This is a genomic window from Salmonella sp. 741265073_HBA (assembly GCF_046569105.1).
Lineage (GTDB): Bacteria > Pseudomonadota > Gammaproteobacteria > Enterobacterales > Enterobacteriaceae > Salmonella > Salmonella enterica.
The window spans coordinates 230,687-287,737 of record NZ_JBKFRY010000002.1; the positions used below are offsets into that span (position 1 = coordinate 230,687).

The 57,051-nt window shown below is 53.5% G+C and carries 56 protein-coding genes and 1 other annotated feature (2 of these 57 only partly in view); of the genes, 28 read left to right on the forward strand and 28 right to left on the reverse strand.

Annotated elements, in window-relative coordinates:
• Positions 1-291, reverse strand: partial view of a multidrug efflux RND transporter periplasmic adaptor subunit AcrA gene (gene acrA, locus ACLD3P_RS03635; protein ID WP_001039202.1) — the beginning only. It extends 903 nt beyond the left edge of the window; only the first 291 of its 1,194 coding nucleotides appear in the window; its start codon is at positions 289-291; the stop codon falls past the left edge of the window.
• A 141-nt stretch (positions 292-432) separates the two neighbouring features.
• Between acrA and acrR the strand changes: the two genes are divergently transcribed.
• On the forward strand, positions 433-1,086 hold the full coding sequence (gene acrR, locus ACLD3P_RS03640; RefSeq protein WP_000101755.1) for a multidrug efflux transporter transcriptional repressor AcrR: 654 nt from the start codon (positions 433-435) through the stop codon (positions 1,084-1,086).
• A gap of 118 nt (positions 1,087-1,204) precedes the next feature.
• Positions 1,205-4,567, forward strand: a complete 3,363-nt coding sequence (gene mscK, locus ACLD3P_RS03645) for a mechanosensitive channel MscK (protein ID WP_094915063.1) — start codon at positions 1,205-1,207, stop codon at positions 4,565-4,567.
• A 41-nt stretch (positions 4,568-4,608) separates the two neighbouring features.
• Here the strand turns inward: mscK and ACLD3P_RS03650 are convergent, their stop codons facing one another.
• The 3 genes from ACLD3P_RS03650 to priC form a co-directional block, all read right to left on the reverse strand.
• A complete protein-coding gene (locus ACLD3P_RS03650) occupies positions 4,609-5,544 on the reverse strand; it encodes an Rpn family recombination-promoting nuclease/putative transposase (RefSeq protein WP_411006323.1) in 936 nt (311 codons plus the stop codon).
• Between the two features lie 69 nt (positions 5,545-5,613).
• Positions 5,614-5,781 (reverse strand): pleiotropic regulatory protein RsmS, encoded by a 168-nt coding sequence (gene rsmS / locus ACLD3P_RS03655; protein WP_000051161.1) that lies wholly within the window; start codon positions 5,779-5,781, stop codon positions 5,614-5,616.
• Between the two features lie 13 nt (positions 5,782-5,794).
• Entirely contained in the window at positions 5,795-6,322 is a 528-nt protein-coding gene (priC, locus tag ACLD3P_RS03660) for a primosomal replication protein N'' (protein WP_411006324.1), read from the reverse strand.
• 68 nt (positions 6,323-6,390) lie between these two features.
• Here priC and ACLD3P_RS03665 point away from each other — a divergent pair, with 68 nt between their 5' ends.
• The 8 genes from ACLD3P_RS03665 to hemH all read left to right on the forward strand — a co-directional run bounded on the left by ACLD3P_RS03665 (position 6,391) and on the right by hemH (position 14,614).
• A complete protein-coding gene (locus tag ACLD3P_RS03665; RefSeq protein WP_001189860.1) occupies positions 6,391-6,768 on the forward strand; it encodes a DUF454 family protein in 378 nt (125 codons plus the stop codon).
• Positions 6,769-6,920: 152 nt separating this feature from the next.
• Complete coding sequence (gene apt, locus ACLD3P_RS03670) at positions 6,921-7,472, forward strand: adenine phosphoribosyltransferase (protein WP_000127350.1); 552 nt, start codon at positions 6,921-6,923, stop codon at positions 7,470-7,472.
• Between the two features lie 113 nt (positions 7,473-7,585).
• Entirely contained in the window at positions 7,586-9,514 is a 1,929-nt protein-coding gene (dnaX, locus tag ACLD3P_RS03675; RefSeq protein ID WP_411006325.1) for a DNA polymerase III subunit gamma/tau, read from the forward strand.
• Positions 8,847-8,911, forward strand: a sequence feature (DnaX frameshifting element). It overlaps the preceding gene by 65 nt.
• Positions 9,515-9,559: 45 nt before the next feature.
• Positions 9,560-9,889 (forward strand): YbaB/EbfC family nucleoid-associated protein, encoded by a 330-nt coding sequence (locus ACLD3P_RS03680; RefSeq protein WP_000467098.1) that lies wholly within the window; start codon positions 9,560-9,562, stop codon positions 9,887-9,889.
• Positions 9,889-10,494, forward strand: a complete 606-nt coding sequence (gene recR, locus ACLD3P_RS03685; RefSeq protein WP_001195023.1) for a recombination mediator RecR — start codon at positions 9,889-9,891, stop codon at positions 10,492-10,494. Before ACLD3P_RS03680 ends, recR begins: the two co-directional genes overlap by 1 nt.
• A gap of 110 nt (positions 10,495-10,604) precedes the next feature.
• Positions 10,605-12,479 (forward strand): molecular chaperone HtpG, encoded by a 1,875-nt coding sequence (gene htpG / locus ACLD3P_RS03690; RefSeq protein ID WP_001523272.1) that lies wholly within the window; start codon positions 10,605-10,607, stop codon positions 12,477-12,479.
• A 299-nt stretch (positions 12,480-12,778) separates the two neighbouring features.
• Positions 12,779-13,423, forward strand: a complete 645-nt coding sequence (gene adk / locus ACLD3P_RS03695; protein WP_001529019.1) for an adenylate kinase — start codon at positions 12,779-12,781, stop codon at positions 13,421-13,423.
• 228 nt (positions 13,424-13,651) lie between these two features.
• Complete coding sequence (hemH, locus tag ACLD3P_RS03700) at positions 13,652-14,614, forward strand: ferrochelatase (protein WP_001250078.1); 963 nt, start codon at positions 13,652-13,654, stop codon at positions 14,612-14,614.
• On the opposite strand, the gene aes is transcribed toward hemH, so the two are convergent.
• On the reverse strand, positions 14,611-15,582 hold the full coding sequence (aes, locus tag ACLD3P_RS03705; RefSeq protein WP_001748996.1) for an acetyl esterase: 972 nt from the start codon (positions 15,580-15,582) through the stop codon (positions 14,611-14,613). The genes hemH and aes overlap by 4 nt on opposite strands.
• 152 nt (positions 15,583-15,734) lie before the next feature.
• Between aes and gsk the strand changes: the two genes are divergently transcribed.
• Entirely contained in the window at positions 15,735-17,039 is a 1,305-nt protein-coding gene (gsk, locus tag ACLD3P_RS03710; protein WP_000671592.1) for an inosine/guanosine kinase, read from the forward strand.
• Between the two features lie 48 nt (positions 17,040-17,087).
• Here the strand turns inward: gsk and ybaL are convergent, their stop codons facing one another.
• Together ybaL and ACLD3P_RS03720 are read right to left on the reverse strand one after the other, a co-directional pair.
• Positions 17,088-18,764 (reverse strand): YbaL family putative K(+) efflux transporter, encoded by a 1,677-nt coding sequence (gene ybaL / locus ACLD3P_RS03715; RefSeq protein WP_000546202.1) that lies wholly within the window; start codon positions 18,762-18,764, stop codon positions 17,088-17,090.
• 214 nt (positions 18,765-18,978) lie between these two features.
• Positions 18,979-20,199: an MFS transporter gene (locus tag ACLD3P_RS03720; protein WP_001251593.1), complete on the reverse strand. Its 1,221-nt coding sequence runs from the start codon at positions 20,197-20,199 to the stop codon at positions 18,979-18,981.
• Positions 20,200-20,371: 172 nt separating this feature from the next.
• Here ACLD3P_RS03720 and ushA point away from each other — a divergent pair, with 172 nt between their 5' ends.
• Positions 20,372-22,024: a bifunctional UDP-sugar hydrolase/5'-nucleotidase UshA gene (gene ushA / locus ACLD3P_RS03725; RefSeq protein ID WP_001642907.1), complete on the forward strand. Its 1,653-nt coding sequence runs from the start codon at positions 20,372-20,374 to the stop codon at positions 22,022-22,024.
• Between the two features lie 116 nt (positions 22,025-22,140).
• On the opposite strand, the gene ybaK is transcribed toward ushA, so the two are convergent.
• The 4 genes from ybaK to copA form a co-directional block, all read right to left on the reverse strand.
• The gene (gene ybaK, locus ACLD3P_RS03730) at positions 22,141-22,620 is read right to left on the reverse strand and encodes a Cys-tRNA(Pro)/Cys-tRNA(Cys) deacylase YbaK (protein ID WP_131046240.1); all 480 of its coding nucleotides are present in this window, start codon (positions 22,618-22,620) and stop codon (positions 22,141-22,143) included.
• Between the two features lie 201 nt (positions 22,621-22,821).
• Entirely contained in the window at positions 22,822-23,616 is a 795-nt protein-coding gene (locus ACLD3P_RS03735) for a TraB/GumN family protein (protein WP_000421861.1), read from the reverse strand.
• 85 nt (positions 23,617-23,701) lie between these two features.
• Positions 23,702-24,529: a lysozyme inhibitor LprI family protein gene (locus tag ACLD3P_RS03740; protein ID WP_000488534.1), complete on the reverse strand. Its 828-nt coding sequence runs from the start codon at positions 24,527-24,529 to the stop codon at positions 23,702-23,704.
• A gap of 152 nt (positions 24,530-24,681) precedes the next feature.
• Complete coding sequence (gene copA, locus ACLD3P_RS03745; protein WP_411006687.1) at positions 24,682-27,183, reverse strand: copper-exporting P-type ATPase CopA; 2,502 nt, start codon at positions 27,181-27,183, stop codon at positions 24,682-24,684.
• 109 nt (positions 27,184-27,292) lie between these two features.
• Between copA and cueR the strand changes: the two genes are divergently transcribed.
• Positions 27,293-27,709, forward strand: coding sequence for a Cu(I)-responsive transcriptional regulator (gene cueR / locus ACLD3P_RS03750; protein WP_131046239.1), 417 nt, complete (start codon positions 27,293-27,295; stop codon positions 27,707-27,709).
• On the opposite strand, the gene ACLD3P_RS03755 is transcribed toward cueR, so the two are convergent.
• Together ACLD3P_RS03755 and ACLD3P_RS03760 are read right to left on the reverse strand one after the other, a co-directional pair.
• On the reverse strand, positions 27,710-28,162 hold the full coding sequence (locus ACLD3P_RS03755; protein WP_000561177.1) for an NfeD family protein: 453 nt from the start codon (positions 28,160-28,162) through the stop codon (positions 27,710-27,712).
• Positions 28,159-29,076: an SPFH domain-containing protein gene (locus tag ACLD3P_RS03760; RefSeq protein WP_000906146.1), complete on the reverse strand. Its 918-nt coding sequence runs from the start codon at positions 29,074-29,076 to the stop codon at positions 28,159-28,161. Before ACLD3P_RS03760 ends, ACLD3P_RS03755 begins: the two co-directional genes overlap by 4 nt.
• A gap of 146 nt (positions 29,077-29,222) precedes the next feature.
• Here ACLD3P_RS03760 and fetA point away from each other — a divergent pair, with 146 nt between their 5' ends.
• The gene (fetA, locus tag ACLD3P_RS03765; RefSeq protein WP_000140195.1) at positions 29,223-29,900 is read left to right on the forward strand and encodes an iron efflux ABC transporter ATP-binding subunit FetA; all 678 of its coding nucleotides are present in this window, start codon (positions 29,223-29,225) and stop codon (positions 29,898-29,900) included.
• Entirely contained in the window at positions 29,887-30,666 is a 780-nt protein-coding gene (gene fetB / locus ACLD3P_RS03770; protein WP_001002130.1) for an iron efflux ABC transporter permease subunit FetB, read from the forward strand. Before fetA ends, fetB begins: the two co-directional genes overlap by 14 nt.
• An 80-nt stretch (positions 30,667-30,746) precedes the next feature.
• On the opposite strand, the gene cnoX is transcribed toward fetB, so the two are convergent.
• The 3 genes from cnoX to tesA form a co-directional block, all read right to left on the reverse strand.
• Positions 30,747-31,601 carry a chaperedoxin gene (cnoX, locus tag ACLD3P_RS03775; protein WP_000116055.1) on the reverse strand — a complete coding sequence of 285 codons (855 nt, stop codon included), beginning with the start codon at positions 31,599-31,601 and terminating at the stop codon, positions 30,747-30,749.
• Between the two features lie 59 nt (positions 31,602-31,660).
• On the reverse strand, positions 31,661-32,431 hold the full coding sequence (locus tag ACLD3P_RS03780) for an SDR family oxidoreductase (protein ID WP_001172802.1): 771 nt from the start codon (positions 32,429-32,431) through the stop codon (positions 31,661-31,663).
• Between the two features lie 154 nt (positions 32,432-32,585).
• The gene (gene tesA / locus ACLD3P_RS03785) at positions 32,586-33,200 is read right to left on the reverse strand and encodes a multifunctional acyl-CoA thioesterase I/protease I/lysophospholipase L1 (protein WP_001010574.1); all 615 of its coding nucleotides are present in this window, start codon (positions 33,198-33,200) and stop codon (positions 32,586-32,588) included.
• Here tesA and ybbA point away from each other — a divergent pair.
• From ybbA to ACLD3P_RS03815, 6 genes are all read left to right on the forward strand, one after another.
• Entirely contained in the window at positions 33,171-33,857 is a 687-nt protein-coding gene (gene ybbA / locus ACLD3P_RS03790; RefSeq protein ID WP_001110598.1) for a putative ABC transporter ATP-binding protein YbbA, read from the forward strand. The genes tesA and ybbA overlap by 30 nt on opposite strands.
• Complete coding sequence (gene ybbP, locus ACLD3P_RS03795) at positions 33,854-36,268, forward strand: putative ABC transporter permease subunit YbbP (protein WP_079947840.1); 2,415 nt, start codon at positions 33,854-33,856, stop codon at positions 36,266-36,268. Before ybbA ends, ybbP begins: the two co-directional genes overlap by 4 nt.
• Before the next feature lie 185 nt (positions 36,269-36,453).
• Positions 36,454-37,587 (forward strand): porin, encoded by a 1,134-nt coding sequence (locus tag ACLD3P_RS03800; RefSeq protein ID WP_080192465.1) that lies wholly within the window; start codon positions 36,454-36,456, stop codon positions 37,585-37,587.
• Positions 37,588-37,843: 256 nt separating this feature from the next.
• Positions 37,844-38,674, forward strand: coding sequence for a MetQ/NlpA family ABC transporter substrate-binding protein (locus tag ACLD3P_RS03805; RefSeq protein ID WP_127175558.1), 831 nt, complete (start codon positions 37,844-37,846; stop codon positions 38,672-38,674).
• 36 nt (positions 38,675-38,710) lie between these two features.
• The gene (gene sfbB / locus ACLD3P_RS03810) at positions 38,711-39,727 is read left to right on the forward strand and encodes a virulence-associated ABC transporter ATP-binding protein SfbB (RefSeq protein WP_000569656.1); all 1,017 of its coding nucleotides are present in this window, start codon (positions 38,711-38,713) and stop codon (positions 39,725-39,727) included.
• A complete protein-coding gene (locus tag ACLD3P_RS03815; RefSeq protein WP_000342247.1) occupies positions 39,720-40,379 on the forward strand; it encodes a methionine ABC transporter permease in 660 nt (219 codons plus the stop codon). Before sfbB ends, ACLD3P_RS03815 begins: the two co-directional genes overlap by 8 nt.
• 38 nt (positions 40,380-40,417) lie before the next feature.
• Here the strand turns inward: ACLD3P_RS03815 and mnmH are convergent, their stop codons facing one another.
• The 5 genes from mnmH to ppiB all read right to left on the reverse strand — a co-directional run bounded on the left by mnmH (position 40,418) and on the right by ppiB (position 44,509).
• The gene (gene mnmH, locus ACLD3P_RS03820) at positions 40,418-41,503 is read right to left on the reverse strand and encodes a tRNA 2-selenouridine(34) synthase MnmH (RefSeq protein ID WP_411006326.1); all 1,086 of its coding nucleotides are present in this window, start codon (positions 41,501-41,503) and stop codon (positions 40,418-40,420) included.
• A 95-nt stretch (positions 41,504-41,598) separates the two neighbouring features.
• Positions 41,599-42,666, reverse strand: coding sequence for a 5-(carboxyamino)imidazole ribonucleotide synthase (gene purK / locus ACLD3P_RS03825; protein WP_000815601.1), 1,068 nt, complete (start codon positions 42,664-42,666; stop codon positions 41,599-41,601).
• Positions 42,663-43,172, reverse strand: a complete 510-nt coding sequence (purE, locus tag ACLD3P_RS03830; RefSeq protein WP_000098736.1) for a 5-(carboxyamino)imidazole ribonucleotide mutase — start codon at positions 43,170-43,172, stop codon at positions 42,663-42,665. Before purE ends, purK begins: the two co-directional genes overlap by 4 nt.
• 117 nt (positions 43,173-43,289) lie before the next feature.
• Entirely contained in the window at positions 43,290-44,012 is a 723-nt protein-coding gene (lpxH, locus tag ACLD3P_RS03835) for a UDP-2,3-diacylglucosamine diphosphatase (RefSeq protein ID WP_094888240.1), read from the reverse strand.
• 2 nt (positions 44,013-44,014) lie between these two features.
• Entirely contained in the window at positions 44,015-44,509 is a 495-nt protein-coding gene (gene ppiB / locus ACLD3P_RS03840) for a peptidylprolyl isomerase B (protein WP_000255991.1), read from the reverse strand.
• Between the two features lie 172 nt (positions 44,510-44,681).
• Between ppiB and cysS the strand changes: the two genes are divergently transcribed.
• Positions 44,682-46,067: a cysteine--tRNA ligase gene (gene cysS, locus ACLD3P_RS03845; RefSeq protein WP_000912377.1), complete on the forward strand. Its 1,386-nt coding sequence runs from the start codon at positions 44,682-44,684 to the stop codon at positions 46,065-46,067.
• A 43-nt stretch (positions 46,068-46,110) separates the two neighbouring features.
• On the opposite strand, the gene ACLD3P_RS03850 is transcribed toward cysS, so the two are convergent.
• The 5 genes from ACLD3P_RS03850 to folD form a co-directional block, all read right to left on the reverse strand.
• Positions 46,111-46,935: a DUF2145 domain-containing protein gene (locus tag ACLD3P_RS03850; RefSeq protein WP_411006327.1), complete on the reverse strand. Its 825-nt coding sequence runs from the start codon at positions 46,933-46,935 to the stop codon at positions 46,111-46,113.
• The gene (locus ACLD3P_RS03855) at positions 46,932-47,369 is read right to left on the reverse strand and encodes an STM0539 family protein (RefSeq protein WP_316970479.1); all 438 of its coding nucleotides are present in this window, start codon (positions 47,367-47,369) and stop codon (positions 46,932-46,934) included. The genes ACLD3P_RS03850 and ACLD3P_RS03855 overlap by 4 nt, the downstream gene beginning before the upstream one ends.
• Positions 47,362-47,907, reverse strand: coding sequence for a metal-dependent hydrolase (locus ACLD3P_RS03860; protein WP_001143507.1), 546 nt, complete (start codon positions 47,905-47,907; stop codon positions 47,362-47,364). The genes ACLD3P_RS03855 and ACLD3P_RS03860 overlap by 8 nt, the downstream gene beginning before the upstream one ends.
• 127 nt (positions 47,908-48,034) lie before the next feature.
• Entirely contained in the window at positions 48,035-48,247 is a 213-nt protein-coding gene (gene ybcJ / locus ACLD3P_RS03865; protein WP_000190278.1) for a ribosome-associated protein YbcJ, read from the reverse strand.
• A gap of 1 nt (position 48,248) precedes the next feature.
• On the reverse strand, positions 48,249-49,115 hold the full coding sequence (gene folD, locus ACLD3P_RS03870) for a bifunctional methylenetetrahydrofolate dehydrogenase/methenyltetrahydrofolate cyclohydrolase FolD (protein ID WP_000729165.1): 867 nt from the start codon (positions 49,113-49,115) through the stop codon (positions 48,249-48,251).
• 546 nt (positions 49,116-49,661) lie between these two features.
• Here folD and fimA point away from each other — a divergent pair.
• The 6 genes from fimA to sfmF all read left to right on the forward strand — a co-directional run bounded on the left by fimA (position 49,662) and on the right by sfmF (position 55,756).
• On the forward strand, positions 49,662-50,219 hold the full coding sequence (fimA, locus tag ACLD3P_RS03875; protein WP_000681026.1) for a type 1 fimbrial protein subunit FimA: 558 nt from the start codon (positions 49,662-49,664) through the stop codon (positions 50,217-50,219).
• Positions 50,220-50,293: 74 nt separating this feature from the next.
• Positions 50,294-50,827 (forward strand): type 1 fimbrial protein subunit FimI, encoded by a 534-nt coding sequence (fimI, locus tag ACLD3P_RS03880; RefSeq protein WP_131046236.1) that lies wholly within the window; start codon positions 50,294-50,296, stop codon positions 50,825-50,827.
• A gap of 43 nt (positions 50,828-50,870) precedes the next feature.
• A complete protein-coding gene (fimC, locus tag ACLD3P_RS03885) occupies positions 50,871-51,563 on the forward strand; it encodes a type 1 fimbria chaperone FimC (RefSeq protein WP_109187858.1) in 693 nt (230 codons plus the stop codon).
• Between the two features lie 30 nt (positions 51,564-51,593).
• Entirely contained in the window at positions 51,594-54,206 is a 2,613-nt protein-coding gene (locus tag ACLD3P_RS03890; protein ID WP_131046235.1) for a fimbrial biogenesis usher protein, read from the forward strand.
• A gap of 14 nt (positions 54,207-54,220) precedes the next feature.
• Positions 54,221-55,228 (forward strand): type 1 fimbria D-mannose specific adhesin FimH, encoded by a 1,008-nt coding sequence (fimH, locus tag ACLD3P_RS03895; RefSeq protein WP_061377214.1) that lies wholly within the window; start codon positions 54,221-54,223, stop codon positions 55,226-55,228.
• Positions 55,229-55,237: 9 nt separating this feature from the next.
• Positions 55,238-55,756, forward strand: coding sequence for a fimbria assembly protein (sfmF, locus tag ACLD3P_RS03900; RefSeq protein WP_411006328.1), 519 nt, complete (start codon positions 55,238-55,240; stop codon positions 55,754-55,756).
• Between the two features lie 45 nt (positions 55,757-55,801).
• On the opposite strand, the gene fimZ is transcribed toward sfmF, so the two are convergent.
• Together fimZ and fimY are read right to left on the reverse strand one after the other, a co-directional pair.
• Positions 55,802-56,434 carry a fimbria biosynthesis transcriptional regulator FimZ gene (fimZ, locus tag ACLD3P_RS03905; RefSeq protein ID WP_000801273.1) on the reverse strand — a complete coding sequence of 211 codons (633 nt, stop codon included), beginning with the start codon at positions 56,432-56,434 and terminating at the stop codon, positions 55,802-55,804.
• 603 nt (positions 56,435-57,037) lie between these two features.
• Positions 57,038-57,051, reverse strand: the end of a protein-coding gene (fimY, locus tag ACLD3P_RS03910; protein ID WP_131046233.1) for a fimbria biosynthesis regulator FimY. 709 nt of this gene lie beyond the right edge of the window; only the last 14 of its 723 coding nucleotides appear in the window; its start codon lies off the right edge, out of view — the gene reads right to left on this strand; its stop codon occupies positions 57,038-57,040.

Consider the following 57,051-nt stretch of genomic DNA (forward strand, 5'->3'; position numbering starts at 1 on the left):
ATCAATCTGATAGAGAGAGACTCCCGCTTCGATATCACTTCCCTCAACGAAATTACGCTTCAGGATAATGCCGCTTACCTGCGGGCGAACTTCGGCGATACGGTAAGCAACGGTACGACCCGGAAGTTCAGTTGTGATTTGCAGTGGTTCCGTTTTTAGTGTGACAACCCCAACTTCTGGCATCTGCTGGCCGCCTTGCTGGTCCTGTTTGTCGTCACATCCTGTTAGCGCTAAGCTGCCTGAGAGCATCAGAACGACCGCCAGAGGCGTTAACCCTCTGTTTTTGTTCATATGTAAACCTCGAGTGTCCGATTTCAAATTGGTCAATGGTCAAAGGTCCTTAAACCCATTGCTGCGTTTATATTATCGTCGTGCTATGGTACATACATCCATAAATGTATGTAAATCTAACGCCTGTAAATTCACCGACATATGGCACGAAAAACCAAACAACAAGCGCTGGAGACACGACAACACATCCTGGATGTGGCCCTGCGTTTGTTCTCGCAGCAAGGCGTATCAGCAACCTCGCTGGCGGAGATTGCGAACGCTGCTGGCGTGACGCGCGGCGCAATCTATTGGCATTTCAAAAATAAGTCGGATTTATTCAGTGAGATCTGGGAGCTATCAGAATCCAATATTGGTGAGCTTGAGATTGAGTATCAGGCAAAATTCCCCGACGATCCACTATCTGTATTAAGAGAAATTTTAGTTCATATTCTTGAAGCTACTGTAACAGAAGAACGACGCCGCTTATTGATGGAGATTATATTCCATAAATGTGAGTTTGTCGGAGAAATGGTTGTGGTTCAACAGGCGCAGCGTAGCCTTTGTCTGGAAAGTTACGATCGGATTGAACAAACGTTAAAACATTGTATTAATGCTAAAATGCTGCCTGAAAATCTGCTGACCCGTCGTGCGGCGATACTGATGCGCAGCTTTATTTCAGGGCTCATGGAAAACTGGTTATTTGCTCCGCAATCGTTTGATTTAAAAAAAGAAGCTCGCGCCTACGTCACGATCCTGCTGGAGATGTATCAATTGTGTCCGACGCTGCGCGCGTCGACGGTCAACGGCTCCCCCTGATAATATTCCAGGAAAACTCCTGGACATTTTCTGTGTCGCTATTCTGTTTGTTACAGGCGTGATATTCTTGCGACTCAATTATTTCCGGTCTGCTTGCCGGTTCAGACACTTCATTCTCATGACTATGTTGCAGCTTTATAAACGTTCACAGCATTTTGTTTTTATTACAATTAGCGTCCTTATTATCCTGCTGTCCTGTCAGTCTCTGGCATTTGCCCGGGGGCAAACGAATGGCGACCTGCCGTCAAAAGCGGATGTGCAAAACCAGCTGGATACGCTGAATAAGCAAAAAGATCTCTCCGCCCAGGATAAGCTCGTCCAGCAAGACCTTATTGATACGTTAGCTACGCTGGAGAAAATCGAGCGGGTGAAAGAGGAGACCGTACAGCTACGGCAGAAGGTGGCGCAGGCGCCTGAAAAAATGCGCCAGGCGACGGCTGCGTTGAATGCGCTGAGCGATGTCGATAATGATGATGAAATGCGAAAAACGCTGAGTGCGCTTTCGTTACGTCAGCTTGAGCTGCGTGTGGCGCAGGTACTGGATGATTTGCAAAATTCGCAAAACGATCTTGCCGCTTATAACAGCCAGCTTGTTTCGCTACAGACCCAGCCTGAGCGCGTGCAAAACGCCATGTATACCGCCTCGCAGCAAATACAGCAAATCCGTAACCGTCTGGACGGCAATAACGTCGGGGAAGCCGCGCTTCGTCCCAGCCAACAGGTGTTATTACAGGCACAACAGGCGCTGCTTAATGCACAGATCGACCAGCAACGTAAGAGTCTTGAAGGGAATACCGTTTTGCAGGACACCCTGCAAAAACAGCGAGATTACGTGACGGCCAACAGTAATCGCCTTGAACATCAGCTTCAACTTTTACAGGAGGCGGTCAACAGCAAACGACTTACGCTAACGGAAAAAACGGCCCAGGAGGCCATTTCGCCGGACGAAACGGCGCGTATCCAGGCGAACCCGCTGGTAAAACAGGAACTGGATATTAACCATCAACTCAGCCAGCGTCTGATTGTCGCGACCGAAAACGGCAATATGTTGATGCAGCAAAACATTAAAGTAAAAAACTGGCTCGATCGCGCGCTGCAGTCGGAAAGAAATATCAAAGAACAGATTGCCGTCTTAAAAGGCAGCCTGTTGCTGTCGCGTATTCTTTATCAACAGCAGCAAACTCTGCCCTCCGCCGACGAACTCGAAGATATGACCAACCGCATTGCGGATTTGCGTCTGGAGCAGTTTGAAATCAACCAGCAGCGTGATGCCTTATTCCAAAGCGATGCCTTTGTCGACAAGCTGGAGGAGGGGCATACCAGCGAGGTAAATGATGAAGTTCATGATGCGTTGCTTCAGGTGGTGGAGATGCGCCGTGAGCTATTGGATCAGCTAAATAAACAGTTGGGTAACCAGCTGATGATGGCGATTAACCTGCAAGTTAACCAGCAGCAGTTGATGAGCGTCTCGAAAAATCTGAAAGCCATTCTGACGCAGCAGATTTTTTGGGTGAACAGTAACCGCCCTATGGACTGGGACTGGCTTAAAGCGTTCCCCCAAACGTTAAAAGAGCAATTCAGCGCCATGAAAATCACGGTGAACTGGCAAAAAGCCTGGCCCGCGGTATTTATTGCTTTTTTGGCCGGGTTGCCGCTCTTGCTCATCGCCGGTTTAATCCGCTGGCGTCTGAAATGGTTAAAAGCGTATCAACAGAAGCTGGCCGCCGCCGTGGGATCGCTGCGTAACGATAGTCAGCTCAATACGCCAAAAGCTATTCTGATCGATCTGATCCGCGCGCTGCCGGTGTGTCTGATTATCCTCGCGCTTGGACTGATCCTGCTGACCATGCAGCTAAATATCAGCGATCTGCTCTGGGCCTTTAGTAAAAAGCTCGCGATGTTCTGGCTGGTCTTTGGGCTGTGCTGGAAGGTGCTGGAAAAAGAGGGCGTGGCGATACGCCATTTTGGTATGCCGGCGCAGTTGACCAGCCACTGGCGTCGCCAGATTGTACGCATTAGCCTCGCATTGCTGCCGCTGCACTTTTGGTCTGTGGTGGCGGAGTTGTCGCCGCTGAATCTGATGGATGACGTGCTGGGGCAGGCGGTTATTTTCCTCAATCTGCTGGTCATAACATTGCTGGTGTGGCCACTGTGCCGGGAAAGCTGGCGCGATAAAGAATCTCACGGCATTCGACTGGTGACCGTGACGATTCTTTCCATCATTCCGGTGGCGTTAATGGTATTAACGGCGACCGGCTATTTCTATACCACCCTGCGCCTGGCGGGGCGCTGGATTGAAACCGTCTATCTGGTCATTATCTGGAACCTGCTTTATCAAACGGTGCTGCGCGGGTTAAGCGTAGCGGCGCGCCGGATTGCCTGGCGACGCGCGCTGGCTCGTCGTCAGAACCTGGTAAAAGAGGGAGCGGAAGGCGCGGAGCCACAGGAAGAACCCACCATCGCGTTGGAGCAGATTAACCAGCAAACATTACGTATCACGATGCTGCTAATGCTTGCCCTGTTCGGCGTTATGTTCTGGGCGATTTGGTCCGATTTGATCACCGTATTCAGCTACCTTGATAGCATCACGCTGTGGCACTACAACGGCACAGAAGCTGGCGCTGCGGTGGTGAAAAGCGTGACGATGGGCAGCTTGCTATTCGCCATTATTGCCGCGATGGTGGCCTGGGCGCTCATCCGCAACTTACCCGGCCTGTTGGAAGTGCTGGTGCTTTCACGTCTGAATATGCGCCAGGGGGCTTCGTATGCGATCACCACGATCCTTAACTACGTCATTATCGCTGTTGGCGCGATGACAGTATTCGGATCGCTCGGCGTCTCGTGGGATAAACTCCAGTGGCTGGCGGCGGCGTTGTCGGTGGGTCTCGGCTTTGGGCTACAGGAGATCTTCGGTAACTTTGTCTCGGGCTTAATCATCCTCTTCGAACGTCCGGTACGCATTGGCGATACGGTAACGATCGGCACCTATTCCGGTACGGTCAGTAAGATTCGTATTCGCGCCACCACTATTACCGATTTTGATCGTAAAGAAGTGATCATTCCGAACAAAGCGTTCGTAACGGAGCGGCTGATTAACTGGTCCCTCTCCGATACCACGACTCGTCTGGTGATCCGGCTTGGCGTGGCCTATGGCTCGGATCTGGAGAAAGTGAAAAGAGTCCTGCTACAGGCGGCGATGGAGCATCCGAAGGTGATGCACGATCCGGAACCTGCCGTATTCTTCACCACCTTTGGCGCCAGCACTCTGGATCATGAACTGCGTCTGTACGTGCGTGAATTGCGCGATCGTAGCCATACGGTGGATGAACTGAACCGCGCGATCGATCGACTATGCCGTGAAAATGATATCAATATCGCCTTTAACCAGCTTGAGGTGCATCTGCATAACGCGAAGGGTGACGAAGTCACTGAAGTGAAGCGCGATCTCAACGGCGGCGATCTGGCGCCGGCGGCAAGCTAAAAGGCGGTGGGCCGCGCGCTTTATGAGTGCGCGCGGCGCCGCTAATGCGAAAGCGTAGAAAGCTCTTCCGGCGTAATGCCGGTGACGCTGGCGATGAGCCCGGGTTCCAGCCCGTTGGCAAGCATTTTGCGGGCAATAGCGCGCGCTTCGGCCTCTCGGCCTTGTGCTAACCCTTGCTCAAGGCCTTTTTGCAGGCCCTTTTGCAACCCTTCCGTTCGGCCTTTTTCTTCCAGCCATTCCGCTATTGTCATCAGTTGTTCCTTATACTGCGGCGCGCCCTGCGCCAGTTGACGAATTAGCGCCCCGGGTTCTGCGGCGTTTCCTGCTTTCAACATATAGTTGATCAGCACACTGAGCTGCGCGTCCGTCAAATGCTCCTGCGTTAAAAGCGTGATAAGGGGGTCGAGCAGTTCGCTTAAATCGCGTTGACGAATATGTTTTTGCAGGAGCTCTAACATCGCTATCCGCCGATGCTGCAAAAGCTGATTATCCGGCATTGTCGTCAGGTCGACCAGCGCAAATTCGCGGCTGTATAAGGCCTTCGCCATATCCGGTTTCACAAACATATTATGCCAGTTAAGGCTATAGGGCCACGGGCTTTCCGGACCGTGATAAAAGAGGATTGGCACCACCAGCGGCAAGGTGTCATGACCGGCATCCAGATGACGCTGCATGGCGGCAATGGCGTAACGCATCAGGCGAAAAGCCATCAGCCGGTCTGATTTACTCTGATGTTCAATGAGCGCGTAAACATATCCGGGGCCGTGTTGGGTATGCAGAGAGTAGAGAATATCTGAATAGCGGCTGCGTAAATTGTCTTCAACAAAACTCCCCGACTCCAGCTTCAGTGAATCCAGATCGCAGATTGCAAGAAAGTCTTCTGGCAAGTGGATAGCCAGAAAGTCGCGGGCGACCTCTTTTTGCATCAGCATTTGTCGAAATACCGCATCGTGCGGCGTGGTGGGTAGACGTTCCATGACCCGTCCCTTGTTGCCTGACTGTAGCGACCACTCTGTCAGCGACAACGAGGACAAACCAGGGGGCAATTACTCTGTTTGCGAGTCGTCTTCCGTACTTTTTAACTTGTTTTCATAATCACGCATAACTATTTCCAGCGCGCGTAGCACCGTTCGTGCCGGTAAGCGATTCTCTTCAAGCAGCACAATTAAATCCACGGCCAGTTTGACTTCATCAGGGGCATTTTCAAGCGACATACTTTCTCCAGGATTAACGGGTTAAACGCGCCAGTACGTTTTCTATTTTCTCCAGCGCATGTCGGCAGCGCGCCAGCCTTCCTTCATAGATCTCGACTTCTTTTTGCAGCGTTTGTTGTTCGACAAGGCCAGTCGCCTGCGCCAGACGAATTTTGCGCTCCTGTGTCATCGCCAGTAGTCGACGTTCAAACTCCTGATGCTGTATTCGTCTGCGCTGCCAACGGCCAAGTCCTGGCGCGGCGGTGTCCCACTGGTGCAGCGACCAGGCGGCGGTTTCACGCGATATCGCCTCCAGTTGCGAAGCCAGATGTTCCGCCAGCCAGGCGACTTGCGGCAGTTGCTCATGTTTTACCGCCTGACGCAACGCGACGAGATTGGCGCCTGCCTCTTCCAGATATCCCTGCAACAGAGTACTGCGGGTACGGAAAAGGTGTCGGTCAAAGCGCGCGCTTAACGTCGCATGTTGCGCCAGCGGCGCGCAGCGTTGGCGTAGCGTCGCCAGCCTCTCTTCCAGCGTCTGTAACAGCATAGCGGTTTTCAATTCAACACCCCGATGAAAATAAGACAGGCTGTGCTACAGTAGCCTTCTGTTTGATAACGATTCGCATTATGCAACGTACTATTTTAATCATCATTGGCTGGCTGGCGGTAGTATTAGGGACATTGGGCGTGGTTTTGCCCCTGTTGCCGACTACGCCGTTCATTTTACTGGCGGCCTGGTGTTTCGCCCGCTCGTCGCCGCGTTTCCATGCCTGGTTGTTATACCGTTCATGGTTTGGCGGTTATCTGCGCCACTGGCAGCGCTATCGGGCCATGCCGCCGGGAGCGAAACCGCGAGCGATCGCGTTGATATTGCTGACCTTTGGTATCTCGCTGTGGCTGGTGAATATGATGTGGGTGCGGGTGCTGCTATTGGTTATTTTGGCCTGCCTGCTGATTTTTATGTGGCGGATACCGGTGATTGATGAAAAGCAACAAAAGCGCTGAAGCACACGAATCGCTGTTGCAATTGTCGTTCACAGCCAGTAAATTCGACCGTTTTCGAGCACAGGCGCAGGCGGTCAAAGAGTAACCGAGCGTTACCCCTGACTGAAAAGTATTGCGCCGTGAGTAACACCGTACTTAGCAGGCATATATCCATGACCGCGACTGCACAGCAGCTTGAGTTTCTCAAAAACAGCATCAAAAGCATTCAGGATTACCCGAAACCGGGCATTCTTTTCCGTGATGTCACCAGCTTACTGGAAGACCCGAAAGCCTACGCGCTCAGTATTGAACTGTTGGTTGAGCGTTATAAAAATGCGGGTATCACCAAAGTGGTCGGCACCGAAGCGCGTGGCTTCCTGTTTGGCGCGCCGGTTGCGCTTGGGCTGGGCGTTGGTTTTGTTCCGGTACGTAAACCGCGCAAATTACCGCGTGAAACTATTGCCGAGACCTATGAATTAGAGTACGGCACCGATCAGCTGGAAATCCATGTCGACGCGATTAAACCTGGCGACAACGTGCTGGTCGTGGATGATCTGCTGGCGACTGGCGGCACCATTGAGGCGACCGTGAAGCTGATCCGTCGTCTGGGCGGGAAAGTCACCGATGCGGCGTTCATCATCAATTTGTTCGATCTGGGCGGCGAGCAGCGTCTGGAAAAGCAGGGGATTACCTGTTATAGCCTGGTGCCGTTTCCAGGGCATTGATTCAGGCTATCCGCACTGCTATTTTAGCCAGAGAGACAACCTCGCTGTATCGGCGAGGTTGTGTTAGCATTACCCTTCTATGAATCCACCTTCCAGCGTTTCAGAGCCTGCCAATGAGTTATCAGGTCTTAGCCAGAAAATGGCGCCCACAAACCTTTGCTGACGTCGTCGGCCAGGAACATGTGCTGACCGCACTGGCGAACGGCTTGTCGTTAGGGCGCATTCATCACGCATATCTTTTTTCCGGCACGCGCGGCGTCGGTAAAACCTCTATCGCCCGGCTGCTGGCGAAGGGGCTGAACTGCGAAACCGGTATTACCGCGACGCCGTGCGGCGTTTGTGATAACTGTCGGGAAATTGAGCAGGGGCGTTTTGTCGATCTCATTGAGATTGACGCCGCATCGCGTACCAAAGTCGAAGACACCCGCGACCTGCTGGATAACGTCCAGTACGCGCCTGCGCGCGGTCGCTTTAAAGTCTATCTGATCGATGAAGTCCACATGCTGTCGCGCCACAGCTTTAATGCGTTACTTAAAACGCTTGAAGAGCCGCCAGCGCATGTGAAATTTTTACTGGCGACCACCGATCCGCAGAAGCTGCCGGTGACCATTTTGTCGCGCTGCCTACAGTTTCATCTCAAAGCTCTGGATGTTGAACAGATTCGCCATCAGCTTGAGCATATTCTCAATGAGGAACATATCGCTCACGAACCCCGCGCGTTGCAGTTGTTATCACGTGCGGCTGACGGCAGCCTGCGCGATGCATTAAGTCTGACTGACCAGGCGATCGCCAGCGGCGACGGGCAGGTTTCGACGCAGGCGGTAAGCGCCATGCTCGGTACGCTGGACGACGACCAGGCTTTGTCATTAGTCGAGGCAGTGGTTGACGCTAACGGCGAACGCGTCATGTCGCTTATCAACGAGGCGGCGGCGCGCGGTATTGAATGGGAAGCGCTGCTGGTCGAAATGCTTAGCCTGCTGCACCGTATTGCGATGGTGCAACTTTCGCCTGCCGCGTTAGGCAGCGATATGGCGGCTATCGAGCAACGGATGCGCGAACTTGCCCGGACGGTGCCTCCCGGCGATCTTCAGCTCTACTATCAGACGTTGTTGATTGGTCGCAAAGAATTGCCCTGGGCGCCGGACCGGCGGATGGGCGTTGAAATGACGTTACTGCGTGCGCTGGCGTTTCACCCGCGTATGCCCTTGCCGGAGCCTGAAACGCCGCGGCAGTCTTTTGCGCCCATGGCCCCAACGGCGGTAATGACGCCGCCACAGGTGCAGCAGCAGTCGGCGCCCGCGCCGCAGACATCGCCAGCACCGCTGCCGGCGTCTACCAGTCAGGTGCTGGCGGCGCGCAATCAGCTACAGCGCGCGCAGGGAGTAACCAAAACAAAAAAGAGTGAACCGGCAGCCGCATCCCGCGCGCGGCCGGTGAATAACTCTGCGCTGGAGCGGCTGGCCTCGGTTTCGGAGCGCGTACAGGCGCGCCCGGCGCCGTCTGCGCTGGAAACGGCGCCAGTAAAGAAAGAGGCTTATCGCTGGAAGGCCACCACGCCGGTAGTACAAACCAAAGAAGTGGTGGCTACGCCAAAAGCGCTTAAGAAAGCTCTGGAGCATGAAAAAACGCCGGAGCTGGCGGCTAAACTGGCGGCGGAAGCGATTGAGCGCGATCCGTGGGCGGCGCAGGTAAGCCAGCTTTCTTTGCCTAAGCTGGTGGAGCAGGTGGCGCTCAATGCCTGGAAGGAGCAGAACGGCAACGCGGTTTGTCTGCATCTGCGCTCGACGCAGCGGCACCTCAATTCCAGCGGCGCGCAGCAAAAGCTGGCGCAAGCGCTCAGCGATCTGACGGGAGAGACGGTTGAACTGACCATCGTTGAAGATGATAATCCCGCGGTGCGTACGCCGCTGGAATGGCGTCAGGCTATTTATGAAGAGAAACTCGCGCAAGCGCGTGAGTCAATTATCGCGGATAATAACATTCAGACGCTGCGTCGATTCTTCGACGCCGAGCTGGATGAAGAGAGTATCCGCCCCATTTGATCGTAAGCCTGGCTTGCGATTGTGAACCATCAAGAGAGAGAGCTTATGTTTGGAAAAGGCGGTCTGGGCAATCTGATGAAACAGGCCCAGCAGATGCAGGAAAAAATGCAGAAAATGCAGGAAGAGATTGCGCAGCTGGAAGTGACCGGCGAATCCGGCGCGGGTCTGGTGAAGGTTACCATCAACGGCGCGCATAACTGCCGCCGCGTGGAAATTGACCCAAGCCTGCTGGAAGATGACAAAGAGATGCTGGAAGATCTGGTCGCTGCGGCCTTCAACGATGCGGCGCGCCGCATTGAAGAGACGCAAAAAGAGAAGATGGCTTCCGTCTCTTCCGGTATGCAACTGCCGCCAGGCTTTAAGATGCCATTCTGATGCAAACCAGTCCGCTGTTAACTCAGCTTATGGAAGCGTTGCGCTGCCTTCCGGGCGTCGGCCCTAAGTCGGCGCAGCGGATGGCGTTTACCCTGTTGCAGCGCGATCGCAGCGGCGGAATGCGCCTGGCGCAGGCGCTGACCCGGGCGATGTCGGAAATCGGCCACTGCGCCGACTGCCGCACCTTTACCGAGCAGGATGTTTGTAATATCTGTTCGAACCCGCGGCGTCAGGAAAACGGCCAGATTTGCGTGGTGGAGAGTCCTGCGGATATCTACGCCATTGAGCAGACCGGGCAATTTTCCGGGCGGTATTTCGTGCTGATGGGCCACCTGTCGCCGCTGGACGGCATCGGGCCGGATGATATCGGTCTCGATCGTCTGGAACAGCGGCTGGCGTCAGAAAAAATCAGTGAGCTGATCCTCGCGACCAACCCGACGGTTGAAGGGGAGGCTACCGCGAACTATATTGCCGAGCTGTGCGCGGAGGCCGGCGTCGAAGCCAGTCGTATCGCCCACGGCGTGCCGGTTGGCGGCGAACTGGAGATGGTCGACGGTACGACGCTGTCCCACTCGCTGGCGGGACGCCATAAGATTATTTTCTGAACAAACGGAGGCGGCATTCGCGGCCTCCGCTTGAAATCACACCCGCTTGTCCCCATCTCACCCTCAACGTATTTTTACCATTAAAAATGGCATTGTTGAGGTCTATCCACATGAAAGGACAAGAAACGCGTGGTTTTCAGTCAGAAGTTAAACAACTTCTGCACCTGATGATCCATTCTCTTTATTCCAATAAAGAAATCTTCCTGCGTGAACTCATCTCTAACGCCTCAGATGCGGCGGACAAGCTGCGTTTCCGCGCTCTGTCAAACCCGGACCTGTATGAAGGAGATGGCGAGCTGCGTGTGCGCGTCTCTTTCGATAAAGATAAGCGTACGTTGACCATTGCCGATAACGGCGTGGGGATGAATCGTGATGAGGTGATTGACCACTTAGGCACCATTGCCAAGTCCGGCACCAAATCTTTCCTCGAATCAATGGGGTCCGATCAGGCGAAAGATAGCCAGCTCATTGGTCAGTTTGGCGTAGGCTTCTACTCCGCGTTTATTGTGGCCGATAAAGTGACCGTACGTACCCGTGCGGCAGGCGACAAGCCGGAAAATGGCGTGTTCTGGGAATCGGCAGGCGAAGGCGAATACACCGTTGCCGATATCACCAAAAATGACCGTGGTACGGAAATCACCTTACACCTGCGTGAAGGCGAAGATGAATTCCTCGATGACTGGCGCGTACGCTCGATTATCAGTAAATATTCCGATCACATCGCATTGCCGGTAGAGATTGAAAAACGGGAAGAAAAAGACGGCGAAACCGTGATTTCCTGGGAGAAAATCAACAAGGCCCAGGCGTTGTGGACCCGTAACAAGTCGGAAATTAAAGACGACGAGTACAACGAGTTTTACAAGCACATCGCGCATGATTTCACCGATCCGCTGACCTGGAGCCACAACCGCGTGGAAGGTAAGCAGGAGTACACCAGCCTGCTATATATCCCGTCGCAGGCGCCGTGGGATCTGTGGAACCGCGATCACAAACATGGTCTGAAGCTGTACGTACAGCGCGTGTTCATTATGGACGATGCCGAGCAGTTCATGCCGAACTATCTGCGTTTCGTGCGCGGCCTGATTGATTCTAATGACCTGCCGTTGAACGTCTCCCGTGAAATCCTGCAGGACAGCACGGTAACGCGTAATCTGCGCAGCGCCCTAACCAAACGCGTTCTGCAAATGCTGGAAAAACTGGCGAAAGACGACGCGGAAAAATACCAAACCTTCTGGAAACAGTTCGGTCTGGTGCTGAAAGAAGGCCCGGCGGAAGATCACGCCAACCAGGAAGCGATCGCTAAACTGTTGCGCTTTGCCTCCACCCATACCGACTCTTCCGCCCAGACCGTGTCGCTGGAAGATTACGTCTCCCGGATGAAAGAAGGGCAGGAAAAAATCTACTACATCACCGCAGACAGCTATGCGGCGGCGAAAAACAGCCCGCACCTGGAGCTGCTGCGTAAGAAAGGCATCGAAGTGCTGCTGCTCTCCGATCGCATCGACGAGTGGATGATGAACTACCTGACCGAGTTTGACGGTAAAGCATTCCAGTCGGTCGCTAAAGCCGATGAGTCCATCGAAAAACTGGCGGATGAAGTCGACGAAAACGCGAAAGAAGCGGAAAAGGCGCTTGAGCCGTTCGTGGAGCGTGTCAAAACCCTGCTGGGCGATCGCGTGAAAGAGGTGCGTCTGACGCATCGTTTAACCGACACGCCGGCGATTGTCACCACCGATGCGGATGAAATGAGCACCCAGATGGCGAAACTGTTCGCCGCGGCCGGTCAGTCCGTGCCGGAAGTGAAATACATCTTTGAGCTCAACCCGGATCATGTGCTGGTTAAACGCACTGCCGATACCGAGGATGAAGCGCAGTTTAAAGAGTGGGTCGAGCTGCTGCTGGATCAGGCGCTGTTCGCTGAACGCGGTACGCTGGAAGATCCGAACCAGTTTATCCGCCGTATGAACCAGTTGCTGGTGTCCTGATAACGCTCATCTGATTGCCGGATAGCGACGCGAAGCATCTTATCCGGCCTACGGACGGGTACTGTTTTGTGACTGCCGGATAGCGACGCGAAGCATCTTATCCGGCCTACGGACGAGTACTGTTTGTAGGCCGGATAAGCGCCAGCGCCATCCGGCATTTTTTATAATACCTTCTCTTTTCTCGATTTCTCTTCGTTAACCGTTTCAGCATCAGGCGGCTTCCTTGAGCGAAATGCGTGATGGTGGTATCGTTTAGCGCTTTTTAAAAAATATCGACAACCTTTGAGGGGATTTTCGTAATGCGTATTATTCTGCTTGGCGCTCCGGGCGCGGGTAAAGGAACTCAGGCTCAGTTCATCATGGAGAAATATGGTATTCCGCAAATCTCCACTGGCGATATGCTGCGCGCCGCAGTGAAATCAGGCTCCGAGTTGGGCAAACAGGCGAAAGATATCATGGACGCCGGTAAACTGGTGACCGATGAGCTGGTGATCGCGCTGGTTAAAGAGCGTATCGCCCAGGAAGACTGCCGTAACGGTTTTCTGCTGGACGGTTTCCCGCGCACGATCCCGCAGGCTGACGCGATGAAAGAAGCGGGTATTGTCGTGGATTACGTGCTGGAATTCGACGTACCGGACGAACTGATCGTTGACCGTATTGTGGGTCGTCGCGTACACGCCGCCTCTGGCCGCGTTTACCACGTAAAGTTTAATCCGCCGAAAGTGGAAGGCAAAGATGACGTCACCGGCGAAGAGCTGACCACCCGTAAAGACGATCAGGAAGAGACCGTTCGCAAACGTCTGGTGGAATATCATCAGATGACCGCGCCGCTGATTGGCTACTACCAGAAAGAAGCGGAAGCGGGCAACACCAAATACGCTAAAGTTGACGGTACGCAGGCCGTTGCCGACGTGCGCGCAGCGCTGGAAAAAATCCTCGGTTAATTTTTTCGCGTAGTGAACCGCTTATCAGGCCTGCCATTATCCCGCAAGCCTGATAAGCGTAACGCCATCAGGCAATCGGTGCCGGATGACGGCCTGAACGCCTTATCCGGCCTGCTGGTATCGTTAGCGCCATTCGGCAAATTCTCGTCTTACCTCTCGCAGCAATTAGTTCTTCTTTATCGCTTTTCCGCTACAATTATCAACAATTTGAATAGATAAGAGGCGGCAATGCGTCAGACGAAAACCGGTATCCTGCTGGCTAACCTTGGCACGCCAGATGCCCCAACTCCTGAAGCGGTAAAGCGCTACCTGAAACAATTTTTAAGCGACAGACGCGTGGTGGATACTCCTCGTCTGCTGTGGTGGCCGCTGCTGCGTGGCGTTATTTTACCGCTGCGTTCGCCGCGCGTCGCGAAACTCTATCAATCTATCTGGATGGATGGCGGTTCGCCGCTCATGGTATATAGCCGCGAACAGCAACAGGCGCTGGCCGCGCGGTTGCCAGACACGCCCGTCGCGCTGGGGATGAGCTACGGTTCGCCCTCGCTGGAAAGCGCTGTCGATGAACTGTTAGCAAGCGACGTCGACCATATCGTCGTGCTGCCGTTGTACCCGCAATACTCTTGCTCAACGGTGGGCGCAGTCTGGGACGAACTGGGGCGGATACTGGCGCGTAAACGTCGTATTCCCGGTATCTCATTTATTCGCGATTACGCGGATGACGGCGCTTATATCGATGCGCTGGCGAAAAGCGCGCGTGAGTCGTTCGCCAGGCACGGCGAGCCGGATGTGCTTCTGCTCTCCTATCACGGCATTCCACAACGTTATGCGGATGAAGGCGATGACTACCCGCAGCGCTGTCGCGATACCACACGCGAACTGGTTTCCGCATTGGGGCTGCCGCCGGAAAAGGTAATGATGACGTTCCAGTCGCGCTTTGGCCGTGAACCGTGGCTGACGCCGTACACCGATGAAACGCTAAAAATGTTGGGTGAAAAGGGGACTGGCCATATTCAGGTCATGTGTCCGGGATTTGCCGCGGATTGTCTGGAGACGCTGGAAGAGATAGCGGAACAGAATCGCGAGATTTTCCTTGAAGCGGGCGGTAAAAAATATGCGTACATTCCGGCGCTGAACGCGACGCCGGAACATATTGATATGATGCTGAAACTCACGGCGCCGTACCGTTAACGCGGCGTCTTCATCCTCGCCATAAAGAAGCGTGCGCCGTCCTGCAAGGCATCGTCGGCGATTGTCATCATTCGCGAATAGTGCAGAAAGGCGTGCAGCGTGCCGGGATACATTTTGTATTCGCAGGGCTGCTGGTGCGCCTGTAATGTCTGGTGCAGCAAGCGGCTGTCATCAATGAGCGGATCAAACTCCGCGCTGGCAATAAAGCAGGGCGGCACATCGCGCGTGAGATCGTTATTAAACAGACAATACCAGGGCGATTCCCGATCTTCATCGTTACGCAGATAGGCCTTTTCGTACATGTCCAGATCTTCACGCGTCAGGCCGTCCCACGCGCCGCCGAACAGACGGCGGCTTACCGAATCCTGCAACCCATACAGCCCATACCACAACAGAATCGCGATAACGTTACCGCAGCGAATGTGCTTATCACGTAGCCAGAGCGCGCTGGCAAGCGCCAGCATGGCGCCTGCGGAATCCCCGGCGAAACCGATTTTCTCTACGTTGAGCGAGTATTCATCGGCATGTTGAGAGAAGTAGCTGCATACCGCGACGGTTTCTTCAATGGCCTGCGGATAACGCGCTTGCGGCGACAGCGAATAATCAATACCGATCACGGTGCAGCCGGTATAACGCGCCAGCAGACGCATTATCCGGTCATGCGTATCCAGGTTACCGAGGATAAATCCGCCGCCGTGCAGATAGTATAAGGTCGCCTGGCTGGTCGGCTGCGGCGAGTAGAGCCGGGTTGTTACATCGCCATAAGGCGTAGGGACGACGCAGGTGCGGGTGGTCATGGACGGCGCGTCGGCATTCCAGAAACGGCGCTCAAGAAGATAATACTGACGCTGGGTCTCAATATCGCCATCGGCAGGCCAGGGGGGAAGGCCTGGTTGCTGGAAGTTTACGACGGCTTTCATTTCGTCTGACAGTCGGGTGAGTACGGGAATTTTATTTTCCGGCTTCATAAAACGCTCCTTGTGAAAGTGAACCATTGTAAAAAACGCGGCTGGAGAAACTGCGATCTCGTCGTCCGATATTGAAACGCCATCGTCCGTCGCGCGCAGCAGGGGGAATGTGCTACCATGCAGCGCTCCGTTATTCATCCGTAAGCACAATCATGAAATTTCCTGGTAAACGTAAATCCAAACACTATTTTCCCGTCAATGCGCGTGACCCGTTGTTGCAACAAATTCAGCCAGAACAGGAAACCAACGCCTCCTGGGTCGTCGGTATCGACCAGACGTTGGTGGATATTGAGGCGAAAGTGGATGACGATTTTATTACACGCTATGGATTAAGCGCCGGGCATTCTCTGGTGATAGAAGACGAGGTGGCGGAGAAGCTGTATCAGGAACTGACGCGGGAAAATCTGATCACCCATCAGTTTGCTGGCGGCACCATAGGCAATACGATGCATAATTACTCGGTACTGGCGGATGACCGTTCGGTGTTACTGGGCGTGATGTGCAGCAATATTGAGATTGGCAGCTACGCTTATCGCTACCTGTGTAATACTTCCAGCCGTACCGACCTGAATTATCTGCAAGCGGTAGATGGCCCGATTGGCCGCTGTTTCACGCTGATTGGCGAATCCGGCGAGCGTACCTTCGCTATCAGCCCCGGCCATATGAATCAGTTACGGGCGGAAAGTATTCCGGAAGCGGTGATCGCTGGCGCTTCCGCGCTGGTGTTGACCTCATATCTGGTGCGCTGTAAGCCTGGCGAACCGATGCCTGACGCGACGATGAAAGCGATCGAATACGCGAAAAAGCATAACGTGCCGGTTGTCATGACGCTGGGCACCAAATTTGTGATCGCCGATAATCCGCAGTGGTGGCAGGCGTTTCTCAAAGAGAATGTCTCGATTCTGGCAATGAACGAAGAAGAAGCGGAAGCGCTGACCGGCGAAAACGACCCGCTGCTGGCGGCGGATAAGGCGCTGGACTGGGTCGACCTGGTGTTATGCACCGCCGGGCCGATAGGGTTATATATGGCGGGCTTCACCGAAGAGGAAGCAAAACGTAAAACCCAGCATCCGCTGCTGCCAGGGGCTATTGCTGAATTTAACCAGTATGAATTTAGCCGGGCAATGCGCCATAAAGATTGTATTAATCCGCTGCGCGTTTATTCGCATATTGCGCCGTATATGGGCGGGCCGGAAAAAATCATGAACACCAACGGCGCGGGCGATGGTGCGCTGGCGGCGCTGCTGCACGATATTACGGCGAACAGTTACCATCGTAGCAACGTACCGAACTCCAGTAAGCACAAATTCACCTGGCTGACCTATTCGTCGCTGGCGCAGGTGTGTAAATATGCTAACCGTGTCAGTTATCAGGTACTGAACCAGCACTCTCCGCGTCTGACACGCGGGCTGCCGGAGCGTGAGGACAGCCTGGAAGAGTCATACTGGGATCGCTAATCTGGCTTGCCCGATGGCGCTGCGCGCATCGGGCCGTCCGGCAAACCCTTAACTGGCGACGACTTCACCCGCGGGCGGCGTTTCAAGCAGTTCCAGCATCGCCCGGGCAATTTCTCGCTCGCCCATCACTACCTGATTAGCTCCCCGCTCGGTAATATATTTCACTTCATCATCATAGTGCGCGCGGGCGATTATCTCGATATCAGGACTTTTTTCCCGCGCTGAGGCGACAATCTCACCGGCTTCGTAACCGTTGGGGATGGTCAACAACAGCCAGCGGGCGCAGTCCAGATGCGCCAGATTCATGATTTCTTCGTTAGCGGCGTTGCCCAGCACGGCGCGAATCCCGCGTTCGCGCAGCTCATCCACGCGGGTACGGGACGTTTCGATAACCACCAGCGGAATCCCCGCCGCCAGTAATTTTTCTCCCAGCAGACTGCCTACGCGGCCAAAACCCACCAGCAGGGCATGATTACAGATATCCACCGGAATTTGCTTCTCTTCTTCGATAGCCTCTTCCAGAGTTTGCTCTTCCAGCGTTTCGGTTTTCGCCAGATATTTCTCCAGCAGGGTAAACAGTACGGGATTAAGCATAATCGACAAAATAGCGCCTGCCAGCACCAGGTTCTGTCCCGCTTGCGGCAGCAGGTTGAGCGCCATGCCGAGTCCGGCGAGAATAAAGGCGAACTCGCCGATTTGCGCCAGGCTGGCGGCAATGGTCAGCGCGGTTCGCGGCGAGTGGCCGAACATACGCACCAGGAAAAATGCAGCGATCGATTTGCCAAAGACGATAATAGCAAGCGTCGCCAGCACCGCCAGCGGCTGTTGAATCAAGACTAACGGGTCGAACAACATGCCGACGGAAACAAAAAACAGGACGGCAAAGGCGTCGCGCAGCGGCAACGTATCGTGCGCCGCCCGGTGACTCAGTTCCGACTCATTAAGCACCATTCCAGCGAAGAACGCGCCCAGCGCAAAAGAGACGTCAAACAGTTCTACCGCGCCAAACGCAATGCCTAACGCCAGCGCCAGTACGGAAAGGGTAAATAATTCGCGCGAGCCGGTGGCGGCGCTGCGGGCCATAATCCACGGCACCAGGCGGCGTCCGACCAGCATCATGATGGCGATAAACGCCACCACTTTACCAATGGTTATCCCCATATCGACTGCCAGCGAGGCTATGCCGACATCGCCTTTTTCCACCATGCCGGCAACGGCGGGCAGCAAGACCAGCGTCAGCACCATCACCAGATCTTCGACAATCAGCCAGCCGATGGCGATTTGTCCGCGCTGGCTATCAAGGAGTTGCCGCTCCTCAAGCGCGCGCAGCAGGACGACGGTACTGGCGGTAGACAGACAGAGACCAAAAACGATGCCGGTCATTAATGACCATCCCAGCACGGCGGAAAGCGCCATACCCAGCAGCGTCGCCACCGCTATCTGAGCGACAGCGCCGGGGATGGCGATAGACTTTACCGCCATCAAATCCTTCAGCGAAAAATGCAGCCCGACGCCGAACATCAATAGAATCACGCCGAGCTCCGCCAGCTCCGGCGCCAGTTTGGTATCCGCAACAAAACCTGGGGTAAAAGGTCCCGCCAGAACGCCCGCTAACAGATATCCCACCAGTGGAGAAATACGCAATTTGTTGGCAATCATGCCGAGAATAAAAGCGAGCACAAGGCCGCCGACAATGGTGGTGATAAGCGGGGTAGCGTGATGCATTCCGTCTCCTTTGGTTGCTGGACTCCAAAACTCCGGGTAATAGTTTATGACAATTTCAATCAGGATGTTTATAAAAAATGGTTGTGTTTTATAAAAAGATACGATCTGAAGGCAAAAAGAGCACGGAACGTAAAAGTGATAAGTATGGGATGGACAAAGCAAGATGGCATCAGGATGTACAGGCGGTTAAAGCGTACCTTTAACCGCCATAAAATCATGCTTTATGTCGATTATCAGGTAAGAATATGGTCAGTATCCCCAGAAGCGGCAGGAAAGCACAGATTTTATAAACTAAATAGATACTGGTATGGTCGGCAATCAGCCCCAACACCGCTGCGCCCAGGCCTCCCATTCCGAAGGCAAACCCGAAAAACAGGCCGGAAACCATACCGATGCGTCCTGGCAGCAGCTCCTGGGCATACACCAGAATGGCGGAAAACGCCGACGCGAGAATAAAGCCGATAATCACCGTTAAAATCCCCGTCCAGTACAGCGTGGCGTAGGGTAAAACAAGGGTAAACGGCGCGACGCCGAGAATAGAACCCCAAATCACATATTTCCTGCCGATTTTATCGCCCACCGGCCCGCCGATTACCGTCCCGGCAGCCACCGCAAACAGGAAGGCAAACAGATGGAGCTGCGCGTTTTGTATTGATAATCCGAATTTTTGCATCAGATAAAAGGTGTAATAGCTACTGATGCTCGCCATATAGAAATATTTCGAGAAAATGAGTAGCAATAATACGCTGACCGCCAGCACGACTTTATTGCGCGGCAGCGGGTTAGCGATTATCGCTTTTGGCTTGCCTTTCGCTATCCGGTGCTGGGCGGCATACCAGCGGCTGATCTGCGCCAGCACCACGATCGCCAGCAGCGCGGCCAGCACAAACCAGGCGACATTCCCTTTGCCATAGGGCGCGATAATCACGGCGGCCAGCAGCGGGCCCAATGAACTGCCGAAGTTACCGCCGACCTGGAAGATAGACTGCGCCAGACCATGACGTCCGCCGGAGGCCATGCGCGCCACGCGGGACGATTCCGGGTGAAAAACGGACGAGCCGGTACCCACCAGCGCCGCAGCGAGCAATACGCCGCCAAAACTTCCCGCCATTGCCAGCAGTACCAACCCGCTCAGGGTAAAACACATGCCGACAGGCAGCGACCACGGCATGGGATACTTATCCGTCCAGTAGCCGACGACCGGTTGCAGTAGCGATGAGGCGAGCTGGAACGTCAGGGTGATCAAACCTATCTGGACGAAGGTCAGCGAGAACTCCGCCTGCAACAGGGGATAAATGGCTAAGATTAGCGACTGGATCATATCGTTCAGCAGATGGGAAAGACTGATCGCGCCCAAAATACCAAACGAAGTACGTGCTTTAGCGGCCGCTGCGGGCGCGCCGGCTAACGGCTGGGTTGGTTCACTCATGGCCATAGAAAGTCACTTAAATTTTATGCGATGTTGGAGATAGTAGGATGTGTAATTATTACTTGCCTAACATACCTGTGAAATGTGTTTGAAGGAAGTCTCAATTCTGAAAACATATTTGTCTATTATTGCAAGGAAAGGTAATTTCTGCGGTTGATATTGAGTCAGGGAGAGAAAGATGAAATTTTTGAAACGGGGTGTGGCGCTGGCGTTACTGGCGGCGTTCGCGCTGACGACTCAGCCTGCACAGGCTTACGAAAAAGATAAAACCTATAAAATTACTATCCTGCATACCAACGATCACCACGGTCACTTCTGGCGCAGCGAATATGGCGAATATGGTCTGGCGGCGCAAAAAACGCTGGTGGACAGTATCCGTAAAGAGGTGGCGCAAGAGGGGGGAAGCGTCCTGTTGTTATCCGGCGGCGACATTAATACCGGGGTGCCGGAATCCGATCTCCAGGATGCGGAGCCCGATTTCCGCGGGATGAATCTGATTGGCTACGACGCTATGGCCGTCGGTAATCATGAGTTTGATAACCCGCTCACCGTATTGCGCCAGCAGGAAAAGTGGGCGAAGTTTCCCTTTCTTTCCGCCAATATTTATCAAAAAAGTACCGGCGAGCGTCTGTTTAAGCCGTGGGCTATTTTTACACGCCAGGATATAAAAATCGCGGTAATTGGCTTAACCACCGATGACACGGCGAAAATAGGCAACCCGGAATATTTCACCGATATTGAGTTTCGTAAACCTGCTGAAGAAGCAAACGTGGTGATTCAGGAACTTAATATGAATGAAAAACCGGACGTGATTATCGCGACCACGCATATGGGACATTATGACAACGGCGATCACGGCTCGAACGCGCCGGGCGACGTTGAGATGGCGCGTAGCCTGCCTGCCGGTTCGCTGGCGATGATTGTGGGCGGTCACTCACAAGACCCGGTATGCATGGCGTCGGAAAATAAAAAACAGGTGAATTACGTACCGGGAACGCCCTGCGCGCCGGATAAGCAAAATGGTATCTGGATCGTGCAGGCGCATGAGTGGGGTAAATATGTGGGCCGCGCGGATTTCGAATTCCGTAACGGCGAGATGAAAATGGTTAACTACCAGCTTATTCCGGTAAATCTCAAGAAAAAAGTGACCTGGAATAACGGGAAAAGCGAGCGTGTACTTTACACGCCGGAAATCGCAGAAAATCCGCAAATGCTCTCGTTATTAACGCCGTTCCAGAATAAAGGTAAAGCGCAACTGGAGGTGAAAATTGGTAGCGTGAATGGCCTTCTTGAAGGCGATCGCAGTAAGGTCAGATTTGTCCAGACCAATATGGGACGGGTGATTCTGGCTGCGCAGATCGCGCGCACCGGCGCCGATTTTGGCGTGATGAGCGGCGGCGGTATTCGCGACTCGATTGAGGCGGGAGATATTACCTATAAAAGCGTGCTCAAGGTACAGCCGTTCGGCAACATTGTGGTGTATGCCGATATGAGTGGCAAAGAGGTGGTTGATTATCTCACCGCCGTAGCGCAGATGAAACCGGACTCCGGCGCTTATCCACAGTTCGCCAATGTGAGCTTTGTCGCCAAAGAGGGCAAGCTCACCGATCTGAAAATCAAAGGCGAGCCTGTTGATCCGGCCAAAACCTACCGCATGGCGACGCTGAGTTTCAACGCCACGGGCGGCGATGGTTATCCGCGCATCGATAACAAACCGGGATACGTGAATACCGGGTTTATTGACGCGGAAGTGCTGAAAGAGTTTATTCAGCAGAATTCACCGCTGGATGCGGCGGCGTTTACGCCAAAAGGCGAGGTGAGCTGGCTGTAGCGGTACGGATAGCCATTTCTGCCTGATGGCGCGCAGCCTTAAGGCCTACGGATTATGTCTGCTGTAGGCCGGATAAGGCGTTTGCGCCGCTATCCGGCAATGTATTTTACGCAGGCTTAATCCCGACGCGCGATATCAGCGAATGTAGCACCCAGTATGGCGGCCAAATCGTCAGCCGCCAGTTCAATATCCAGCCCGCGTTTACCACCGGAAACATAAATAGTGGCAAACGTGCGGGCTGGCGCGTCAATCAGCGTAGGCAGCCGTTTCTTCTGTCCCAGCGGACTGATCCCGCCGACCAGATATCCCGTGGTGCGTTGCGCTACCATCGGGTCGGCCATATCGACCTTTTTCGCGCCCAGAGCTTTGGCGACTTTTTTCAAATCCAGCTGCCCGGCTACAGGCGTCACGGCGACGGCCAGTTGCTTCATATCGCCATTCACGGCAACCAAAAGCGTTTTATACACCTGATCGGCGTTTAGCCCGAGCTTACGCACCACTTCATCGCCAAAGTTAGTTTCATTCGGATCGTGATCGTAGGTGTGAATGTTAAACAGAATCTTATTCTTTTCGAGTAACTTAACTGCGGGTGTCATAACGTTCCTTCTTACTACAGACGTGATTTGCCATCAGCATACGCCCGAAAGCGGACTAAAAAATAGTATAATCTTGTGTATTAGGTCTTGGCAGTTGCGGCAACTTTGAGCGACAATCTGAAGATCCGAAGCGAAAGCGTCGGGATAATAATAACGATGAAATTCCTCTTTGACGGGCCAATAGCGATATTGGCCATTTTTTTATTTCAATATTTGCGGTAGGTTGCCTTCGCCGTACAGATGTAGCGCCCCTACGGCTACCACGTAGCGTCCCGGCGGCAGTGCCAGCAGCGCGTCGCGCCAGGCTTCATTGCGTTTCACCATCAGTACATCATACAGCGGTTGGCTAAACGTTCTGGGGAGCGAAGCGCCGACGCTGGTCGGCGGCTGTTCAAGCCACCAGCCGATCATCACTTGCAAAAGCCGTGCGTTGGTGTGCCAGTGCGTCAGCGTGTCGTCGAGCAGCGCCATCCCGCCATCGGGCAGATCGCAGAGTAGTTCGAGCTGGTGTTTCGCCCCTTCCAGCTCTTGCACCGGCAGCGACATTTCGCGGGCAGCCTGTAATAGCTGATAATCAATGCCATAGTCCGGACGCAATCCCAGCCGTTGCGCCTGCGTGGCCTGTAGCACCATAGCTATCTGCCATAAAGGTTGATTATCAAAATGGATCAGCGGCATACCCAACTCGCTGACCCGTTTTTCCAGTGCGCTTAGCTGCCCGGCGCTGAGACGTTCGACCAACGGCGGACATTTGGGGAGATTGCTGAATGGCGTTTCGTTACCGGAAATATCCGCTTCAACGACCAGCGCGTCGGCCTGGCGTAGCTTTTTCACCAGCTTTGCTGGAAGAGGAGCCATATCGCGCGTCCCCATATGAATACTGCCAACCAGATGCAGATGACGACCGCCGGGCAGGGAGAGATCGATAGCAGGCCAACTATTTGGGGTACCACGCAGCGCGCGCCATAAACGTTTAAGTTGATTTAATAGCTCCATACGCGTTCCCTTTGAAAAAGCTCATGCTAGCGCGTTGGAGAAAAGGGCGCAATGCGCCCTGACGGGACGTCAACGATCGGTCGGGTTATTCGCTGCCGTCGAGATAGGCCGTTCTGGCGATGGTCATTTCAAGCTGGCATTTATAAATACTGATGCGCTTTTCAGCAGGTATGGCCTCGGATTTTGCATCGCTAAGTTTGCCGCACTGCTGCTCTTTTTTTGTCACCCAGACTCGCTGCTCTTGTTTTAATGCCGTTCGGGCAGAGGCGGGTAGTGAATTCCAGACCTGATTAAGCTCGCGATCTCTACTCTCAAATTTCTTTGCTGCGATTTCAATCAGTGAGCTATTTTTTTTCTTTATGAGGTTATCACCAGATACCGTCATTCTTGCCATTACATAAATAGACCACGTCAATTTATAAATTTTTTTCACAGGGGTGACGACAATATCTTTGTTGTTGTCAGCAAGCTGGATATTGTAGTTAACCTCTTTCCAGGTCATCGTATTATTTATTACCTGGCTGTTTTCTTGTGAAATATAGGATAGAGTATCTGGTAAGTCTTTCATTAATTTAAGAAATGGCTGAGGAATACCTATGGTGACGGTAGCCGAGCAAGTTCGTAGGTTAGCATTTTCTGGTTGAGGGTTCTGCGTTATTACATCACTGAATTGAACAGGAATAGCCCGGAGTTGCTGCTCGTACTGAGTCTGGGGGATATCGAAGAAAAGCGTGGAGGGCGCTTTAATATAGCTTTGCTGTAAACGACCTAATGCTTCATTATAGATCCACTCTTTTGCCGCCGTGACTGCATTATCGTTGCCGCATTTTAACTCTGGACTGGAATCAAATAATCCTGCATAACTAACTGCGGGAGAAAGCAGGAAAAGAAGAGTAACTGCTTTTCTAAACATAAATAACACATCCTTATGATTCAAAAAAACATTATAAAATGTTGTTTTTTATTTTTCTACAGGATGTGCGGTTAAATTTTTATATATTGATACGGTAAATTACTGATGGCTTAATAATATATCAGGCAGCTAATGCTGCCTGATAGGACTTTTTACGCTTTCGGTTTAAAGCGCAATAGCCGGTTGGCATTGCTCACGACGGTAATGGAAGACAGCGCCATTGCCGCACCCGCTACTACCGGGTTTAACAAGGTACCGGTAAACGGCCACAGAATACCGGCGGCCACCGGGATACCAATGCTGTTGTAGATAAATGCGCCAAGCAGGTTTTGCTTCATATTGCGCAACGTCGCGCGCGAAATGGCCAGCGCATCCGCCACGCCCATCAGACTATGGCGCATCAGCGTAATCGCCGCGGTTTCAATCGCCACATCACTGCCGCCGCCCATCGCGATACCGACGTCCGCCTGCGCCAGCGCGGGCGCATCGTTGATACCATCGCCGACCATCGCAACCTGACGACCCTGGCTTTGCAGACGTTTAATCGCATCGGCTTTGCCATCCGGCAGAACGCCCGCAATCACTTCATCAATACCCGCTTCTTTGGCAATCGCGTTAGCCGTCGTTGGGTTATCCCCGGTGAGCATCACCAGACGGTATCCGGCGTTGTGCAGGCGTTCAAGCGCGGCAATACTATCGCTGCGCAATGGATCGCGTACCGCCAGTAACGCCGCCGCTTTACCGTCAATCGCCAGCAGGACCGGAGTAGAGCCTTGCGAGGCCTGCGCGGTGATTTCCGCCGTCATATCATCCGTGGCGACGTGCTGTTCGTTCAGCAACGCCTGGTTCCCCAGAAGCAGTTGATGACCTTCCGCTTCACCGCTGACGCCCAGTCCGCGCAGCGTTCTGAAACCGTTCACCTGAGGCAGTTTATCGTCGCCGGCTTTTTCCAGAATCGCATGGGCCAGCGGGTGGCTGGAGCCTTGTTCGAGCGCGGCTGCCAGACGTAATGCCTGAGCTTCCTCAACGCCGTTAAAGGTTTTTACCGCCACCACTTGCGGCTTGCCTTCCGTCAGCGTCCCGGTTTTATCAAAAACGAGGGTATCCAACGTACTGGCGCGTTGCAGGGCATCGGCGTCGCGTACCAGCACGCCGAATTCGGCAGCGCGGCCTACGCCGGAAATAATCGACATTGGCGTCGCCAGGCCTAATGCGCAAGGGCAGGCGATAATCAGTACGGTGGTGGCGATGACCAGCGTATAAACAATTTGCGGCGCCGGTCCGAAGAAATACCAGATAGCGGCGCTGAACAGCGCAATGGCCACGACGACGGGAACGAATACCGCGGAGATTTTATCGGCCAGTTGGCCAATTTCCGGTTTACTGCTTTGCGCCTGGCGTACCATGCGAATAATGCGTGACAGCGTGGTATGACTGCCCACCGCGCTGGCGCGGAACAGGACGCTGCCGTCCTGGACGACGGTGCCGGCATGAACGCTATCGCCTTCGCCTTTTTGCTGTGGAATGGGTTCGCCGGTCAGCATGGCTTCATCAAGCCACGCTTCGCCCTGGGTAATTTCGCCATCCACCGGCACGCGATCGCCGGTAGTGAGCCGCAACAGCATCCCTGGCTGAACGTCCGCCAACGGGACGCTTTTTTCGCCGTCTTCTGTCACGACGCGTGCGGTGGGCGGGGTGAGATCGAGTAATTTTTCCAGCGCTTTTGAGGAACGCTGACGGGCGCGCGCTTCCAGCATGTGTCCGAGATTAATCAGACCGATAATCATCGCGCTGGCTTCGTAATAAAGGTGCCGCGCTTCCATCGGGAACCACTGCGGCCACAGGTTGACGCTCATGGAGTAGAGCCAGGCGACCCCGGTGCCGAGCGCCACCAGCGTATCCATCGTCGCCGTGCCGTTCAGCAGGCTTTTCCACGCGTTACGGTAAAAATGACCGCCCGCAAAGATCATCACCGCAAGCGTGATCAGGCCAATAGCCAGCCACAGGCTGCGGTTGTCGCCGGTCACCATCATGTTATCGCCGATCATCCCCCAGACCATGACCGGTATACCGACCGCCAGAGCGACGATGGCCTGCCAGCGAAAACGTTTCATGGTGGCGATGGCGGTTTCCTGCTGGCGCTCGCGGCGTTTGATGTCATCTTCAATCGCCTCTGCGCCGTAGCCGGCTTTTTCCACCGCCTGCACTAAATCAGCGGCGGACGCGCTGCCCACCACCAGCGCAGTGCGTTCCGCCAGGTTTACCCGTGCCTGCGTGACGCCCGGTACGCTTTGTAGCGCATGTTGTACGCGGGTGACACAACTGGCGCAGCTCATGCCGCTTAACAGCAACTGTTGGCTTTCTTCATCGGCCGTCGCTACCGGAAGCTCATGAGGAACCGCTGCCAGTGCTTCCGACGGGATTGATGACTCCGTCAGCGGTTTAGCCTTTGGGTGGCTTAACGTCGCGCCATACCCGGCTTGTTTGATGGTTTCAATTAACGCGTCCGCACTGGCGGTACCGGTAACGTGCGCTTCGGTTACGGTGACGTCCGCCAGCTCAACATCCGGACGTTGTTCAAGACTTTCTTTCACGCGTTTAACGCAATGACCGCAGGACAAACCGTCCAGGGTCAGGTCGATAGTTTGAGACATAGTAAAAACTCCTTTATGATTGGTCATCAATTCATTGACCTTAGTAATCGTAGTGACTCACTGTGATAAAGGTTAAACCTTCCAGCAAGGTTAAGGTCAAGGGGGAAATATGAATATTAGCGATGTGGCGAAAAAAACCGGTTTAACCAGCAAAGCCATTCGGTTTTATGAAGAGAAAGGGCTGGTGACGACGCCATTACGTAGCGAAAATGGTTATCGCACCTACACGCAGAAGCATTTAAACGAGTTGACGTTGCTGCGACAGGCGAGGCAGGTGGGGTTTAATCTGGAAGAGTGTGGCGAACTGGTCAATCTGTTTAACGATCCGCGACGCCATAGCGCAGATGTGAAAAAGCGGACGCTGGAAAAGGTCGCGGAGATCGAGCGCCATATCAGCGAGCTGCAATCAATGCGCGATCAACTGCTGGCGCTGGCGGAGAGTTGTCCCGGCGATGACAGCGCCGACTGCCCGATTATTGATAATCTTTCCGGCTGCTGTCATCACAAGACGCAAAAGCCACGTTGATTAAACGGCGCGAATGCGTAAGGTGATGCCTTCCACGGCGATCACTTCGACATGCGTACCTGCGCGCAGGTCTTCGTCAGCGCATACCGGCCACGAGCTGTCGCCGACACGCATATGACCCCGTCCGTTCACTAACGCGGCATCAAGCATAAACCGGCGGCCTACCAGTTGTTGTCCGCGTTGGTTAAGGCGGCTGTCGGTCGGCTTCTGTTCCCGCACGCGACGCGCCAGCCAGCGCCACCAAAGCCAGGCCGCCAGCAACGTTAAGGCCGCAAACAGCACGCCCTGCCATTCCCAGCCGAGCGGTAAGAGCCAGACGGTTAAGCCGGTAATCACTGCCGCCACGCCGCTCCACAGCAAATAGCCGTTACCGCCGAGCATTTCCGCAGCCAACAACAGGCCGCCGAGGCTAAGCCAGAAGATATGCGGATGTACCAGAATCATCGCTATCATGCTTTTTTCCGTTCGCTGGCGCTGTCCTTAACCAGCTCGCTGATCCCGGCGATAGCGCCCATCAGACTGCTGGCATCCAGCGGCATCATGACCACTTTGCTGTTATTCGCCGAGCCGATTTGCTGTAACGCTTCGGTGTATTTCTGCGCCACGAAGTAGTTTATCGCCTGAATATCCCCGGCGGCGATGGCTTCAGACACCATCTGCGTAGCGCGGGCTTCCGCTTCGGCGGAACGTTCGCGGGCTTCCGCCTGCAGGAAAGCGGACTGACGTTCGCCTTCGGCTTTCAGAATCTGCGACTGTTTTTCCCCCTCGGCTTTCAGTATTTCCGCCTGACGTACCCCTTCGGCCTCAAGGATATAGGCGCGTTTGGTACGTTCCGCTTTCATCTGGGCATTCATCGAGGAGATCAATTCCGCGGGCGGGCGGACATCGCGAATTTCGATACGGGTAACTTTAATTCCCCACGGGTTGGTGGCTTCATCGACAATATGCAGCAGCCGCGTGTTGATGCTGTCGCGCTGGGAGAGCATTTCATCCAGCTCCATCGAACCGAGCACCGTACGGATATTGGTCATGGTCAGGTTAATGATCGCCAGTTCCAGGTTACTGACTTCATAAGCGGCGCGCGGCGCATCGATAACCTGAATAAAACAGACCGCATCGATAGTGACGTTGGCGTTATCTTTTGAGATCACCTCCTGCGACGGAATATCCAGCACCTGCTCCATCATATTGATCTTGCGGCCAATTCTGTCCATAAATGGTACAACAAGGCTTAATCCCGGCTGCAGGGTTTTGGTGTAACGTCCAAAGCGCTCCACCGTCCACTGGTATCCCTGCGGAACGATTTTGACGCCCGCGCCGACGATCACCAGCGCGACGAAAATGAGAATAGGGATAAGAATGAGCATAGCTAAACCTCCTGTTGCGTTGTCCATAAACCGATTTTGCTGACGAATTAAGCGAATTATACCTGATTCAGTAAAGCATGTTCCCCCCTTATTAATTACAGGGATACACTATCGCTATAAAAATATGAACAACGGATGCGCAATAAATGACAGAACGTAGCATGTTGCTTGAGTTAAAGCAGGTCGGTTACCGGACTGCGACGACAAAAATAGTGAATAACATCAGTTTTACGCTGCAACGCGGCGAATTTAAGTTAATTACCGGTCCTTCTGGCTGCGGAAAAAGTACGTTGTTGAAAATGGTGGCCTCGCTAATAAGCCCTGATATCGGCGTGATTCTTTTTGAGGGGCAGGATATTACTACTCTGAGTCCGGAAGCCTATCGCCAGCAGGTTTCTTATTGCGCTCAGACGCCAGCGCTATTTGGCGATACGGTTTACGATAACCTGATTTTTCCCTGGCAAATTCGCCATCAGCGCCCGCAGCCGACAGCCTTCGCAGACGATCTGGCGCGTTTTGAACTGCCGGAGACGATTCTGCAAAAACCGATTACCGCGCTTTCCGGCGGAGAAAAACAGCGTATTGCTCTAATTCGTAATCTACAGTTTCTGCCGAAAATACTGTTACTCGACGAAATAACCAGCGCGCTGGATGAACATAACAAACGGAATGTGAATGATATTATTCATCGCTATGTTCGCGATAAGCAGGTCGCTGTCTTGTGGGTAACGCATGATAAAGATGAAATTCAACACGCGGATAAGGTGATAACGTTAACGCCATCTGCCGGAGAGATGCAGGAGGCGCGTTATGAACGAGCATAATATTACCAATACCTCGCTGGCGTTATCGATGCTGCTGGTGGTGGTCGCGATGCTCATCAGTCACAAGGAAAAGCTGGCGCTGGAAAAAGATATTCTGTGGAGCGTATGCCGGGCGGTGATACAGCTCATTATTGTCGGCTATGTACTGAAATACATCTTTGGCGTTAATCATGCCGCCCTGACGCTGCTGATGGTGCTGTTTATCTGTTTTAACGCCGCCTGGAACGCGCAAAAGCGCAGTAAATATATCGATAAGGCATTTCTCTCCTCGTTTATCGCCATCACCGTCGGCGCCGGACTAACGCTGACGGTACTGGTGCTTACCGGTTCGATTGAATTTGCGCCGATGCAGGTGATTCCCATCGCTGGCATGGTCGCCGGTAATGCGATGGTAGCGGTAGGGCTGTGCTACAACCAACTGGGGCTACGTTTTCATAGCGAGCAGCAGCAAATACAGGAAAAGTTAAGTTTGGGCGCAACGCCGAAAATGGCCTCCGCCGGGCTTATCCGCGATAGCATCCGCGCATCGCTTATCCCGACGATCGACTCGGCAAAGACCGTTGGGCTGGTGAGCCTGCCGGGGATGATGTCCGGGCTGATTTTTGCCGGGATCGATCCGGTAAAAGCGATTAAATATCAAATTATGGTAACGTTTATGCTGTTGTCGACAGCCAGCCTGTCTACCATCATTGCCTGCTATTTAACCTACCGGAAGTTCTATAATTCGCGTCATCAGTTGGTAGTGATGCCGCTCAAGAAATCATGATAGTTGCCGGATGATGGCGCGCTTATCCGGCCTGAGGACGACAGGTAGGCCAGATAAGCGCGCCATCAGGCAAGAGAGGATTAATACAGTAGCGCGTACAACTGGCGGCGGTATTTCGACGCCAGCGCGTCGCCGGTGCCGAGCGCGGCAAGGATCTCCTGGAAGGTTTTGCGCGTTTGTCCCTCGGCGGCGGCAAGATCTTTTCTCAGATGGCTGAACAGCAATTCCAGCGCTTCTTCATTACGTCCGACCTGGTGCAACTGCAACGCCAGTTGCGTTGCCAAAGCCGCATCCTGCGGATTCTCCGCGACTTGCTGCTGAAGTTGCTGAATTTCCGGCGTATCCGCCGCCTGTTTAAGCAGTTCGATCTGCGCGACCAGCCCCTGATAACGGGTATCCTGATCCTGTAGCGGTATAGTTTTTAACACCGCTTCGGCCTCTTCAGAGCGGTTCAGCGCAATTTGCGCTTCCGCCAGTAACAGGCCAATCTCACCGTTCTGCGAAGAGAGCTGCCAGGCGTCTTTGAGCAACGGCAGCGCGTCAATGTAGTTGCCCTCCTGCATTAACTGCATCGCTTGTTGCGCTTTTAGCTCTTCTTCACGCGGCAGTACTTTATCCAGCAGAGCGCGGATCGCCTCTTCCGGCTGCGGCCCCTGGAAACCATCGACCGGTTGGCCATTCTGGAACAGATAGACAGTCGGGATGGCGCGCAGACCAAACTGAGCGGCGATCATCTGTTCGGCGTCGCAGTCCAGCTTTGCCAGAATAAACTGACCGTGGTACTGGGCAGCCAGACTTTCCAGCACTGGCGTTAATTGCAGACAGTGTTGGCTGCGTTCAGACCAGAAATAGAACAGTACCGGCGTGGTCATGGACTGCTCTAAGGTCTGCTGCAGGTTGGATTCATTAATATTGACAATGTTCTGTACGGACATGGCGTCGCTCTCTTTTGTCTGTGTCACGTTTACATGGGGGCTGACTGGCGCGCTTCAACTCAGCTTTGTAAAATTTTATCCAGCATCCGGCCCGGCAATATGCGTTTCAGCGCCATCACTGCCCAGGTGACCAGCGTAACGGGATAGCGCAGCCTGGGTTTATCGCTTGCAAAAGCATGACGAACTTTCGCTACTACCGCGTCAGGATCGCGGGTGAAACGTGCGGCGATGCCGGGATTTTCTACCGGTTTATCACGCTGCGTCTGGTTAACGTTATCCGTAAAACGGGTACGAATCGGCCCCGGTTCTATCAGGCTCACTTTAATGCCTGTGTGTCGTAGCTCCATACGTAGCGCGTCAGACCAGGCTTCGAGCGCATATTTGCTGGCAGCGTAAGCGCCGCGCCCTGGGGTGGAAATCAGCCCCATCACCGATGAGGTCATCACAATGCGTCCTTCGCCATGCGGCAACATGGCGGGAAGTAAGCGCATGGTAAGCTGATGCGCGCCGAAAAAATTACTGGAAAACTGTTGCTCCATCTGCTCACGGCTGATGGTAGAAAGGGGGCCATACACGCCGTAGCCGGCATTGTTAAAGATCCCATACAGACGATTATCGGTCAGGGCGATCACTTCATCGGCGGCACGATCCACGCTTTCAGGGGAGTCGAGATCGATCAACACGCCGGTAAATCCCATACTGTTCATCCGGGCGACATCATCAGGTTTGCGGCAGCCCGCCAGGATTTGAAAGCCCTGGCGTTTAAGTTCAAGCGCGCTGTCCAGACCGATTCCGCTGGAACATCCTGTTATTAAGACCGATTTTTGCATAACTTTACCTGTCAGGATCTCCGTTGATTTAAGAGTCGTGGTTAACTATATCCGTCATACTTCAAGTTGCCTGTGCGTTCGTTTACTCCAGTCACATAGGTATCTATGCTCCTGGACATTCTCTTACGTGCCGCCTTCATGCAACTCGAATTATTCAGGAGAGAAAAGGGGTCAACTGCTTCGCCATCCAGTCGGCAATAAACGGCTGGGCGTCGCGGTTGGGATGAATGCCGTCATCCTGCATCCACTGCGGTTTCAGATATACCTCTTCCATAAAAAACGGTAACAGAGGAATATCGAACTCTTTGGCGAGCTTAGGATAAATGGCGCTAAAGGATTCATTATAACGGCGACCGTAGTTAGCGGGCAGATGAATTTGCATCAGTAACGGTTGGGCATCGGCGGCTTTCACCGTCTGAATGATTTTACGTAGCGTCTGTTCGGTTTGCGCAGGCGCAAAACCGCGTAGGCCATCGTTGCCGCCAAGCTCCACCACTACCCAGCGCGGGTGATGCTGTTGCAACAGCGCCGGCAAACGCGCCAGTCCCTGCTGCGAGGTATCTCCGCTTATACTGGCATTAACGACCGACGTTTTGTTTTGCCATTTATCATTAAGGAGCGACGGCCATGCCGCGCTGGCGGCCATACGGTAACCGGCGCTGAGGCTATCGCCCAGAATTAATAAGGTGTCTGCGGCGGCGGCACGGAAAGTTAACAGGATCAAAAACAGGAAGGGCAAATGCCAGCGGAAAACAGTGTTGAAGTTCATCGTCTCAGGAAGTCCGTCGGTCAGGGTGAGCATGAGCTTTCCATCCTTACCGGAGTTGAACTGGTTGTCAAACGCGGTGAAACCATTGCGCTGATTGGCGAATCAGGATCGGGAAAATCTACGCTGCTGGCGATTCTCGCCGGACTGGATGACGGCAGTAGCGGAGAGGTCAGTCTGGTCGGGAAACCGCTTCACCAGATGGACGAAGAGGCGCGGGCGCAGCTTCGCGCTCAGCATGTCGGTTTTGTTTTTCAATCCTTCATGCTTATTCCTACGCTTAACGCGCTGGAAAACGTTGAGCTACCGGCCCTGCTACGCGGTGAAAACAGCGGTCAGAGTAAGGCGGGGGCGAAAGCGCTGCTCGAACAACTGGGACTGGGAAAACGGCTTGACCACCTTCCGGCACAGCTTTCCGGCGGCGAACAGCAGCGCGTAGCGCTGGCGCGCGCGTTTAACGGGCGTCCTGATGTGCTGTTTGCCGATGAGCCGACGGGCAACCTTGACCGTCAGACCGGAGATAAAATCGCCGACCTGCTATTTTCGCTTAACCGCGAGCACGGCACCACGCTGATTCTGGTGACGCACGACCCGGCGCTGGCGGCGCGCTGCGACCGGCGGCTGCGGTTGGTCAACGGTCAGTTACAGGAGGAGGCATGATAGCTCGCTGGTTCTGGCGCGAATGGCGCTCGCCGTCGCTGATTATTGTCTGGCTGGCGTTGAGTCTGGCGGTGGCCTGCGTACTGGCGCTCGGCAGTATCAGCGACCGGATGGAAAAAGGGTTAAGTCAGCAAAGCCGCGAGTTTATGGCAGGCGATCGGACGCTGCAAAGTTCGCGGGAGGTACCGAAAGCCTGGCTTGAAGAGGCGCGTAAACGCGGCCTTAACGTGGGCGAGCAGTTAACCTTTGCGACCATGACGTTTGCCGGCGATACGCCGCAACTGGCCAGCGTGAAGGCGGTAGATAGCGTTTATCCGATGTACGGCGAATTGCAAACCCGTCCTGGCGGAGTGAAACCGCAGCCGGGTAGCGTACTGCTGGCGCCACGTCTGATGGCGCTGCTTAATTTGAAAACGGGCGATACCATTGATGTTGGCGACGTGACCTTGCGTATTGCCGGTGAAGTGGTGCAGGAGCCGGATTCCGGATTTAACCCTTTTCAGATGGCGCCGCGTCTGATGATGAATATGGCCGATGTGGCAAAAACCGGTGCGATACAGCCGGGGAGCCGCGTGATGTGGCGGTATAAATTCGGCGGAACGCCGCAACAGCTTGCTGGCTATGAAAGCTGGCTGTTACCGCAGCTTAAACCGGAACATCGCTGGTACGGACTGGAGCAGGATGACGGGGCATTGGGGAAATCGCTCGAACGTTCGCAGCAGTTTTTGCTGCTTTCGGCGTTATTAACGCTACTGCTGGCGGTAGCTGCCGTCGCGGTGGCGATGAGCCATTACTGCCGTAGCCGCTACGATCTGGTGGCGATTTTAAAAACGTTGGGCGCGGGCCGGGCCCAGTTGCGTAAACTTATCATCGGACAGTGGTTGATGGTGCTGGGGCTTTCCGCCGTCACGGGAGGCGCGATTGGGTTACTGTTTGAAAACATATTGTTGGTGCTGCTAAAACCGGTACTGCCCGCCGATTTGCCGCCCGCCAGCCTGTGGCCCTGGCTGTGGGCGCTGGGTGCGATGACGGTCATCTCTCTGCTGGTCGGTTTACGGCCTTATCGATTGTTGCTGGCGACCCAGCCGCTACGGGTGCTGCGCCGCGATGTTGTCGCTCGCGTCTGGCCGTTAAAAATTTATTTGCCTGTCGCCTGCGCCGTCGTGGTGGCGCTGCTCGCCGGATTGATGGGCGGAAGCATGCTGTTGTGGGCGGTTCTGGCGGGCGCCGTGATACTGGCGCTGCTGTGCGGTCTGGTGGGCTGGATGCTGCTTAACGTGCTGCGCGGCATGACGTTGACGTCGCTACCGCTGCGTCTGGCCGTCAGCCGACTTCTGCGTCAGCCGTGGTCAACGTTGAGTCAGCTTTCGGCGTTTTCGCTTTCGTTTATGCTGCTGGCGCTCTTGCTGGTGCTGCGCGGCGACCTCCTTGATCGCTGGCAACAGCAGCTCCCGCCGGAAAGCCCGAACTATTTCCTTATCAATATTGCTTCAGAACAGGTCGCGCCGCTGAAAGCCTTTTTGGCGGAACATCAGGTGATCCCGCAGACGTTTTATCCGATTGTGCGGGCGCGGTTAACGAAGATAAACGGTAATCCGACGGAAGGTCAGCAGGATGAGTCGCTCAACCGTGAACTGAATTTGACCTGGCAGGATACGCGCCCGGCGCATAATCCGCTGGTCGCCGGTCACTGGCCGCCAAAACCGGGCGAAGTTTCCATGGAAGAGGGGCTGGCGAAGCGGCTGAACGTCAAACTCGGCGATAGCGTAACCTTTATGGGCGATACCCAGGCATTTAGCGCTAAAGTCACCAGCCTGCGTCAAGTGGACTGGGAAAGCCTGCGGCCCAACTTTTTCTTCATTTTTCCTTCCGGGGCGCTGGACGGGCAACCACAAAGCTGGTTGACCAGTTTTCGCTGGGAGAATGGCAACGGCATGTTAACGCAGCTTAACCGCGAGTTTCCTACCGTCAGCCTGTTAGATATCGGGGCGATCCTGAAACAGGTGGGACAGGTGCTGGAGCAGGTCAGTCGGGCGCTGGAGGTGATGGTTGTGCTAGTCACCCTTTGCGGCATGTTGCTATTACTGGCCCAGGTACAGGTCGGGATGCGTCAGCGCCATCAGGAGCTGGTGGTGTGGCGCACATTAGGAGCCGGAAAGAAACTGTTGCGTACCACACTCTGGTGCGAATTCGCCATGCTGGGGTTAGTTGCCGGGTTGGTCGCCGCGATTGGCGCGGAAACGGCGCTGGCGATCTTACAAATCAACGTTTTTGATTTCCCCTGGGAGCCGGACTGGCGTTTATGGGGCGCACTGCCGTTTTGCGGCGCGCTGCTGCTTTCCGTATGCGGCGGCTGGCTTGGCGTTCGTTTGCTGAAAGGCAAAGCGCTATTCCGACAGTTTAGCGGATGATTCATTATGTGAATAATTTCGCGCCGGTTTTTAAAACGGCGCGTACTTTTTTAGTCGCACAAATTGCTAACTCCTTGATTTTTAGTAGCACAAATCATTAAAAAATACACAACACGTAAGGTTTTATAACAGTTATTATTTGCCTGCTAAATGATTTGGATTGGCTATCTATCAAGGAAAATATAATGACAATTAAAATAACAGCGTTGGCGGCATCGATCGGCGCGGCAGTGGCTTTCATGCCTTTCGCCACTCAGGCGGAAATCACCGTTTTAAAACAAGATCCCCAGGCGGGTAATCCACTCAGCCGACTCAATTTCACCGTCGGCGGGAGTATACGTCCGCAGTTCCAGAATATGACCGGCAATGACGGCGCGAACGGTTATAAACGTAATGGTTTTGATGGCGGGACGCGTTTCCGCTTCGCCGCGGATTATTATCTGTTTGATGATATCAGTTGGATTAGCTATTACGAGCTGGGCGTCAATATCCCTGCGGTATTTGACTGGGATAACCATTATGCGAAGGGCGCGACTGATACCACTCGCCGTATGCTGTATACCGGCTTCAAGAGCGCGACGTGGGGAACGCTGACCTTCGGTCAACAGAACAGCATTTATTACGATGTGGTGGGCGTAAAAACCGATATCTGGGATTACGACATGATAGGTCAGGCGCCGGGCAACGGGATTAACGGCGACTACGATGGTTCTTATCGCACGCGTAAGTCATTGAAGTACAAGAAAAGCATTAGCAATGTCGATCTCTACGCGTCTTATCTGTTCAGCGACGATTATAATGCCAATAACGGCCTGAATTATAAACGTAAAGGCGGCGGTTCTTTAGGCGCGGATTACCATCTCACCGACGATCTGACCTGGGGGACGGCATGGAACTATACCCGTGCGGAGATGCGCGGCAACGGCAATAAAACTTACGATCAAAATATTGTCGGTACCGCGTTAAGCTGGACGCCGGAAAACTGGACTATCGCCGCAGGCGGCGGTTGGTATCAGAACTTTATGACGACCAAAAAAGTGTCTGTGAATGATTACTTTGCCGGCGATGCGTGGGGTCTGGAATATTTTGTCGGTTACGCTTTCCCGATTGGTCAGTATGCCGTGAAAGCTATTCAACCGTACTTTATGGGCGACCGCATTGAATATGTGAATGGCCGCGACTATCTGCGCACCGATAACGGCGTGGGGATCACCTTCCAACTGGATTATGGTTTCCGCGTTGATTATGAACATGTTTTCACCTCCAGCACTGACAATCTGGGCGATATGAACCTGGTGCGTCTGCGTTACGATTTCTAAAGCGTTTTCCTCTGCCGGATGTTGGCGTTAAGACCTCTTATCCGGCATTTCCCTCTACGCTATTCCCGCCTGACACACGCCTGAGCGCCTGCCTCGTACATTTAACGACACACCAGGAAACATCATGAAATAATTTCAAGGACAGCAGGCTGTGATCTGTGTCATGTTAAGAAATAGCCTTTCGTTTGGGCCAAAACAGACGATGCCGCATGAACGGCATCCGGCACAGCATCACACTATTTAAAATGGAGAAATTATGGGATTGCGTCAGAGTTTACGCATTGCGGCCAGCACGCTATTACTGGCCTGCGGATTACAGTTTGCCCATGCCGATAGTTCCCCGCAAACGATCGTATTTGGCGTCGCGCCAGGGCCGTATGGCGACATGGTGAAGCAGGCGATTGCGCCAACATTAAAAGAAAAAGGGTATAAGGTCGTGGTGCGCGAGTTTAGCGACTATGTCCAGCCCAATATGGCGTTAGCTAACGGCAGCATTGACGCCAACCTCTTTCAACATACCCTCTATTTTGACAAATTCACCGCTGACAAAGGGCTGAAGCTCAGCAAACTTATTGTGGTACCTACCGCCGGGATGGGCTTCTATTCACGTAAAATCAACAGTCTGGATGCGCTTAAAAAAGGGGACATTATTACCCTCTCCAACGATCCGACCAACCTGGCGCGCGGCCTTCGTTTCCTGCAATCGTTGGGGCTTATCACGATTAAGGACAATATCGATCCGACCAAAGCCTCTGAACGAGATATCGCCAGCAATCCAAAAGGACTGGTTTTCAAACCGCTGGAAGCCGCACAGCTACCACGCACGCTGGATGGCGTGACCGGCGCGCTGGTTAACGGGAACTTTGCGGTGGCGGCAGGACTGGATCTCTCCAGCGCGATTAAGCAGGAACACCTGGATGAGAACCTGAAAAATATCATTGCGGTACGCAGTGAAGATGTCGATAAGCCGTTTGCCAAAGATATTGTCGAGGCGGTGAAATCGCCGGCTTATCGCGCGGTCATCGACGATCCAAAGAATATTTATAGCGCCTTCCAGAAACCGGAATGGATGACCGCGACACCCTGATCGCAGCGGTAGCCATCCCCAATTTCTGAGGTGAATATGATTGAAATAGAAAAAGTCTGCGTCGATTTTACCGCCGGTCGCGGTACCCCCACGCGCGCGGTGGATGATGTGAGCCTGCATATCGCCGCGGGCGAGATTTTTGGCATTGTTGGTACCAGCGGCGCAGGAAAAAGCACTCTGCTGCGTACCCTGAACGCCTTAACGCGTCCCAGCCAGGGGCGCGTCAACGTCAACGGCGTGGAAATCTCGGCGCTGGACGGAAAAGCGTTACGCCAGGCGCGGCAGCGTATTGGTATGATTTTCCAGCATTTTAACTTAATGCATACCCGGACAGTGGCGCAAAACGTTGCGTTTAGCCTGAAAGCGGCTGGCTGGGAACGCAGCAAAATCGCGCCGCGGGTGGCGGAAATTTTAACGCTGGTGGGCCTTGCCGATAAAGCGAACCGTTTTCCGGTACAGCTCAGCGGCGGGCAAAAACAGCGGGTGGGGATAGCCCGCGCCATCGCTAACCATCCGGATGTGTTGCTATGTGACGAACCGACTTCCGCTCTGGATCTGGAAACTTCCGCCACGATTCTGGCCCTGCTCAGAAAGATCAACGCACAGCTCGGGATTACTATTGTGCTGATCACCCATGAAATGAACGTGATCAAATCTATTTGCGATCGCGTGGCGGTGATGTCGGGCGGTAAGGTTGTGGAATCGGGCGAGGTGTTTGATGTGTTTGCCCACCCGCAACACGCTTTCACACAGCAACTAGTGTCTCATACCCTTAATTTGACCCTGCCGGAACGTTTACGGGAACACCTGCCCGGGCAGTTGCTGAAAATTTTGTTTATCGGCGATTCGGCGGAGCAGCCGGTACTGTCAGAGGTGGCGATCAAGTTTGGCGTCGCGGTCAATATCCTGCATGGCAAGATTGAGTATATCGGCGAACGCGCGTTGGGCATTCTGGTGGTGCAATTAACCGCGCCGCATAATCCAACGGCGGTGGCCGCCGCCGTGGAGCATATCCGTCAACGTACCGCACAGGTGGAGGTGATCCGTGGATGATTTATTGCCGGATTTAACGCTGGCGTTCAATGAAACTTTCCAGATGTTGAGTATTTCAACGGTGCTGGCGATTCTTGGCGGTCTACCGCTCGGTTTTCTGATTTTTGTCACCGATCGTCATCTGTTCTGGCAGAACCGTTTTATTTATCTCGTCGCCTCGGTTCTGGTGAATATTATCCGCTCGGTGCCATTTGTTATTTTACTGGTGCTGTTACTGCCGCTAACGCAGCTTTTGCTGGGTAATACGATTGGCCCGATTGCAGCCTCCGTCCCGCTGTCGGTGGCCGCAATCGCGTTTTATGCACGCCTGGTAGATAGCGCGCTCCGTGAAGTTGATAAAGGGATTATTGAGGCGGCGCTGGCATTCGGCGCTAGTCCGATGCGTATTATCTGTACCGTACTGTTGCCGGAAGCCAGCGCAGGGCTGCTGCGCGGCCTGACGATTACATTGGTAAGCTTAATCGGCTACTCGGCGATGGCCGGGATTGTCGGCGGCGGCGGGGTAGGCGACCTGGCGATTCGCTATGGCTACTACCGTTACGAAACCGAAGTGATGGTTGTTACCGTGGTGGCGCTGATTGTGCTGGTTCAGGTCGTTCAGATGCTGGGCGACTGGCTGGCAAAACGTGCCGACAAGCGCGACAGACACTAAGCCGGCTCAATGTAGCGTCAGCCGGCAATAAAAATAAGCTATTGCGCTTTTAGCCAGTTGGCAACGTCTTGCCATGTGCCGCGAAAAACGATATTCGCGGCTTTTTTCTCCAGTTGATAGCGATACATTGGGTCGTAATATTCGTTAAGTAGCGGAACCAGCCATGCCATATGGCCGTCGGTGCTGCCGCTGGATAATTGCTCCGCCAGCGCCCTATCCAGCGTGTCCGTCAGTTCGGCAAAGCATTGCAACCCCAGACGGCGGCGAATAGCGAACAGTCCATGATGAAGATATTCACTATACGCCTGCCAACCGGCTTCATCGCCGTAGGCGTGGGTGAAGTCGTGATGCATACGGATGAAATACTCTTCACGCAGTCGTTCCAGACGAAGCGCAAACGGATCTTCCACTACCGCAATGGGGGCCTGCGCCATTCTTTCGCGTAAACACTCAGGCAGATGGTTGGCGCCGATCGTTCGCCCTTCATCTTCCAGTACCCACCTTTTTAGCGTCTGACGCGCGTTAATTTTCAGCAATTCAACGGCAAGTTTGTTTTCAAAACTGGCCTGGCTGAGTTGGGGTTTCAGCGTGCGGCCAAAAGAGGAGCCGCGATGACGCGCGAGACCTTCCAGATCCACTCCGTTGGGCTGTTGTCGCACCAGTTGCGTTTTGCCGCTGCCCGTACAGCCGCCAATTAAAAGTATCGGTTTTTGCGCCAGTTGCCAGGTCGCCTGAATTGCTGTCTGGCGCAGCGCTTTATAGCCGCCTTCAATAAGCGGGCAGTCAATCCCTGTTTCTTGCAGCCAACGTTGTACGATATGTGACCGCTGACCGCCGCGCGCGCAGCACAGATACCCGTTGGGGAAACGTTGATACGCGGCTTTCCAGGCCTCAAGCCGCTGCTGGCGAATGTCGCCGCAAACCAGCCGATGCCCCAACGCTAACGCCGCATCCGCGCCCTGACGTTTGTAGCAGGTGCCGACGGCGGCTCGCTCGTCGTCCATCATCAATGGCAGGTTGATGGCGCCCGGCATGGCGCCCTGTTCAAACTCAATCGGCGCGCGTACATCAATTAAAGGCGTATCGGCAAGGAGGAGCGCGCGATAGTCCGTTCCATCGTTCATGTGTAATCCCGAAAAACAAAACAGCAATAGCGAGATTTTACGCGCTGAGGGAGGAGCCGGGAAAGGGGAAGATCATTCTCCCGGCATTTTATGTGTTATTTAAGCTTACTTTGCGCCCAGATAATGCCGCTGGCGTATTCGCCCGGCAGGAGCGGAGAGAGCGCTTCCAAGGTGGCGCTAAGACGTGACGTATCGCTGTCGGTCAGATTCAGATGGCCGACTTTTCGCCCCGGACGTACCGCTTTATCATACCAGTGCAGATGTACCAGCGGCAGCTTCAGCCAGTCGTAATTCAGCTCGCTGCCGATCAGGTTGATCATCACCGACGGGGCGTTAATCACCGGCGCGGGCAACGGCAGGCCGGTAATCGCGCGCAAATGCAATTCAAACTGACTGATGCTGGCGCCATTTTGCGTCCAGTGTCCGCTGTTATGCACGCGCGGCGCCAGTTCATTGATTAGCAGGCCTTCCGGCGTGATAAAACATTCCATCGCCATTACGCCGACGTAGTTCAGCGCCTGCATAATTGCTGACAGCATCGATTCCGCCTGCTCCTGCTGTTCGGCGTTCGCCTGTGGGAACGCGACGCTGGTCCGCAAGATGCCGTCCTGATGCAAATTGTGCGTTAGCGGGTAAAACACGGTACTGCCGTCATGAGCGCGCGCGCCGACTAACGACACTTCGCCGGAAAAATGGATGCCGCGCTCAACAATACATTCGCCATAGCAGTCATCCGGCAGTTGCCCGGTTTCGTCCGCGCGTAGACGCCACTGCCCGCGACCATCGTAGCCGCCAACGCGACGCTTAATAATCGCCAGTTCGCCCAGACGGTCAAAGATGCCGGACCACTCGTCGGCGCTGGTCAGCAGCTGCCACGGCGCGGTCGCGAGTCCCAGTTTATCGAAAAGCTGTTTTTGTGTCAGACGGTCGGCGATGATCGGAAATACATCGCGATTGACGAAGGCCGGGTGGCGCGCCAGCTCGCGGGTAAGCGCGGTTTCCGGCCAGCGCTCAATCTCTGCAGTAATGACGCTCTGCTGTACCGGCACGGCGGTAGGCTCTGCATCCAGACCAACCGGCCAGACGGCGATACCCAGCGGTTCGCCCGCCTGGCGCAGCATTCGGCCCAGTTGTCCGTTGCCGAGAACGCAAACTTGCTTCATAGCGTCCCCCGCGGATCGGGATTTTCCAGAACTTCATCGGTTTGCGCTTTGCGCCAGTCGGCAATGCGCTGATGCAGTTCCGCGTCGTGTTGCGCCAGAATCTGCGCTGCCAGCAGTGCGGCGTTAGCGGCACCGGCTTTACCGATCGCCAGCGTACCCACCGGAATGCCGCGCGGCATCTGCACGATGGAGTAGAGGCTATCCACACCGCTTAGCGCAGCGCTTTGTACCGGCACGCCGAGTACCGGGACCAGCGTTTTTGCCGCAATCATTCCCGGCAGGTGTGCCGCGCCGCCCGCGCCGGCAATAATCACTTGATATCCGTTCTCTTCCGCCGTTTCGGCGAAGCTGAACAGCTTATCGGGGGTGCGATGGGCGGAAACCACTTCTACATGGTGCGGGACATCCAGAATTTCAAAAATTTCGGCGGCGAATTGCATGGTAGCCCAGTCGCTTTTGGACCCCATCACGATGGCGACACGCGCCGGATTATTGCGGGAAGACATGCGTCTTAAAACTCCTGTGGTGCGGGACACGCTGCTTTTGAGGTGTCAAAGAATAGCATGATAATCAGGCAAGGAAAACGGTTGCGTGTGCGCCGTAACGGACGATTCGACGAACATTTACAGGGGGAAGGCGATTAACTCAACGTTGTCCGGCGTGACTTTTACCATTGAACCTTCATGATGCCATGCGCCTAACACCACGCGGAACGCGGGCTGGTCGTTGACGGAAAGTTCATGTACCGCCGGGCGGTGGGTGTGACCGTGAACCAGCCACTGTACGCGGTGTTTTTCCATTTCGGCGACGACGGTCTGCGCATTGACGTCCATAATATCCAGCGATTTGCTGCTGTTGGCGGCTTTACTGCCGGCGCGCATTCTGGCGGCGATACGGCGGCGGATAAACAGCGGCAGGGTAAGGAATAGTCGTTGAATCCACGGATTATGGACTTTGGCGCGAAACGCCTGATAACCGGCATCATCGGTACAGAGCGTATCGCCGTGCATAATCAATACATTGCGGCCATACAGGTCGAGCACCTTTTCCTGCGGCAGTAGAATCATGCCGCTTTCGCGGGCAAAGCGTTTGCCAATCAGGAAGTCGCGATTACCATGAATAAAGAAGCAGGGGACGCCGGAATCAACCAGCGATTTAATGGCAACGGCCATTTCACGATGTAGCGGGTTGGGGTCGTCGTCGCCAATCCAGGCCTCGAAGAGATCGCCAAGAATATACAGCGCGTCGGCCTGACGGGCTTCTACGGCTAAAAAACGCAGAAAACCGGCGACGATCGCCGGTTCTTCCGTTTGCAGATGCAAGTCTGCAATAAACAGTGTCGCCACGATTACTCGCTGACGGTCACGTTTTCAATGATGACGTCTTCTTTTGGTACGTCCTGGTGCATACCGCTACGGCCAGTGGCGACGCCTTTGATTTTATCTACCACGTCCATACCTTCTACGACTTCCGCAAAGACGCAGTAGCCCCAGCCCTGCAGACTTTCGCCGGAGAAGTTCAGGAAGTCGTTGTCTGCCACGTTGATGAAGAATTGCGCGGTAGCCGAGTGTGGCGCCTGAGTACGCGCCATTGCCAGCGTACCACGGGTATTTTTCAGACCATTGTTGGCTTCGTTTTTGATCGCCTCTTTGGTGGCTTTCTGTTTCATGCCCGGCTCAAAGCCGCCGCCCTGAATCATAAAACCGTTAATCACACGGTGGAAAATGGTGTTGTTGTAAAAACCTTCGCGGCAGTAGTCCAGGAAGTTTTTAACTGTTTCAGGCGCTTTATCATCAAAGGTTTTGATTACGATATCGCCGTGATTAGTGTGGAAAGTAACCATTTTTGCATCCTGTTCCAAGAGAGTGGTGCTTTAGCCCGCAATGGGGCACATATAGGGGCTTGTTATAGCATAACCGTAAGCTGCGATCACCTTGCAAAGTGTGCTGCTTCGATTACGAATAATATGTATCATACGGAGATTATTACCCACACACGTCTATACGGAATCTTCGATGTTAAAAATTTTTAATACACTGACGCGCCAAAAAGAGGAATTCAAACCCATTCATGCCGGGGAAGTCGGCATGTACGTGTGTGGTATCACCGTTTACGATCTCTGCCACATTGGCCACGGACGCACGTTTGTCGCTTTTGACGTTGTCGCGCGCTATTTGCGTTTTCTCGGTTATAAGCTGAAGTATGTGCGTAACATTACCGATATCGACGATAAAATTATTAAACGCGCCAATGAAAACGGCGAAAGTTTTGTCGCGCTGGTCGACAGAATGATTGCGGAAATGCATCAGGACTTCGACGCGCTGAATATTCTGCGTCCGGACAGCGAGCCGCGTGCGACGCACCATATTCAGGAAATTATCGAGCTCACCCGCACCTTAATCGAGAAAGGGCACGCCTATGTGGCGGATAACGGCGATGTGATGTTTGATGTACCGACCGATCCGACTTATGGGCAGCTTTCCCGTCAGGATCTTGAGCAGCTTCAGGCGGGGGCGCGCGTGGATGTCGTTGACGTGAAGCGTAACCCGATGGACTTCGTGCTGTGGAAAATGTCGAAAGAGGGCGAGCCGAGCTGGCCGTCGCCGTGGGGCGAAGGGCGTCCGGGCTGGCACATTGAATGTTCGGCAATGAACTGTAAGCAGTTGGGCAACCATTTTGATATTCACGGCGGCGGTTCCGATCTGATGTTCCCGCACCATGAAAACGAGATTGCCCAGTCCACCTGCGCCCACGACGGCGAATACGTCAACTACTGGATGCACTCCGGTATGGTGATGGTGGATCGCGAGAAGATGTCCAAATCGCTGGGCAACTTCTTTACCGTGCGCGACGTGCTGAAATACTATGATGCGGAAACCGTGCGCTACTTCCTGATGTCCGGGCATTACCGTAGCCAACTGAACTACAGCGAAGAGAACCTCAAGCAGGCGCGCGCCTCGCTGGAGCGGTTATACACTGCATTGCGTGGAACGGATAAATCAGCGGCCCCGGCGGGCGGCGAGGCGTTTGAAGCGCGTTTCGTGGAGGCGATGAATGACGATTTCAATACGCCGGAAGCCTACTCCGTCCTGTTTGATATGGCGCGTGAAGTCAACCGTCTGAAGGGCGAAGATATGACCGCCGCGAATGCGATGGCGTCTCATCTGCGGAAGATTTCCGGCGTGCTGGGACTGCTGGAGCAGGAGCCGGATGTTTTCCTGCAAAGCGGCGCGCAGGCGGATGACGGTGAAGTTGCGGAAATTGAAGCCTTGATTCAACAGCGTCTGGATGCCCGTAAAGCGAAAGACTGGGCGGCGGCGGACGCGGCGCGCGATCGTCTCACTGAAATGGGTATTATTCTGGAGGATGGCCCGCAGGGCACCACCTGGCGACGTAAGTAAGCGCTTTTACAGGCCGCTCTATTTGCATAGAACGGCCTGTTTTTTATTTTTTCGCGCCGGGCGAAAGATAAACACACACTGACTCCCCCAGATTCTGATGTTCACACTTGGGTATTGCCCGGCTGTAACGGGCAATAAAGCGGATGACGCTGTCGCCGCTGTTTAGCCCCACATTTCCTTTTCGCAGCAATTCTGCTGGCTGATCGTCGGTGAAAACGTTAGGGGTGAACAGTTTTGCGCCTAATCGTTCAAAAGTGCCAGCACTAACGATAGAGGGTTGATAACCCTGAAGCTGCAACCAGCGGCGGGCATCATTACGTGACCAAACCTGCGCATCGTTTGCTCGCGCAAACACTTCGAGAAGCCAGCCATTCGAATTCTGATAAGGGCCGGAAAAAGGCCACGCAATCAGGTTATAGCGGGGACTGTGGAAGAGATTGAGTTTGGTAGCGCTATGTAAGAGCGTTTGTAATGCCGTCGCGATATCTGAACGCGGGCGCAAAACGGCAATGCTCTGATTCACCAGGTCATCAGCCAGAAACTCATACAGACCTTGTATATAGAGCGCTGATTCAGCGGTTCCGCAAGTATTCAGATTATGGTAAACCCGCCAGTCTCCGTTTGGCTGGCGCATGGCATAGCCAGCATGTGACCAGGTTAAATGTCGGCTCGACATATCTTGCCCCTGGCGAACCAGAATGACGACCGGATCGGATTGACTGTTAAGCTGTTGTTTGAGCTGTAGCGCCTGATCCATTGTCGCTGCGATGCTCTCCGGCGTGTTTGCTTTTTGGTGACAGTTAGCACTGTCTGCATAAGCGTTGAGCGAGATTGCGCTGAGCCACAGGGCAAACGCGAACCGCTTCATTTGGCCGGTACCGTCTGGTTGCTGGAAAGTCCTGCGTCGTCCTGATTTACCATATGGGCAAGGATCTTGCCCTCTTTTTTCAAATAAGCGCCGGTGCCTTCCTGCGTTTTTGCCAGAGTGACTTTATCACCTGCTTTGAGGTTGCCTTCTTTGACGACATGTAGCGGAACTTGCATTTTAATGTCTTTGTTATCGGGGGACTTAGTGGTTAACAGCGCGGTTTTTTGCTTTTTATTTTCGACAACAGATCCAATGCTCAGGTTGAGCGGCAGCAGTACGGGGGAGAGTATAATTCCGCTAACCAGTGCGGAACTGCCCACGCTGACAACCGCAGACGATGCCGCATACCAGCCAGTGGCAGACATTTCTTCGCTATAGCTGGCGTGGGAAAATGAGAAACAGACGACCGCGGCGGCGAATGTCATTTTATTCATATTGATTCCTTTTAATATGCGTTTTAAGTACCCATAGAAATAACACTAAAATACTTCCCGGCAACCACACCCACAGCAATTCTGAGAGAATGACCTGATGTCCATACGGCGTGATGTAGCTTGAAAGCGCGAACGGCGCGACTTTAATCACCTGCCAGGGCGCAAAAAAACGTTCATCTGACCACGGCCACAGCCAGCCGACGCCTTTACCACCCGTGGTTATCGAATCCAGCAGGCTGTGCGACAACAATGAAACGGTTAAAAACAGCCAGCAGCGCACCTGCCCAGCTCGAAACCATCGTCGTCCCGCGAGTACGCACAACAGGGGGAGGACGAATGCGAAAAGTAAAGAGTGGGTAAATCCGCGATGGCCGAAAACGTTGCCGTAGGCGACGCCAAATTTAAAGGCCAGCACGTCGGCATCGGGGAGCATCGCCAGCACAACACCGGCAAACAGCAGGCGAGGAGGGATAACTTTCAGGCCTAAGCCTGCGCCAAAACACAGGGGAACGGCGGCGTGGGTGATAACGGTAGGCATAGCGATGGTTCACAGGGAAATAGCCATGCTAGCAGTTGGAACGCAGAGGATTAAGTGGATGATTATCTGAAAAGACAGCGTAATCAGGCCGGATAAGACGCTTTGCGTCGCTATCCGGCACTCTGTATCAGGCCACGACGTTCACACTTTGGCCTTCGAAGCTAACGGTTTGCCCGGCGACAATTTTGCAGCGTTTACGCGTTTCAACCGCGCCATCAACCTTCACCAACCCGTCGGCAATGGCGATTTTCGCCTGCGCGCCGCTTTCGCTCCAGCCTTCCAGCTTGAGCAGATCGCACAGCTCGACGTGCGGGTGCTTGCCTAAAGAGAATGTCGCCATGTTATTTTCCTTGTGGATCGTGATATTCAATGCACGCCTGCAGCGTGTTTTCGATAAGCGTAGCGACCGTCATCGGGCCGACGCCGCCCGGAACTGGCGTGATGTATGACGCGCGCGCCGCGGCTTCGTCAAACACGACGTCGCCAACGACCTTGCCATTTTCCAGACGGTTAATACCGACATCAATCACAATTGCGCCTTCTTTAATCCATTCGCCGGGAATAAAGCCCGGTTTACCTACGGCGACAATGAGCAAATCAGCATGCTCGACATGGTGACGCAGATCTTTGGTAAAGCGGTGTGTAACGGTAGTCGTACAGCCAGCCAGCAGCAGCTCCATGCTCATCGGGCGTCCAACGATATTGGACGCGCCAATGACCACCGCATTCAGGCCGTAGGTATCAATATTGTAACGCTCAAGCAGGGTCACAATACCGCGGGGCGTACAGGGACGCAGGCGCGGCGCACGCTGGCACAGACGACCGACATTATAAGGATGGAAACCGTCTACGTCTTTATCTGGCGCGATACGCTCCAGCACTTTAACGTTGTCGATACCTGCCGGTAAAGGCAACTGCACCAGAATACCGTCGATCGTGTTATCTGCATTCAGAGTATCGATAAGCGCCAGCAGTTCGGCTTCGCTGGTGGTTTCTGGCAGGTCATAGGAGCGGGAGACGAATCCCACTTCGTCGCACGCTTTACGTTTGCTTGCGACATAAATCTGTGAGGCCGGATTGCTGCCGACCAACACCACAGCCAGGCCGGGAGCGCGAAGTCCTGCTGCGACGCGTGCCTGAACTTTTTGAGCAACCTCAGATCGCACCTGCTGCGCAATCGTTTTACCGTCAATAATCTTTGCTGCCATCAGAGAGAAGATTCCATCTGTTACTTCAAGTCAAAGGGGATGACGCTATTTTGTCAGAAGCGGGCCTCGCTGTCAGTTAACGTTTGTGTTTCCGATGCAAACGCGACGTCTCCCCCGTTCGTTGCCGATGCTGAGACGTGACCCGTAAGCGCGCCATGATTAACCAAAAAGAAACAATTCATCACCCTGGCTATGGTTACCGTAATCCCTCGTCGTTAATAGCATCGGGCGGCATAATGCGACATTTTATACAAAATAAGATTAGACCCTTCTTATATCCAAATAAGAATTAGCTTAGGTCATTAAAAGAGTTTGCGGCTATTTTTTATTTAGCGAAATGTTTAATTTATTACCGTGACGAAATGTCATATTCGCAAAGATTAATTACTGCGTCTGATACTCAGGGGAGAAACAGAAAACTAATTAATCTGCGATATCTATCTTTACAGGATGCAGAGATAACTTTTCTGACATGCTATGTCGATAATAATTCAAACGGAGCCGACAGGATGCCGAAACCGGGTGTGTGTAATTCAAGGGAAATCCATGAAACATAAATTAATGACCTCTACTATTGCGAGTCTGATGTTTGTCGCTGGCGCAGCGGTTGCGGCTGATCCTACTCCGGTGAGCGTGAGTGGCGGTACTATTCATTTCGAAGGTAAACTGGTTAATGCAGCCTGTGCCGTCAGCACTAAATCCGCCGATCAAACGGTGACGCTGGGTCAATACCGTACCGCCAGCTTTACGGCGATTGATGATACGACCGCGCAGGTGCCTTTCTCCATCGTCCTGAATGACTGCGATCCGAAAGTGGCGGCCACCGCTGCCGTGGCTTTCTCTGGTCAGGCAGATAACACCAACCCTAATTTGCTGGCTGTCTCCTCTGCGGACAATAGCACCACCGCAACCGGCGTCGGGATTGAGATTCTTGATAATACCTCTTCACCGTTGAAGCCGGACGGCGCGACCTTCTCGGCGAAGCAGGCGCTGGTTGAAGGCACCAATACGCTGCGTTTTACCGCACGCTATAAGGCAACCGCCACCGCCACGACGCCAGGCCAGGCTAATGCCGACGCCACCTTTATCATGAAATACGAATAATCCCGTCTGGGAACGCCAGGGAAGGGAGGCGCCTCAACGGAAGAGGCTATCGGGGATAAAAGAGAACATAGCAGATGATAAGGAAAGGCGCGGCGCTAGTGGGGCTTGTTTTGATGTCGCCCGTTATTGCGCAGCCGGTAATGGTGGAGAGCGGGCGTGTTCACCTGCGCGGACAACTGGTCAATGGCGGCTGCGCTGTCGCCACAGAAAGCCAGGATTTGCGCGTACTGATGGGACAGTACCGCACGAATGCGTTTATCGGTCCTGGCAGCTTCGCTCCCGTCAGCGTTCCATTTTCGTTACGGTTAATCTCCTGTAGCGCGGAGGTCTGGCGTCATGTCGGCATTGCGTTTGCCGGCGTTACGCCTGCGGAAGATCCCCATGTTTTTCTGGCCAGCGGCGAGGGTATCGGTAATGCCGGAATCGGCCTGGCATTATTTGATGACCAGCAGCGGCAAATCATACCTAACACGTTACCGCTTCATTACACGCCCATTTTAACGTCAGAAATGACTTTGCATTTTACCGCCCGCTATCGGGCAATTTCAGAAAATATGACGCCGGGACGAATTCATTCAGAAGTGTGGTTTACGCTGGTTTACCCATGAATTTTCTTGCCGACGTGACTCAATGCAAAAGGTATTTTTTACCATGCTGAATAGTATAAAAGTAGGCTTTATTGTTCTTCTCACGTTATTTACTTCGTTGAACGTACAGGCGGCGGGGGGGATTGCATTAGGCGCCACGCGAGTTATTTATCCCTCGGCGGCGAAACAGACTTCTCTGGCAATCAGTAATAGCGATACTCAAGAACGTTACCTCGTCAATTCATGGATCGAAAATAGCGCCGGGCAGAAAGAAAAAACGTTTATCGTTACGCCGCCTTTATTCGTCAGCGAACCCAAAAGCGAAAACACGCTGCGTATTATCTACGCCGGGCAACCGCTACCCGGGGATCGGGAGTCGTTATTCTGGATGAACGTGAAAGCCATCCCGTCGGTCGATAAAAGTCATATTGAAGGAAAAAACGTTCTGCAACTGGCGATTCTGTCGCGCATCAAACTGTTCGTGCGTCCGGCGAATTTGCCACAGACGCCGGAAGACGCGCCGACCTTGCTGAAATTTTCCCGTGTCGGCAACCATCTCAAGATAACCAACCCATCTGCTTATTACCTCACGCTGGTCAATATCAGCGTGGGCGCGAAAAAGATTGATAACGTGATGATCGCGCCAAAAAGCGACATGCAAATTCCCTTACCGACTGGCGTGCAGGGCAGCGTGACATTTCAGACCGTCAATGATTACGGCGCATTGACGTCGGCGACAACGGCCAGTCTCGGTTAAGCAGAGAGCGTGAAGCCACACGAGAACACGATGAAGAAGACAACCTGGTTTGCAGGGCGATTTCCCGGCTATGTATCACCGTTAAGCGGCGTGGCGCTGTCGGTGCTGGCGGCGCTGTGTCCGCTGACGAGCCGCGGCGAAAGTTATTTCAACCCTGCGTTTTTGTCGGCGGATACCGCGTCCGTGGCGGATTTATCTCGCTTTGAAAAAGGTAATCATCAGCCGCCCGGTATTTACCGGGTGGATATCTGGCGTAATGACGAATTCGTAGCGACGCAGGATATTCGTTTTGAGGCGGGCGCCGTGGGCGCCGGCGATAAATCCGGCGGCCTGATGCCTTGTTTTACACCGGAGTGGATTAAACGGCTGGGCGTGAATACCGCGGCGTTCCCTGTCTCAGATAAAGGCGTCGATACCACGTGTATTCACCTTCCTGAGAAAATCCCGGGCGCGGAGGTCGCGTTTGATTTCGCGTCGATGCGCTTAAACATTAGCTTGCCGCAGGCGTCATTGCTCAACAGCGCGCGTGGCTATATCCCGCCGGAAGAGTGGGATGAAGGGATACCTGCCGCACTCATTAATTACAGTTTTACCGGTAGCCGCGGAACAGACAGCGATAGCTATTTTTTGAGTCTGCTGAGCGGGTTGAACTATGGCCCCTGGCGGCTGCGTAATAACGGAGCCTGGAATTATTCGAAAGGGGACGGCTATCATTCGCAACGCTGGAACAACATTGGCACCTGGGTACAGCGCGCCATCATTCCGCTAAAAAGCGAACTGGTCATGGGGGACAGCAATACCGGGAACGATGTTTTCGACAGCGTCGGCTTTCGCGGAGCGCGGCTGTACTCTTCTGACAATATGTATCCCGATAGCCTGCAGGGCTACGCCCCCACGGTCAGAGGAATCGCCCGGACGGCGGCAAAGCTGACGATACGACAGAACGGGTATGTTATCTACCAAAGCTATGTGTCGCCGGGCGCGTTTGCGATTACCGATCTTAATCCTACCTCTTCCAGCGGCGACCTTGAGGTGACGGTAGATGAAAAAGACGGTAGCCAACAACGTTACACGGTGCCTTACTCTACCGTTCCGCTATTGCAACGTGAGGGCAGGGTGAAGTATGACCTGGTGGCCGGGGATTTTCGCAGCGGCAATAGTCAGCAGTCTTCGCCATTCTTTTTCCAGGGAACGGTGATTGCCGGCCTGCCTGCGGGGCTGACGGCTTACGGCGGTACGCAACTTGCCGATCGTTACCGTGCCGTGGTGGTCGGGGCGGGGCGAAATTTGGGCGACTGGGGAGCCGTGTCGGTCGATGTCACACATGCGCGTAGCCAACTGGCAGATGACAGCACCCATCAGGGGCAATCGTTGCGTTTTCTGTACGCCAAATCACTGAATAATTACGGGACGAATTTTCAATTGCTGGGTTACCGCTATTCCACGCGCGGATTTTACACCCTGGATGATGTGGCATATCGCAGTATGGAAGGGTACGACTACGAATACGATAGCGACGGACGCCGCCATAAAGTGCCGGTGGCGCAGAGCTACCACAATCTCCGTTACAGCAAAAAAGGCCGCTTTCAGGTCAATATTTCGCAAAACCTGGGGGATTACGGGTCACTGTATCTTTCCGGCAGTCAACAAAATTACTGGAATACGGCGGATACCAATACCTGGTATCAACTGGGATACGCCAGTGGATGGCAAGGCATAAGTTATTCGCTGTCATGGTCGTGGAGCGAGTCGGTGGGGATCTCAGGCGCCGACCGCATTCTGGCATTCAATATGTCCGTTCCGTTTAGCGTTCTGACCGGACGGCGCTATGCGCGCGACACTATTCTTGATCGTACTTATGCCACGTTTAACGCCAACCGCAACCGCGACGGCGACAATAGCTGGCAGACCGGCGTGGGCGGCACGCTTCTGGAAGGACGTAATCTGAGCTACAGCGTGACGCAGGGGCGTAGCAGTACCAATGGTTATAGCGGCAGCGCCAGCGCTAGCTGGCAGGCGACGTATGGCACGCTGGGCGTGGGATATAACTACGATCGCGATCAGCATGACTATAACTGGCAACTTTCCGGCGGCGTGGTCGGTCATGCGGATGGTATTACGTTTAGCCAACCGTTGGGCGATACCAATGTCTTGATTAAAGCGCCGGGAGCGAAAGGCGTGCGCATCGAAAACCAGACCGGCGTGAAAACGGACTGGCGGGGCTATGCGGTAATGCCCTACGCCACGGTATATCGCTATAACCGCGTCGCGTTAGATACCAACACGATGGACAACCATACCGATGTCGAAAATAACGTCAGCAGCGTAGTGCCGACAGAGGGCGCGCTGGTGCGGGCTGCTTTTGATACGCGGATAGGCGTAAGGGCAATCATTACCGCGAGGCTTGGCGGACGTCCGTTACCGTTTGGCGCGATAGTACGAGAAACCGCCAGCGGCATTACCAGTATGGTCGGCGATGACGGGCAAATTTATCTGAGCGGCTTGCCGCTAAAAGGTGAATTGTTCATCCAGTGGGGAGAGGGGAAAAACGCACGTTGTATCGCCCCTTACGCCCTGGCGGAGGATAGTCTGAAGCAGGCGATTACGATAGCCAGCGCGACCTGTATCCGTCCGGCGTCATAAAAGGAAAAATAGAGATGAAAATATACTCAGCGCTATTGCTGGCGGGGACCGCGCTCTTTTTCACCCATCCCGCGCTGGCGACGGTTTGCCGCAATTCAAACGGGACGGCGACCGATATCTTTTACGACCTGTCAGATGTTTTCACCAGCGGCAATAATCAGCCGGGACAGGTGGTGACGTTGCCGGAAAAATCAGGTTGGGTCGGCGTAAACGCGACGTGCCCGGAGGGGACAATGGTAAATTATACCTACCGAAGCTATGTATCAGAATTACCGGTACGAAGCACCGAAGGAAATTTTAAATACCTCAAACTGAATGACTACCTTCTGGGCGCGATGAGCATCACCGATAGTGTCGCTGGCGTATTTTATCCGCCCCGTAACTATATTCGCATGGGCGTCGATTCTAACGTGTCGCAGCAAATGCCGTTTGGCGTGCAGGACTCAAAGCTGGTTTTTAAATTAAAAGTGATACGGCCTTTTATTAATATGGTGACGATCCCTCGCCAGACAATGTTTACCGTCTATGTGACGACCTCTACCGGTGACGCGTTGAGCACGCCGGTGTATACCATTAGCTACAGCGGCAAAGTGGAAGTACCGCAAAACTGTGAAGTGAATGCCGGACAGGTCGTGGAGTTTGATTTCGGCGATATCGGCGCGTCGTTATTTAGTCAGGCGGGGGCGGGTAATCGTCCGCAAGGCGTCACGCCGCAAACGAAAACCATTGCTATCAAATGTACCAACGTCGCGGCGCAGGCCTATTTATCGATGCGGCTTGAAGCCGAAAAGGCCTCAGGGCAGGCGATGGTGTCCGATAATCCGGATTTAGGCTTTGTGGTTGCTAATAGCAACGGTACGCCGCTCACACCCAATAATTTGTCGAGTAAAATTCCGTTTCATCTTGATGATAACGCCGCCGCTCGCGTAGGTATTCGCGCCTGGCCGATCAGCGTGACGGGGAATAAACCGGCGGAAGGGCCGTTTACTGCGCGCGGCTATCTACGAGTCGATTATGATTAAGGAGGCATAATGATCCTTCGGCGCGTTTTCATCACTATTGGTTGTGTTTTGTTCAGCCCGCTGAGTCAGGCCAACTCATCTCTGGGCGAAGTGAATATTGAACTGCGCGGTAACGTGGTGGATTTTACCTGCGCCGTGGTGGCGGGCGACAGTAACAAATCGGTTAACCTCGGCACCTGGCCGACAAAACAGCTTCACGCCGCCGGTGACGCCACGCAACCGATAGCCTTTAGCCTAAAACTTGAAGGCTGCCCGCCGGGGTCGGCGTCTATAACGTTTTCCGGGACGCCAGCGCCCGGCACGGCATTACTGGCGCTTGCTGATACGGCAATGGCGCAAAAACTGGCGATTGAAATTCGCGATGGCGATCAACGTCGATTGCCACTTGAACAGGCCAGCAAGGCCGTTGATATTGACAACAACGGCAATGCTACCCTGAAATTCTATGCGAACTATATCGCCTTAGCCGATGGCGTGCAGCCCGGACTTGCTAACGCGGATGCGACCTTCCTGATCAATTACAATTAGTGTCCGTTATTGTGGCTCCCGAACGATAATTCGCCGGGAGTACATTTACAATAATTCGTGTGATTTGGCGTAATCGATAAGCTCAACGATAGAGTGAAGGCCAAGTTTAGAAAATATATTGGCCTTATGCGCGCTGATAGTCTTGTTACTCAATAAAAGTTGCTCGGCAATTTCTTTGTTAGACATTCCATTGGCCAGATAGCGCAGCACGGTAACTTCGCGATTAGAAAGTGGCATATCATGGTGCCCGCCTTTGGGGGTACGGGTATTACTGATAAAGTTAAGCGTCTCAGATGGGAAAAAAGAATAGCCGGATAAAATCATTTTTACCGCATTATAAATATCATTGAGGTCTTTGCGTTTACTTACAAATCCGTTTGCGCCCGCTCTTATTGCTCTTCCGGCATAAAAAGCCTCTGATTTTGACGATAAAAAAAGTATCCGGGTATGTTCCTGGATAGATTTGATTCGTTTAAGTAAAGTAAAGCCGTCGGTGCCCGGTAATTCAATATCCAGAATGACAAGGTCAACAGGATAAGTGCGCAGATACTCTATCGCTGTTCGGCTATCATCCGTTTTCAGGACAACCTGAATATTGCTATTTTTACCGAGCAAAACTTCGATCGACATTCTTACAATAGGGTGTTCGTCCATAATGATAACAGATGCAGGTTTCATTGTTGTATGCCTCAGACTGTTATGCGTCCTTCGTTTTAGAATAAGCGTCAGACACCTTAAAGATTGTGAAATAGCCAGATCTACACACCACACAGTGGAGCAATAATAAAGAATGAAACCTCCCTGTTGACTGGCTATTTTGCGTAAAAGTAATAAATATGTGGAATATCCATTTCTCACCAACAAAAAAGAAATTTCTGATTAAGTAAAAACAATATGGATTATACCTGGTCTGATTTCTCGGAAAAGTCTTGCGAAATGCGAATTATGGATAGCGGGTAGGATGTTCTGTGACGTTAGAGAAAATTTGTTCGTGGTGGAGCTATTTTCTTTGGAGTTGACATTGAGTAGTTTAAACTGTTGTTTTTAAGTATAAAAATAATATGAAAGACTAATTGTTTAGTATTTGTTATGTAATAACAGAAGGATGTTTATGCTGGAGGCCTCAAAAAACGAGGAGAGACAGGGGACGATGTAAGAAAAAATTTTTTATCGCTTACCAGGACGAGTTGTAAATATTAATTTTATGTGAAATATTTACATTTAATGGAAGTGAAAATAAGTAACTTCTTAAAAAATCTTATTCACCAAAACGTTACTTCGTTAAAAAATGTCGT

Bases quoted from the DNA above. Each gene is read 5' to 3' on its own strand.
- sfmF (WP_411006328.1), top strand. From the start codon at position 55,238: ATGATCCTTCGGCGCGTTTTCATCACTATTGGTTGTGTTTTGTTCAGC.
- apt (WP_000127350.1), top strand. From the start codon at position 6,921: ATGACCGCGACTGCACAGCAGCTTGAGTTTCTCAAAAACAGCATCAAA.
- ybbP (WP_079947840.1), top strand. From the start codon at position 33,854: ATGATAGCTCGCTGGTTCTGGCGCGAATGGCGCTCGCCGTCGCTGATT.
- ACLD3P_RS03760 (WP_000906146.1), bottom strand. From the start codon at position 29,076: ATGCTCATTCTTATCCCTATTCTCATTTTCGTCGCGCTGGTGATCGTC.
- folD (WP_000729165.1), bottom strand. From the start codon at position 49,115: ATGGCAGCAAAGATTATTGACGGTAAAACGATTGCGCAGCAGGTGCGA.
- recR (WP_001195023.1), top strand. From the start codon at position 9,889: ATGCAAACCAGTCCGCTGTTAACTCAGCTTATGGAAGCGTTGCGCTGC.
- fimC (WP_109187858.1), top strand. From the start codon at position 50,871: ATGCTGAATAGTATAAAAGTAGGCTTTATTGTTCTTCTCACGTTATTT.
- ACLD3P_RS03890 (WP_131046235.1), top strand. From the start codon at position 51,594: ATGAAGAAGACAACCTGGTTTGCAGGGCGATTTCCCGGCTATGTATCA.
- ppiB (WP_000255991.1), bottom strand. From the start codon at position 44,509: ATGGTTACTTTCCACACTAATCACGGCGATATCGTAATCAAAACCTTT.
- aes (WP_001748996.1), bottom strand. From the start codon at position 15,582: ATGAAGCCGGAAAATAAAATTCCCGTACTCACCCGACTGTCAGACGAA.
- adk (WP_001529019.1), top strand. From the start codon at position 12,779: ATGCGTATTATTCTGCTTGGCGCTCCGGGCGCGGGTAAAGGAACTCAG.
- cueR (WP_131046239.1), top strand. From the start codon at position 27,293: ATGAATATTAGCGATGTGGCGAAAAAAACCGGTTTAACCAGCAAAGCC.
- fimI (WP_131046236.1), top strand. From the start codon at position 50,294: ATGATAAGGAAAGGCGCGGCGCTAGTGGGGCTTGTTTTGATGTCGCCC.
- purE (WP_000098736.1), bottom strand. From the start codon at position 43,172: ATGTCTTCCCGCAATAATCCGGCGCGTGTCGCCATCGTGATGGGGTCC.
- rsmS (WP_000051161.1), bottom strand. From the start codon at position 5,781: ATGTCGCTTGAAAATGCCCCTGATGAAGTCAAACTGGCCGTGGATTTA.
- ybcJ (WP_000190278.1), bottom strand. From the start codon at position 48,247: ATGGCGACATTCTCTTTAGGCAAGCACCCGCACGTCGAGCTGTGCGAT.
- mnmH (WP_411006326.1), bottom strand. From the start codon at position 41,503: ATGAACGATGGAACGGACTATCGCGCGCTCCTCCTTGCCGATACGCCT.
- ACLD3P_RS03650 (WP_411006323.1), bottom strand. From the start codon at position 5,544: ATGGAACGTCTACCCACCACGCCGCACGATGCGGTATTTCGACAAATG.
- acrR (WP_000101755.1), top strand. From the start codon at position 433: ATGGCACGAAAAACCAAACAACAAGCGCTGGAGACACGACAACACATC.
- tesA (WP_001010574.1), bottom strand. From the start codon at position 33,200: ATGAACTTCAACACTGTTTTCCGCTGGCATTTGCCCTTCCTGTTTTTG.
- ACLD3P_RS03800 (WP_080192465.1), top strand. From the start codon at position 36,454: ATGACAATTAAAATAACAGCGTTGGCGGCATCGATCGGCGCGGCAGTG.
- ACLD3P_RS03755 (WP_000561177.1), bottom strand. From the start codon at position 28,162: ATGATAGCGATGATTCTGGTACATCCGCATATCTTCTGGCTTAGCCTC.
- gsk (WP_000671592.1), top strand. From the start codon at position 15,735: ATGAAATTTCCTGGTAAACGTAAATCCAAACACTATTTTCCCGTCAAT.
- htpG (WP_001523272.1), top strand. From the start codon at position 10,605: ATGAAAGGACAAGAAACGCGTGGTTTTCAGTCAGAAGTTAAACAACTT.
- ACLD3P_RS03720 (WP_001251593.1), bottom strand. From the start codon at position 20,199: ATGGCCATGAGTGAACCAACCCAGCCGTTAGCCGGCGCGCCCGCAGCG.
- ACLD3P_RS03740 (WP_000488534.1), bottom strand. From the start codon at position 24,529: ATGTTTAGAAAAGCAGTTACTCTTCTTTTCCTGCTTTCTCCCGCAGTT.
- ACLD3P_RS03805 (WP_127175558.1), top strand. From the start codon at position 37,844: ATGGGATTGCGTCAGAGTTTACGCATTGCGGCCAGCACGCTATTACTG.
- fetB (WP_001002130.1), top strand. From the start codon at position 29,887: ATGAACGAGCATAATATTACCAATACCTCGCTGGCGTTATCGATGCTG.
- copA (WP_411006687.1), bottom strand. From the start codon at position 27,183: ATGTCTCAAACTATCGACCTGACCCTGGACGGTTTGTCCTGCGGTCAT.
- fimA (WP_000681026.1), top strand. From the start codon at position 49,662: ATGAAACATAAATTAATGACCTCTACTATTGCGAGTCTGATGTTTGTC.
- fetA (WP_000140195.1), top strand. From the start codon at position 29,223: ATGACAGAACGTAGCATGTTGCTTGAGTTAAAGCAGGTCGGTTACCGG.
- ACLD3P_RS03860 (WP_001143507.1), bottom strand. From the start codon at position 47,907: ATGCCTACCGTTATCACCCACGCCGCCGTTCCCCTGTGTTTTGGCGCA.
- ACLD3P_RS03735 (WP_000421861.1), bottom strand. From the start codon at position 23,616: ATGGAGCTATTAAATCAACTTAAACGTTTATGGCGCGCGCTGCGTGGT.
- cysS (WP_000912377.1), top strand. From the start codon at position 44,682: ATGTTAAAAATTTTTAATACACTGACGCGCCAAAAAGAGGAATTCAAA.
- ushA (WP_001642907.1), top strand. From the start codon at position 20,372: ATGAAATTTTTGAAACGGGGTGTGGCGCTGGCGTTACTGGCGGCGTTC.
- ACLD3P_RS03855 (WP_316970479.1), bottom strand. From the start codon at position 47,369: ATGAATAAAATGACATTCGCCGCCGCGGTCGTCTGTTTCTCATTTTCC.
- ybaL (WP_000546202.1), bottom strand. From the start codon at position 18,764: ATGCATCACGCTACCCCGCTTATCACCACCATTGTCGGCGGCCTTGTG.
- ACLD3P_RS03850 (WP_411006327.1), bottom strand. From the start codon at position 46,935: ATGAAGCGGTTCGCGTTTGCCCTGTGGCTCAGCGCAATCTCGCTCAAC.
- ybbA (WP_001110598.1), top strand. From the start codon at position 33,171: ATGCCAGCGGAAAACAGTGTTGAAGTTCATCGTCTCAGGAAGTCCGTC.
- mscK (WP_094915063.1), top strand. From the start codon at position 1,205: ATGACTATGTTGCAGCTTTATAAACGTTCACAGCATTTTGTTTTTATT.
- dnaX (WP_411006325.1), top strand. From the start codon at position 7,586: ATGAGTTATCAGGTCTTAGCCAGAAAATGGCGCCCACAAACCTTTGCT.
- hemH (WP_001250078.1), top strand. From the start codon at position 13,652: ATGCGTCAGACGAAAACCGGTATCCTGCTGGCTAACCTTGGCACGCCA.
- cnoX (WP_000116055.1), bottom strand. From the start codon at position 31,601: ATGTCCGTACAGAACATTGTCAATATTAATGAATCCAACCTGCAGCAG.
- purK (WP_000815601.1), bottom strand. From the start codon at position 42,666: ATGAAGCAAGTTTGCGTTCTCGGCAACGGACAACTGGGCCGAATGCTG.
- ACLD3P_RS03780 (WP_001172802.1), bottom strand. From the start codon at position 32,431: ATGCAAAAATCGGTCTTAATAACAGGATGTTCCAGCGGAATCGGTCTG.
- fimH (WP_061377214.1), top strand. From the start codon at position 54,221: ATGAAAATATACTCAGCGCTATTGCTGGCGGGGACCGCGCTCTTTTTC.
- ybaK (WP_131046240.1), bottom strand. From the start codon at position 22,620: ATGACACCCGCAGTTAAGTTACTCGAAAAGAATAAGATTCTGTTTAAC.
- ACLD3P_RS03680 (WP_000467098.1), top strand. From the start codon at position 9,560: ATGTTTGGAAAAGGCGGTCTGGGCAATCTGATGAAACAGGCCCAGCAG.
- ACLD3P_RS03665 (WP_001189860.1), top strand. From the start codon at position 6,391: ATGCAACGTACTATTTTAATCATCATTGGCTGGCTGGCGGTAGTATTA.
- fimZ (WP_000801273.1), bottom strand. From the start codon at position 56,434: ATGAAACCTGCATCTGTTATCATTATGGACGAACACCCTATTGTAAGA.
- sfbB (WP_000569656.1), top strand. From the start codon at position 38,711: ATGATTGAAATAGAAAAAGTCTGCGTCGATTTTACCGCCGGTCGCGGT.